This is a genomic window from Halobellus salinus, from assembly GCF_014646875.1.
Taxonomy (GTDB): Archaea; Halobacteriota; Halobacteria; order Halobacteriales; family Haloferacaceae; genus Haloquadratum; species Haloquadratum salinum.
The window spans coordinates 1-53,846 of the sequence record NZ_BMOC01000016.1 but is presented as its reverse complement, the minus strand read 5'-3'; the positions used below and the strand labels follow the sequence as shown (position 1 = coordinate 53,846).

The following is a 53,846-nucleotide window of genomic DNA, read 5'->3' as shown; positions in this document are numbered from 1 at the left end:
TCCGTCGGTGTATGCTACCGGATCCGCGGGCAAAAGCGCCGCGGTTCGGGGGCCGAGATGGAGTTAGTTGTTGAACATCTCGCGCATCATCGGATGCATCTCCATCAACTGCTCTTCGGCGATCTCCTCGTACAGTTTGTACGTGATCGAGACCGTCAGCAGCAGCCCGGTTCCCGAGACACCGCCGATGGTGCCGAGCATGTTCGCAAGCACCGCGAGCAGGCCAACCAAGGCGCCGCCGATGACAGTCACCTGCGGGATGTACCGCTCCATCACCTTCTCTATGACCTGCGGGTTGCGGCGGAATCCGGGGATCTGCATCCCGGAGCTTTGGATCTGCCGGGCGGTCGCTTCGGGGCCCATCCCCGTGGTCTCAACCCAGAAGATCGCGAAGACCGCACCGCCGATGATCATGAACGTCAGGTCGATAGCGACCCGAAACGCGATCGCCGCCGGGTCCTGGGAGGTGAACCCCAGGAACCACATCCAGTCCTGTCTCGACTGGATGGGCGCGAGATACCAGAACAGTCCGCCAGTGATCTGTCCCTGGCTGTACTGGCCGACCCACCCGGGCATCGCCGCCCACCAGTTGTTCAGGATCTGCCCCAGGAACTGGAGGTTGGCCTGGAGCGCGCGGACGAGGATCATGGGCAGGACGGACGCGTAGATCAGCTTCACCGGGAACCGTCCACGGGCGCCCTTGACGTTCGCGTGCGACAGCGGGATCTCGACCCGGACGCTCTCGGCGTAGACAACGATACTGAAGATCAGGACCGTCGTGATCAACGCCAGGATCTGGCCCTGGCCGAGGAACAGATCCGAGAGCCCACCCGGCGTCAGCGGCGACCCGATGTCGACGGCGCCGGTGAGGATCCCGATCCACGTCGGAAAGAAGCCGCTCTGGCCGCCAAGCGACTCCCAGCTGAACAACCCGGCGACGAGCTGCTGGCTGACGCCGGCGATGATGAACAGCCCGACGCCGGACCCGACGCCCCACTTGCTCACGATCTCGTCCATGAAGAGGATGAGGATACCGCCGACGGCGATCTGGGCGAAAAGCAGCGCGCGCACGCCGCCAGTCCCGATACCCAGCGACTGCCCGAGCGCCTGGCTGGGCGGCAGGAAGTTCCCGCCGAACACCATCGGCAACCCGGTCAGACAGATCATCACGACCACCAGCAGCTTCTGAAGCCCCTGGTAGAGCACTTGATCACGCGGGTCGTCGGTGTCGAGTCCCAGCAGGTCGGCGCCGCCGAGCAGCTGGAGCACGATGCTCGCGGTGACGATCGGGCCGATCCCCAACTGGAGGATCGACCCCTGAGAACCGGCGAGAATGCTCCGGAACTGCCCGTAGAAGTCACCGCCCGTACCGCCGGTCTGCAGTCCGAACAGCACCACGTTCGTCAGGAAGAAATACAGCACCAGGATGCCCGCGGTCCACCCGATCTTCCGCTTGAAGGGGACGTGTCCCTCCGGACGAGCGACCGAGGGCATCCGCGTTAGCACCGGTTCGGCGGCCTCCTTCCATCCCATAGGTTACTCCTCTGTATCGTCGTCTTCGTCGTCGGGTTCGGCCTCGGCGAGGAGCTCCTCGCCGCGGTCGGTGAGATCGACACTCCCGCCGGCGTTCTCGATCAGTTCGACCGCGCTCCCGGTGAACGCGTCCGCCACGACGTGCAGTTCCTGTCGAACCTGTCCGCCGCCGAGCACCTTCACCAGGTCGGCCTCGGCGGCGTCCTCGGCAACGTCGCGGGCGTCGATGTGGTAGGTGTCGCCGTCGGCCTCCGCGAGGCCGTCTGCCACAAGCAACGCCGCGTCCTCGTCGAGCTGTCGGACGTTGACCTCCGCGACCGTCCGAACCGAATCGTCCGGACGCTTGAACCCGTGTTTCCCGATCGGCTCGTAGTTGTGGAACTCGTGTTTGTCCCGTCCCGCACGGCCGCGGCCGCCGCGATGTCCGGCACCGCGGCGGTTCTTGTGCGTGCCGCCGCCGTGGGTCCGGGAGCCGCGCTGGCGCCGTTTCTTCGACGTCATCGCATGGCCTCCAGGAGTTCGTCGATGTCCTCGGTTGCGTGCTTCCCGAGCTGTCCGCCCTCGGTGGTCGGATGCTTCTGGCCGCGGTGGCCGCCGCGCGGCGGGTGGAGCCGCAGCGCCGGCGAGAGCCCCTGTTCCCGCAGGGTGGTCTCCTCGCTGACTAACGCTTCGGCGAGCGCGCCGAAGCCGTCGTAGTCGGTGTGTTCAGCCACCCACGCCCCGTCGACTTCGGCGTCGCCTTCCGCGGGCTCGGAACGCGTCGAGAGCACCGTCTCCACGACGTCGACGCTCGGCTCGCCGTGAGCGACGTATTCGTTCACCTTCGTGATCATCCCGCGGTAGGTGTCCGTCTCGGGCACGAACGCACAGTGGTTCACACGGTGGACGTTGAGCATCTTGAGCGTGTCGTGGACGTCCCCACTCATATTCACTTCGCCGCGGAGTTGGACGATCGCCTGCATCACTCCTCGACCTCCGCTTCGCGTTGTTTGGCCGCCGCGCGCCGCGGCGTCCGCGACTGCGACGCGTTCTGCAACGCGTTGTACGTCGCCTTCGCGAGGTTGACCGTTGTCCGGGTGTTCCCGTTCGAGCGGGTCCAAGCGTCCTGGACGCCGGCGAGTTCGAGGATGTTCCGGACGGTCGGCGCCGCCGCCAACCCCAGCCCCTGCGGGGCAGGGATGATCTCGACGGTGACCGAACCGGCTTTGCCCTCGGCCTTCCGCGTCAGGGAGTTCACGCCGCCGGCGGAGTCCTCCCACGACCCGGAGCCGCGGTCCACCGAGATGATGTTCAGCTTCGCGACGTCGATTGCCTTCTGGATCGCCGACCCGACTTGGTCGTCGCGGCCCTCGGCGTAGCCGAGGAAGCCGTCGCGGTTACCGATCGCGACCACACACCGGAACTTCACCCGGCGGCCGGAGTCGGTCATCCGCTGGACCATATTGATGTCGAGTACTTCGTCGTCCAGCCCCGGCAGGAGCTGGTCGACGAGCTCCGGCTCCTTCAGCGGGAGGCCGGTGTCTAACGCCTGTTCCATGGACGTGACGTCGCCGTCCTGTACCATTCGACCGAGCCGCGTGCGCGGCGTCCAGCCGTTGTTGTTGCGTTGGCTCATGCGTCCTCCTGCAGTCGCCCGAGCACGTCGTCGAAGTGCTCCGGGAGGTTCGTGGCGTCGAGCTCCGACGAGTACAGCGGCTCGTCGAGCTGTTCGGCGTAGTCGGCGATGTGTTCGCCGCGAGTACGCGACCAGTCGGCGAGCACCGACTCGTTGTGGGGGATATCGAGGCCAGCGTCGATCGCTCCTTCCTGGACCGCGAACACCTTGTTGCCGGGTGTCGCGGTGTTGAGTCCGATGTCGAGAACGGCCTCTGTGAGGCCGGCGTCGACGGCGCGGGCTCCGGCGAGAACGCCCGTGAGGTACGCGCTGGGAAGGTTCCCCGTGGGAGCCTCCCAGCCGTACGCTCCGAGATCCTCGCTCGAGGCGGCCGCGTGCGTTTCGTCTCCGTCCGGTCCGGGGGTGATCAGCTGCGCCCTGACGTGTTTGTTGCTCACGCGAGCAACGAGGCGGGGTTTGCCCGATTTCAGCAGGCGCAACCTCTGGTGGTAGTCCGTCCGGACCTCGCGCCGACGTCGCATCGGCACCGTGTAGCGTGGTCCTGTTGCCATTATGTTGTCTCCGTATCGATGTCGTGTTCGTTCCGTAGGTACGCTTCGAGCCGCGCCACGTCCTCGAACTCGCCACCCGACGCCTTGTTGTACGTTTCGCGGTACTGCGTCGGAGTGAGCGGGCCGTCGTCGCGAAGCTCCTTCAGGCGACGACGCTGGGCGCGAATGCGGCTGACCCACTCGTCTTTCCCACTTTTCCGGCCGCCGGCTTTCCCCTTGCGGGTGCCGGCGCCCTTGCGGTGACCGTACGCGCGCTTGTCGGCGCGCTCGCGGGCCCGACCCTTGGAGTTGCCTTTCGCGTCCGCCGCGCGGACGACTCCCTGGTCGACCAGATCGCGGATGTCCTCTCGGGTGATCGCGTCGGCGATCTCCGATTGCTCGTCGGGATCGAACCAGACGCGGTTCTTGCCCACGTCGAGGACGTCTGCGGCCATTCGTTTCTGTGCTCGTAGGTTCGTCATTCTTCGACCTCCGTCTCGACGTAGGTGGGGTTGAGGACGCGGATCTCCTCGTCTTCGGCCACCTCTTCGATCCGCTCGCGCTTCCGTGCGCCGACCTTCGAGTCGATGCGGACGGCCTGGGTGTCGCCGTCGACGCCCTCGAGATCGTCCACGTTGTGGACGTGGACCTCCTCGAAGCCCGACGGGTGCAGGCCGCGGGCGGCCGTCGGCGAGCGGAAGCCCGCCTCGACCATGTCGCCCTTGCCCTTGATGCCTCGCCGCTGCTTGGAGAGGTTGCCGCGGGGTTTCCGCCACGATTCGGGCACGCGCTTTTTCGCGTGGTACTTCTGTCGACGGAACGCGGGCTTGCCCTCGCGGTGCTTCTGTGCGAGCGCGCGCGCGGTCTCGTCGTTGAGCGTCGGCGTCTTGTCGGCGTGGCCGCGGGGACGGAGTTCCGTCTCGACTTCCTCCTCGTCGTCCTCGTCGGCGCTGTCGTCTTCGACCTCGGCGTCCGTTTCCTCGGAGACTTCGAGCCCGCCGACGTCGGCTTTGATCCGGGCCGCCAGGGCGTTCCCGACCCCGTCGACCTCGGAGAGTTCCGACTGGCTCGCGGCTTTCACGTCGTCGATCGACTCGTAGCCGGCCGCCCGCAGCGCGTCGGCCTTCGAGGCGCCGACGCCGCTGATGTCTTCGAGCGAGGAGAGCTCCTCTCCGGAGCCGTCGCTCTCGTCAGCGCTGCCGTCGGTGGCTTCGGTCCCCTCGACCTCGTCGGTCTCTGCGACCTCCTCGGTGGCTTCAACTTCTTCGGCATCTTCAGCCTCGGTCTCTGCGACCTCCTCGGTGGCTTCAATTTCTTCGGCATCTTCAGCCTCGGTCTCTGCGACCTCGTCGGCCTCGGTTGGTTCATCGTCGGCCATCGATCAGGCACCCCCCGTCTGGGGTTTCTGCGTGATGTAGACCCCGTCCTGGAAAACGCGGTTGTCCTTGTCGGTCACGCGGGTGAGCTGTTCGATGTCGGCGGCGGTCTGGCCCACGTCCTCCTTCGATGGACCGCTCAGGGTGACCACCTCGCCGTCGACCTGTACGTCCGTGTCCCCGCGGAGGGGCGTCCGTCGCTCGGAGCGCTCCCCGAGGAAGTTCTCGATGACGATCTCGTCGCCGTTGACGTCGACCTGCATCGGGAAGTGGGCGTAGTAGACTTCCATCTCGTACTCCCAGCCTTCGGTAACCCCGTGGATCATGTTCGACACGTGGCTCTCGAAGGTCCCGACGGTGGCGTTCGTCTTGGCGTCGTCCGCGTCGGCAGCGATGACGACCTCGTCGCCCTCGACGCTGACGCTCACGGAGGGGTACCACAGCGTCCGCGTGACGCTGCCGTTCGGCCCCTCGACCGTCAGATCGAGGTTTGACACCTCGGCGGAGACCTCGTCCGGAATCTCGATTGCTGTTTCCGTCATATCAGTACACGTAGGCGATTACTTGGCCGCCGACACCCGCCTCCCGGGCGTCGTAGTGGCTCATCACGCCGTGGCTCGTCGTGACGATGAGCGTCCCGTAGTCGCGGGCGGGGAGGTATCGCTTCTCCCACTGCTCGTACTCGTCTGCGCCCGCCGAGTAGCGGGGCTTGACGACGCCACACTCGTTGATTGCGCCGTTCAGTTCGACCTCGAACCGGCCGGCCTTGCCGTCGTCGACGAACTCGAAGCCGCCGATGTACCCGCGGTCGTAGAAGACCTCGAGGACCGAGCCGATGATGTTTGAGGCGGGCTGTACCTCGTGGGACAGGTGGCCGACACCCTCTGCGTTGTCGACACCTGCGAGCGCGTCCGCCAGTGGATCGTTTCCTGCCATATTATCTGTACTTCTTGAATCCCATCTCGCGGGCGACCTCACGGAAACACTGCCGGCACAGGTTGATATCGTATTTGCCGACGAGGCCCTGGTTGCGGCCACACCGTCGACACTCGTTGCTCTGCCCCGTCCGGCGGGTGGCGTGTTCGCCCGTCGCTTCTGCTTCTGATTCGCTCATGCTGTGTCCTCGTGTTCGATGTCGACACCGAACGTCTCGTCGACGAACGCCGCGGCATCCTCGGGCGTCAGCCGGTGACTCGCCGGGATCGACCGCGACGCCTTGTCGCGTTTCGCGACCCGGTAGCCGGGGCGCGTGAGGTTAACCGTCACGTCCAGGCCGTAGATCCCGATCTGCGGGTCGTACTCCTGGGTGGGGAACTCGGTGTGTTCCTCAACGCCGAAGCTGAAGTTCCCGGTGTCGTCGAACTGCCGGACCGAGAGGTCGGTGAACGCAAGCGCGGTCGCTAAGAACTCGTGGGCCGCGTCACCGCGAAGGGTGACCTTCGCGCCGACCGGATCGCCGGTTCGGGCGCCGAACTGCGTGGCGGCGCGGGTGGCGGTCGTCCGGACCGCCTCCTGGCCCGCGATCTCCTCTAAGATCTCCTCGGCGTTTGCGAGTTCGCGACCACCCTCGCCGACGCCCATGTGGACGACGACCTTCTCTACCTGTGGTTCGCGCATCTCGTGGAACGACTCGCTCATTCGTCGTCACCCCCTTCGGCGGACTCGTCGTCCGCGTCGGTGTCGGCCGAGTCGTCAGCGTCGTCCGCAGCAGCGGACGCATCGTCGTCGACGAACTGATCGTCGATAACCACGACGTACTCCTCGATCGTCTCGAAGCCGCCATTGTCCGTGTCGACGGTGACGGTGTTGTCGCCGCTGCCGGCAGTGACGGTGATCTCGTCGATCCGGCCGATGTCGCCCGAGTGCGACCCATCGACCGCGGTCACCAACGCACCCTCCTCGTACGGGAAGTGCGCGACGATCTCGCCCGTGTCGTTGTCGACGACCAGCGAGTCCTTCGTGTCGTACTCAACGTCGCCCTCAAGCCGGATGTTCTCGCCGTCGTGCAGCGTCAGTTGGGTCGCCCCGCCGGCGACGTACTGTTTGCCGACGATCTTCCCGAGTCGGCTGCCCGCGGCGTCGGCGCCAATCTCGGTCAGCGCCAACCGGCCGCCGGTCCGTGGGAAGACCCGGTAGTACTCTTTGCGCTCGGTGAACGCGAGGATGTCGAACATCCCCACCGGGCGCTGCTCGTCGGAGACCGCGGCGCCGTTGACGAGGACCGACCCCTCGTTGAGGGCGTAGCGCGCCTCCTTCGTCGAGTCGACGTAGCCGAGCACGTCCCGCAGCAGGACGACCAGGGGAACCCCGGCCTCCCCGTGCGGTCCCGCGCCGGCCTTGACAGTGAACGTGGCCGTCTTCCGCTCGACGGGCCAGGCGTTCGGTGCCGAGAGTCGCTTCTGGTGTCGGGTCATTCGGTGTCCTCCTGGAGCCGCTTCTCGCGGCGGTCGTCTTCCAGATCCAGCTCCGTCACCCGGAGGTTCGACGCGTCAAGCGGCCGGGGGACCTCTTCCCCGTCGGCCTTCTCGACTGTCACGTCCTCAACGTGGACGACGGTGTCCCGGAGGTCGACCGCGAGAACCTCGGCCTCGGTGCCGGCGTCGTCGCCGCGGAGCACCTCGACGGTGTCCCCGGTGTTGACCCGGACGTTCCGCTGGCCGTACTCCTCGCGGAGGTCCTCCGAAAGCGCGGCCCGGACCTGGTTCTGCCGCTTGTGAAGCGGCGCGTTTCGCGTCTGTGTTCGCTGTTTGCGTGGTTGTTCCGTCATGCTATACGATCATCGTCGCCGTGGATGCGATGCTCCCGAAGCGCTCTGCGACCTCACGCGCGACGGGGCCCTTGATCTCGGTCCCGCGCGGCTCCTCCATCTCGTCGATGATGACGCCGGCGTTGTCCTCGAACTTCACGCGCACCCCGTCCGGCCGGCGGATCGGCTTCCGCTGGCGGACGATAACGGCCTGCAGCACCTGGCGGCGCATCTCCGGCGTCCCTTTGGTCACCGACACGGTGACCTGGTCGCCGATGCCCGCCTTGGGGTGTCGGTTCTTTGTTCCTCCGGAGCCTTTCACGCTGATGACCTTCAACTGGCGCGCGCCAGTGTTGTCCGCGCAGGTGATGAGCGAGCCCCGTTCGAGGCCCTGCGTGACGTCGGCTTTCAGCGCCTCCATCACGCGTCACCTCCGAGGGTCTCGACCACAACGTGCGCTTTGGTCTTCGACAGCGGTCGGGTCTCTGCGATGCGCACCGTGTCGCCTTCCGCGAGGTCCACACACGGTGGTGCGTGGGCCGGAATGCGACTACGCCGCTTCATGTAGCGGTCGTACTTGGGCACGTGAACGTCGTATTCACGCTCCACAACGACGGTTTTCTCCATGTCGGTGGAGGCCACCGTACCCTCGAGCGTCTGTCCGCGCACGGAAAGCGTCCCGTGGAACGGACAGTTCGCGTCGGAGCACGGCTCCTCCGGTTCTTCTACGTTCAGTCCTATCGCCATAATGAATCTCCTGTCTTCTCCGTCCGCAAGGCGGGTCGTGAGAGCAGCCGTGCGCCATCCACCGTAACGTAGGCCACGCCCTGGCAACGACCGGACTGACCGGCTTCGAATCTACCGGCAGTTTCCGACCGACGTTTGGACGCGGTCCCCGACGCCTTCGCGGCGTCGGCGGCTTCATCTGTGCACTCGGGGGCGTCACCCTTCGAGGGGAGCTCGAACTCGAACGTCGAGTCCCGCTTGGGCACCTGTTTCACCCGAGACTCCGTCTCGGACGCGTCGGGTCCGTCGCCGGAGGCGCTGTCGCCCCCCGCGGCGACACGCAGCGTCCGCATCGTCTCGCCGACGACGCGACCCGCGACCCCGACGAGGTCGGGGTTGGGCGCGTCGGCGACGGCCACGCGGAGGCCGTTGAGTTCGTGTCGCGTGAGTGTCTCGGGTGTCAGTGCCATTGCTGTGTTACTCCTGTGTCTCGTCGCGGTCGCCTTCTTCCTGCTGGATCGTCTTGATCCGCGCGATTGTCCGCTTCAACTCGCCGACGCGGCCGGGGTTCTCCGGCGCGCCACCGGCGGCCTGGACCGCCCGCGCGTTCAGGAGCTCCGTTTCGAGTTCGTCGAGTTCGGCCTCCCGCTCGGCGGCGGTCATGTCGCGGATCTCTTCGGGGTAGAGAATCGCCATCGTCAGGCCCCCTCCGCTCCGTCAGCGTCCGCGTCGTCTCCGTCCGCTCCGTCCATCTCGTCGAGGAGTTCCTCGGCCTCGGCCTCGACGTCCTCGTCGAGGTCGTCGAGGTCGGGTTCGTCCTCGTCGGCCTCGACCGTCTCAACGGGCTCGTCGTCGGTCTCCTCGATGACTTCCTCGACAACGTCCTCGTCGATGACCTCCTCGGGACTCTCGTCGGGGACTTCGACCTCGTCACCCTCTCCGGCCTCGGGCACCGCCTCCGGTTCCTCCTCAAGCAGTGACTCGACACCCTCGCTGTCTGCGATCTGTTCGACGGGCTCGACGTCGACATCCTCGTGGATCTCGAAGTCGTCGGGCAGCTCTGCACCCGGCGGGATGATCTTGACCGTCACCCCGATCGTGCCGAGCTTCATCACTGCGACGCCCTGCCCTTCGTCGACGATCTCTTGGGCGGGCTCGCCGTTGTGTTTGATGTAGCCGCGATTGAACTTCTCGACCCGCGAGCGGGCGCCGGTGACCTTCCCGCTCAGGACGATCTCCGCCCCGAGCGCGCCGGCCTCTATGATTCGGTCGATCGTGGTGTGTCCCGCCTTCCGGAAGTACCACCCTCGTTCGAGGGCGTTGGCCAGCCGGTCCGCGACGATGCGGGCGTTGAGATCCGGCTCGTCGACCTCCTGGACGTCGATCTGGGGGTCGTCGAGATCGAACCGCTCTTCGAGTGCAGTGGTGACCTTCCGGATGTTCTTCCCGCCTTTGCCGATGACCATTCCTGGCTTCTCCGCTTTGAGAACGATCTGGGTGCCCATCGGGGTCTTCGCGACGTCCATCCCGCCGTAGCCGGCGCGACCGAGTTCGTCAGCGAAGAACTCGTCGATCTGGGAGCGCTGGAGGCCATCCTCGATGAACTGGTGTTCGTCCGCCATCAGGCTTCGACCTCCTCGTGCTGTTCGATCACGAGTTCGACGTCACAGATCGGGGTGTTCCACGGGTCGGCGCTGCCGAACGCCCGAGGCTTGCGGCCCTGGCGCTCGCCGACCTTGTGAGGAGCGACGTGTGTGATAACCATGTCCTCACCGTCGAACCCCTGCTCGTCGGCGTTGTTGGCGACGTTCTCGATGAGTTCGAGGAACGCCTTCGACGCCTTCTCGGGGTAGCGACCCGCGTCCCACCCGTCGATGTCCGACCGGTGGCCGACGCCGGTGTTGTGCTGCTTGAACGGGACCGACTGGACCTCGTCGATCACGTCGTGGAGGTACGACTCCGCCTCCGCGACCGTCCGTCCCTTGATCTGGCGCGAGATGGCCTTGCTGTGCTTCAGGCTGATGGGCCGATCGCGGAGCATCCCCTTGGCGGTGGTCTCCGGGTCGGCCTCGACGCTGTAGTTGATACCCATGGGTTATTTGAGCGGCACGAACTTCGAGGACCGGGTCGCGCCGATGCCGGCCTGGCCGTGTTCAACCGACGTGCGTGTCAACTGGAACTCGCCCAGGTAGTGGCCGATCATCTCGGGGTCGACGCGGACGCGCTCGAAGGACTGGCCGGTGTAGACCTCGAACGTGAGGTCGACGAACTCCGGTAGGACCGGTATGTCCCGGAGGTGCGTCCGGATCGGGTCGTTAGCCGTCTCCTGTTCGCCGGCCTCCGCGGCGCGGTCCCGGAGTTTCTCCTCTTGGACCGAGAGGCCTCGTTCGATGGTTCGCCGCTGGCGTGCGGGGAGCAGTTCCGCGACCTCGTCGAGCGACATGTCCTGCAGCTCGTCGAGCGTGTAGCCGCGGTAGGTGAACTCACCCTCGCGGCCGGTTCGGTATTCCGAGCTCATTAGTTGTCTCTGCCTCCTTTGCCACCGCGACCGGTGCGCTTCGAGGCGATGTCACCGACCTTCCGTCCCGGCGGGGCGTCCCGCGAGACCGACTTCGGCTGTCCGGGGTGTTGGCGGCCGCCGCCACCGAACGGGTGATCGACGGCGTTCATGGCGACCCCGCGGACGCGGGGCCACTTGGTTCCGCGCGATTTCATCTTGTGATGCTTTTTGCCGGCCTTCACGAACGGTTTTTCGGTTCGGCCGCCGCCCGCGACCACGCCGACCGTAGCGCGGCACTCGGGGTTCAGCCGCTTGGTCTGTCCCGAGGGCAGTTTCACGGCCGTCACGTGACGGTCGTGGGTGATGATCTGGGCGCTGGTGCCCGACGCCCGGGCAAACTTCCCGCCGTCGCCGGGCTGGCGCTCGATGTTACACACGGGGACGCCCTCTGGGATCTCCGCGACCGGCAGCGTGTTCCCGGGCTTGATTTCGGCGCTGACCCCAACCTGGATGGAATCGCCGACGGCGACGCCCTCCGGGGCGAGCACGAGTCGCCGGTCGCCATCGTCGAACTCGACGGCGACGACCGGCGCGCTGCGCGCGGGGTCGTGTTCGATGTCGACGACCGTCCCGGAGACGGTGTCGTCCGATTCGTCCTTCTTGTGCGAGAGGTCGGACTTGTAGCGGTGCGACGGCGCCCGGAACGTGGACGTGCCGCGGCCGCGACGTTGCCCCTGGATTCGTCGTCCCATGTTAGAACACCCCGATTCGCGAGGCGACTTCCTGTGCGTCGTCGTCCTCGTGGAGTCGGACAGTCGCTTTCTTCTCACCCTGCGGTGTCACCTGCGTGTTGACGTTCACGACGGACACCTCGTAGCGCGACTCGACTTCCTCGACAACCGACGCCTTGGTGGCGTCGATGTCGACGATGAACTGCAGTTTGTTGTCGAAGTCCATCTCGTCCATCGCCTTCTCGGTCACGAGGGGGTGCTCGATGATCGTGCTCATCGGTTCGCCACCTCCTCGATTGCGCTCTCGGTGTACAGCGTGAGCCGGCCGGCGTGCGTGCCCGGCGCGAGGTCCTCCGCGCTCACGTTGTCGGCGGTGACCACGTCGGCGCCCGGGAGGTTCCGCGCCGCCTTCGAGGGCGCCGCCGAGGTCACGAAGAGAATCGACTTCGGCCGAGTGTACTTCCGGCCCCGGGTCTTGCCGCGACCCGCCTTCACCTTCTTGTTCTCGTCGGACCGCTCGATGTCGGCGTGGACGCCGAGGCTTTCGAGCAGATCGACGACCTCGCGGGTCTTCACCAGGTCCTCGAAGTCGTCGGAGACGACCACGGGGAGTTCGACGCCGTCGTCGAACTCGTGGCCGCGATCGGCGACGATCTCCGCGTCCGTGGTGGCGGCGATCGCCGACCGGACGGCGAGCTTTCGCTCCTTGTCGTTGATGTCTTTCCCCTGGTCTTTCTCGGCTTTCGGCGGGTGGGCCCGCCGGCCGGAGACCGCGTGGGGGACGCGTCGAGCGCGTCCGTTCTCGCGGGGGTCGTGCGACATCCCGCGGCCGCTGCCGAACGACTCGGCTGGGGTCCGCAACCCCGCGTAGGGGTCGGCACCGTACGCCTGCTTTCGGTTGGCCTGCGCGGCGACCACGGCGCGCTCGATGAGGTCCGGACGGTAGGCCGTCTCGAAGACCTCCGGAAGATCGAGCGTGCCGGCGTCGTCGCCGCTCAGGTCGCGAATTGTTGCTTTCATAATCTAGCCCTGGTTCGATTCGGTCGACACGTAGCGTACCTCGGGATCGAGGCGCGGCTGGTCGCTCGGCCGGACGGCGGGTCGGAACCGAAGGAGGCGCTTGTCGGGGCCCGGAAGCGAGCCCTTGATCAGCGCGTACGGTCCGTCGACCTCGCCGTAGCCGACGAAGCCGCCGTCGACTGTCGGTTCGCTCCCCGACCCGATGTCGAGAAGGCGCTTGTTCAGTTCAGTCCGCTGGTGGTAGCCCGTCTGGCCCTGCTGGGGGACGGTTGAGCGCACGCGCGAGGGGTTCCACGGACCGAGGTTGCCGATCCGGCGCCGCCACCCCTGGCGAGCGTGTTTGCCCTTCCGCTTCTGGACGCCCCACCGCTTGACGGGGCCCTGCGTTCCCTTCCCTTTGGTGACGCCCGCGGCGTCGAGGTACTCACCCGAACGGAAGACGTCGGAGAGCTCGTGCTCGCCGTCGTCACCGAGGAGTTCGAGTGCGAAGTCGACGCGCTCCTCGAGGGAGCCGCCGCCGACCCGCGTCTCCATAACGTCGGGGTCTTTCTTGGGGATGTTCCGCATCTCGGCGGGAACAGTATGGGTGATGAGGCGGACGTCGTCGACGTCGCCGGCCTCAACGGCCGAGCGGAGATCCTCTCTGTCCGACTCGAAGGTGTCGTCGTTGGGGAGGTCGAGGACGCGGTCGAGCGACTCGTCGAACTCCCCGCCCCACACTTCGGTCAGTGGCTTTGCACCGTACGGCGTGTCTTCGTAGGCTCGAAGGGCGACGGCGCGCATCGGCGGCGTCTCCACGACGGTCACCGGCACGGCCTCCTCCATCCCTTCGCGGGGGGAGTTGGCCTGGTCGTTGACCATCATCACCTGGGTCATTCCGGCCTTGTAGCCGGCGAACCCCTGGATAGCCGGGGCCCCGTCGTCGTCGGGCCACGACCGGATACGCGGGACCTCGCTGGCCGCGCGCTTCCGCGGGCTGAAACCCATCGAACCTTTTCGTGGTCTGCTTGGTTGTGGCATGTGATCACTCCGTGAGTGTCAGGGAAGCAAGCGTGGTGAACACCGCTTCCTCGGTACGCACCGTCTCGCTTCCCTGCCGCGGAATCGTATTCAGCCAGAGGTCGAACCCCGGATCGGCTCCGGGTTCGACCACCCCCTCAGCGTCGGCATCGACGCCGTCGCCGAGGATGGCCGGAAGCCCACGGCCGGGCGACCCGAACGCGACTGTCGCGCCATCCCGCTCGATACGGGCGGCGAGATTCGGCAGCCGCGTGGTGGTCAGCGTCTCGCCGTGGCGGGACGTCGCGATAGCGACACCCGTGTCGGCGCGGCCGAGTGCTTCCTCGAGGTCCATGCGGGACACGTCGAACCCCGGAACGGGTTCGTCGACGATCCGCGCACGGACCGGTTCTCGCGAAGAGATCCTGATGGCGACGCGTTGCCCCTCCCGCACCTCCACCGACGGAGGCGCACGGAGGGTGGTTGGGTGTTGCAGTTCGCAATTGACCCGGACGCGGCCGTCAGGTCCGACCTCGGTCACGATTCCCTGTGTTAACGACCCCGAACCGTTCGATTCGGAGCCGGTCGTAGACGGGACGCGGAGGGGCGGTAGGACGCCAACGTACTCGAGTTCGTCGCGTCGCCCCCAGACCGCCTTTCGGAGGTCCGGTGGCGTGGCGGCGTATTGCAGCACCGTTTCGACGAACTCGCCCCCCCAGCGCCGCTCGCCTTCCCGGTCGGGGAAGACGGCGAGGCGGTCCGCCCGGAACACCGTCGCCGCGCGGGCGACGTAGCCGAGTTTGCGAGTTGCCTCGCGTTTGTCCTCGGCTTCCCGGACGAGGGAGGACGGAACGAGCACGGTCAGCGTCATACCGATCCCTTCGGCGTCACGTCTAGACTGTACAACCGATACCGGAGGGGAACCTAAAAGAGTAGCGAAAGGTGGCTCGGGGTGTGAGGCCGTCACACGGCCGGATATGGTGGTTTCGCGGTGCGCGAGTCGTGACAACGACCCCCACGCTATCGGCTGGTTTCCCCCTGATCCGCAAGTCTTATTTATCGATCCCGACTTCTCCAAAGTGCAACAAGGCGCTGGTAGTGTAGTGGTATCACGTGACCTTGCCATGGTCACAACCTGGGTTCAAATCCCAGCCAGCGCAGTTCTGCTGCGAACGAAGTGAGCAGTGAGATCGCTCCAGGGATTTGAATCAGGGAGCGAAGCGAGCAGAGCGACCGTGGTTCAACATCCTAGCCAGCGCAGTTCTGCAGGCTTCTTCCTCCCGAATTCCGCCGTTTTCGCTGGGAGCAATACATGTACGTTACAGGTCACGAGGCGGGTTCCAAATCTGCACCCCGGAACAGGACAGCGATTAGCAAACGTGTCAGGGTCACTTCAACAGTACGTATAAAAAAGTCGGGGAGAGCTAGTCTAAACTCTAGTGTGAGGTGGAATCGGTGACTGACGACGAGAACCATATCGGCGCGGCCGTGCCCGTGACCGGCGAGTCAAGAGCATACCTAAACCCCCGACAACTCGTATCCTACCGCGAACACCGCCGCCAACTCGCCCAGTGGATGCAGAACCTCGGCAAAGACCCCGAGAAAGCAAACGGGTACGCCGAATCCACAGTGAAAACGCGGACGGCCCGGCTCGACAAGTTCTACCGCTGGGTCTGGAAACAGGAAGACGGCTACACCGAGGCTGTATCTACCTCGAACGCGGGCGCGTGGATGGAATTCCACGGAGGTGGGGCAGGAGCTGATCTTCACGAAAGGTTTGCTAACTGGTAGATACAGAGACCGTAGGTACTACCCTACTGATTTTTCCACTGGATCTCGCTGAGATTGGCCAATGTCCAACCCGACGACTCATACACATTTTTGAGTGCCGTCTCTTGGTTTTCCAGTTTCTCGTCAATCTTCTCTATCGGAGTAGGAGCGTCTTCCGGGGCCAGGTCCATAATGAATCCTCCGAATATAAACAACGCGCGTCTCGTACGCGACTGGCTTCGGGTCCTGTATGAGATTCTCCGTGTAGTAATAGACTCCCGCCAAGTTGTGGTCTATAGTTTTACAACCCAGTAACGCAAACAATCAGTGTGAACCTGCCGATCCGAGCGGCTGTCATTCAGCACAACCCCACCGTCGGCGACGTTTCCGGCAATCGTACGCAGATCCTCGACGGATACGCACAGGCTGCCAACGCAGGCGCCGACCTGGCTATCACCCCGGAGCTCGCGCTCCTCGGGTATCCCCCCCGTGACCTCCTCCACCGGCAAGCCGTCCTCGACGCTGAACAGGCCGCGCTTGAAGACCTTCGAAGCGCCACCGAGGACGGCCCTGCACTCATCGTCGGGCACACTGCCCCGTCGAATCGCGACAGTGGCCCGCCGTTGACGAACAGCGCGACCGTCTTCAGCGACGGCACGGCTGCCGGGACGTACGATAAACGCCTCCTCCCGACGTACGATGTCTTCGACGAGCATCGGTACTTCTCTCGGGGGAACAAACCACAGGCCGTCCTCGTGAACGGGACCACGATCGGAATCACGATCTGCGAGGACGCGTGGTTCGACCACGAAGTGACCGGCCAGCAACGCCACGCAACAGACCCGATCGAACCGTATGAGGGTGTTGATCTCCTGGTGAACCTGTCGGCAAGCCCCTACCGGATCAGCAAGCCCTCCTCACGCGTCGCCCGATTCGGAGCCCACGCCGAGCGAACCGGCGCGCCGGTAGTCTTCGCCAACCAGGTCGGTGGGAACGATGATATCATCTTCGACGGCACGTCAATAATACTCGACACCGACGGCTCCCGCCTCGCGTCCGCGCCGCTCGGCGAGTCACACGTCTTGATTGAGCCAACGGACGGAGACGCCACCGCCTTGGACATCCCGTCCAGGGCGGCCCAGCTCCGGCGGATGCTCGAACTCGGGATCCAGGACTACCTACGTAAGACCGGCTTTGAGGATGTCGTGATCGGCTTGTCGGGCGGAATCGACTCGTCGGTCACGGCCGCGCTCGCGGCTGAGGCAGTCGGTCCAAAACACGTCTACGGCATCACGCTCCCCAGCGCCATCACCGCCGATGCGAACCGCACAGATGCGGAACGCGTCGCGCGCAACCTGTCGATACGGTTCAGCGAAGAGGAGATCGAACGCCTCTCGCGTGCCGCGGTTGCGTCGATCAACAGCCTCACCGCGGGCGACGAGACGCAGAGCATCACCCGCGAAAACGTACAGGCCCGGATTCGCGGGCTGTTGTTGATGGGCGTCGCCAACGATATTGGAGCGCTCGTCTTAACCCCCGATAACAAAAGCGAGGCGGCGGTCGGCTACTGCACTTTGTACGGAGATGCGGTCGGTGCTATCGCACCGCTGGGAGACTGTACGAAACGCCGCGTGTACGCGCTTGCCGAGGAGTTCAACTCCGACCCGCCGACGTGGACCGATTCGCCACCAATACCGACCGCCGTCCTGGAGAAGGCACCGACGGCGGAGTTAGCCGAGGAACAGACCGACGCGGACGACATCCCCCCGTACGAGGTCGTTGATGCCGTGGTCAAGCGGTACGTCGGTGACAAACAGCCGTTACAACGGATCGTCACCGAAACCGACGCAACACAGGAGCAGGCTGAGACGGTCGTGCACCGCCTCACGCGGTCGGAGTTCAAACGCAAGCAAACGCCGCCGGCCCTCCGAGTCACGACGAAAGCGTTCGACAGCGGGTGGCGGTACCCGATTGCGGCGTCGTACGCCGAGATGTTCGGGACAAGTCCCCACGCGGATAATCGACAGTAGCGTCCCGTTTCGGCCGGGCGCCTCCCGCGGTTGTCACCGACCGATCGGCACATCGAGAGCATACATCGAACGTACAGACAGCGTCTTGGACGCTCGGGGCGTTCCAGATCGTGGTGTGTCAGCCGGACCAGCCGAGCCCACTCAGATGATCCCAGCGATGACGAGGAGGCCAATGAGGATGCCTTGTTTTGCCGCTGGCTGACTGTAGTTTCAGACGCTCTCACAGGAAGATTCCGTCAAGCTAACCAGGAATTGGACGCCGTCTGGCGATATGGGTTCGCTCAGACGGCTAGCGATGCTGTGTCGAGATCTTGCCAAACAGCACGTAGATGACCCTGACGTACCCGCCGCGCCGGACGGCGCGGACGGGTACGCCAAGTGGACACAGATCGCGTTGATTTTGTTCCGCGTTGAGTTGGAGAAGAGTCTTCGTGAAACTGAAGACTACCTCGACGAGATGCCTGGTATCCTCGCTGTATTTGATCTCGACGAGGCACCACACTACAGTTCGGTCTGCCGGTGGGAAGACGAGTATCGGATGCGTGAACTCCGCCGCCTGCTCCGCGCGTCGGCGGAGCAGGCGGGCTGGAGTGGTGAAGCCGCAGTCAATGCAAGTGGCTTCCAGCGTGATCAGACCAGCTATCACTACCGTGACCGTGCGAACTACTCGTTGCAGTCGATGAAGACAACGATCTTGATCGACGTGAACTCTCTAGCGATCAAAGACGTTCATTTCACGACACAGAAGGCGTGGGACGGCCACATCGGGATGCAGGTCTTCCGCCGGAACGCGGAAGACCTGCGTATATTGTCTGCTGACGCGAACTATTCGTGGGGCGAGCTTCGTGAGGAGTGTCGCTCCAACCCAACGCGACCACTGATCAAGCACAGGGAACAAACACCGTTGCAGAAGGCCCACAACGCCCGAATGAACGAGGATTACAACCAACGCTGGATGAGTGAGACGGGGTTCTCCCAGTTGAAGGAAGACGACGGCGAGAAGCTCCGCTCCGGGAGCTGGCACGGCCAGTTTCGGGAGCTGACTCGAAAGTGCATCGTCCATAACCTGACGCAGGCGGCGAGTTAGGCCTCGCCGCCTGCTCCCTTTCTCCGTACGTATCCGGGAAAGGCATCGCCGTCGTCACTGACACAACGGAGCAAGATACGATAGTTTTGACCCTTCGGCAACCGCTGTCAGTAACAGCCGCCGCATCTTCTGACTGCAAGATCGCGTCTCTGACAGCCAGAGACTACAACCAATCGACCCTCCCCCGTCGCTGTCTTGCGTTCAACAAGAGACGATAACAGCTACTCTCACGCTCAGCACGCGAGTCCTGCGGCCGTCACAGCCGCCGATCCGGCGAGAAGCGCCAGTGAGGCCATCCCGACGAACGCTCCACGGTAGACCGCAGCGCTGTGCGACGGGACCATCCGGTCGCCCGAAAGTCCCACCAGGGCGGCGACGACCACACCCAACCCGAGGCCGACGGCGAAGACCCGGGTGAGCGGAGCGTCGGCAGTGACCGCGAGGACTGCCGTCGGCGACCGTCTCGGCGTCCGTGCCGGTGCGCACAGGTGTATTGCTGCCACCGGGTGTGTGACCGCGCGGTGTCAGCTCATCCGTAGCCGTTACCGTCCCGAGAAAACGTTTTGCGACTCCGGGTCGGAACAGGGATGTGACAGTCGTCGCACTACTCAGCGTCGCACCCGTGACCGAGGGGAGTATGGCCGGGGAGGTCGCAAAGGCGGTCGACGCTCTGGAGGGCTTCGACGTGCGTTACGAGACGAACCCGATGGGGACCGTGATCGAGGCCGACGACGTCGGGACGGTGTTCGCGGCCGCCCACGCCGCCCACGAGGCGGTCGACGGCGACCGGGTGAGCACAGTGCTGAAGATCGACGACAAGCGCACCGTGGAGGGTCCGGCGGGGGAGAAGGTGGACGCAGTCGAAGACCACCTCGGCCGGCCCGCCCGCGGCGGGGAGTGAGCACTCGAGAGCCACGGCACCGGGGGCTCACCTCACTCCCGGCGGAGCGCCAAGGCCGCGGCCGCCGCGAGCGCCACCAGGGCGGCCACGACCCCGAAGCCGGGCGTGGTTGTCGGCGTCCGGACCGTCGGGATCTCGGTCGTCGTCGTGACCGGCGCTGACGTGGTGGTCTCCGTCGGCGTCGATGTCGTGGTCGTCGGTGTCGATGTGGACGTGATCACCGTGGTCTCCGCGGGCGTGTCCGTTGTCGGGGTCTGGATCACCGGCTGGACCGTCCCCTCGACAGATAGCTCCGAGGCCGGGCCGGTGTCGTCGACAATGACGTTGTACCGGTCGCCGGGGCTGGTGTCGTTGAACGACAGCGTCACCAGGAACTGGCCGTCGCCGTCGACGGTCGTCTCGGCGGTCTTCAGGAACGCGGGGCGGACGTTGTCGCCGCTCCGAACCCGCACTCTGATCTCGGTGCCGGGCGCGACCGTCGCCTCGCCGAAGACCTCCTGGCCGCTGACTTCGGTCACGTTGAACGGCTCCGACATCGAGAGTTCGGCTTCGGTGAGCGAGTGGGTGGTCTCGACGACCTCGTCGTCGCCGTCGGTCGTCAGGTCGAGGTCGTTCTCGTCGTCGCCGAAGATAGTGAACGACGCCCGGAGGTCGTCGTCGGTGCTGACCTGCCCGTAGTCGGTCTCGCCGGGGTCGATCGCCCCGTCGTCGTCATCGTCTTCGACCGCGCTTGGGCCGTCCGCGCCCGTGCGCGTTACCACGTAGTAGCTGTTGTTTTGGGAGTCGGCCACGACGCGGCTGTTCGACCCGTTCAGTCGCAGGAGCAGCGGGTTCTGATTGGGTCCGGGATTCTCCTGAGCCACCGCGAACTGCGCCGCAGGATCGCTCTCGGAGCCGTTCGCGAAGTCGTAGAACTCCGAGGTGACGGTGTCCTCGTTGCGGGCGTCGAGCGGCCCCTCGAGCCCGGACGCCTGGATCTCGTAGACGACGGTGTCGCCGACCGCGACCTCGTCGGTCCGGGTCAGCCACCCGCCGTCGCCCTCGCGGACGTCCCCGGCGGCGTCGAGGTCGCCGTAGCGGTTCTGCGGCGCGGTCCAGGTGCGGATCGCGGTGGTATCGCGCGGCTCCAACACCAGGAGGTCGACGTCGGTCTCCCGCCCCTCAGCCGACACCGACATGTCGTACGACTCCGCGTCGAGGAGGTTCGAGACCCCGATGGAGACGTCGCTGCTGACGACCTCGTCGTCGTCGCCGACGCTGAACACGTCGTTGTTGCTGCCGAGGTCACCCTCGCTGGCTGTCGACGCCGCGTAGGTGTTGAAGTAGACGGTGACCTCCCCGTCCTGGTCGTCGTCGCGGACGGTCACGTTCGACTCGAACCCGAGGTTCTCCCCGCCGATCGTCAGGGTTGCCTCGCGGGTGTTGGCCAGTTCGATCGGGATCGTCGCCACGTCACCCCGCGCTTCGGTGATGGTGCCACCGGGGAATGTGGCCTCGGTGTCGCCCGCCTCCCGGACGACGACGGTGTCTGACTCCACTGAGACGCCGGAGGTGGTGTCGGTCGCGCGGATCAGATACTCGCCGGTTTCGGCCGCCAGGGATTCGAGGTCGTAGCTGAACTCGTGTTCGCCCTGCCCGGAGAGGCTCACGATCCGGTCGTCGACCTCGTCGACGGGGTCGCCGTTCTCGTCGAGGAATTCGAGTCGAACGGGTCGGCCGCCGGACCGGGCCTCAACGGTCCCTTCGAGTGCCTGGAGGTTCGTGACGTTCCGGTCGTCGATGTTGACGGCGAGTCCGAGGCCTCGAACCGTGATGTCGGCCGTCCCCTCGCCGTCGATGTCGGCCTCGTAGTCGCCGGCGTTCCGGTCGGCGGTCGAGAAGACGAAGATCCGGCTGTTGGTGCCGGTGGATCCGTCGAAGAAGTAGTCGTCGGTATCACTCTCGGTACCCTCGACTACGACGCCTGTGTTCGACGCCGAGGCGACGATCGAGACGTTCGCGCCCTGGTAGGCCGTCACGTCCTCGTTGGCGGCCACGGAGGTCGGCGCGAACCGGACCGAGGTGTTGCCGGTGTCGCCGGAGACTAAGACGTTGCCGTCGGTGTCTTGGATCCCGCTATTCAATTGGAGGGTCATCGAGGAACTGTACGACTGATCGAGTACAATAACGGCACGGCCGCGCGCTTCGGAAATCGACCGGATCTCGCTTGAGGTAACTTGGACTTGGCCGCCGGTCAACTGACCCTCGCCCTCAACGTACAGCTCGAAGTTCGACCTGAAGTTCTCGACGTCCTCGGAGAACGCGACCTCAACGGCGGGTGTGTCGTCGGACTGGACGTACTGGATCGCGCTTTCGAGTTCGGGATCACCGGGTTGTCCCCCACCGACGAACTCGACTGTCAGCGGGTTCGTCACGGAGGCGCTCCCGCCGGGGTCGTTCGCGCTCGCGGTGACGTCGTACGTCTTGTCCTCCTGGTCTTCGGGGATTTCGGGGCTGGTCAGATTGACCGTCCCCACGAGATACACCGTCGACGCTCCGGTGTCGTCGACGATACTTAAACTGTTACCGCTCACGTCCGGCGTCGCGTTCAGCGTCGTTCCGGACGGGTCCGTGATTTCGAGGTCGGTGTCGGTAATCGTCGACCCCGACGGCCCGGACAACTCGAACGTGGTGTCCCCCGTGCTGAGGTTGGTGAAGGAGTAGTTGAACGCGTGCTGGTTCGTGGTCTGCTCGTCGGCCTTGTTCGGGCTGAACGACGAAACAGTGCTCGCAGTGAGCGCCGTATTCTCTATCGTGAACTGCTCCGTCTTTGACGCGTCATCCCCGTCGTTGTCGGTTCCATTGATCGTGATATCGCTCGTTGTATCCCTGTCGACGGGTGCGGAAGCGACGGTCAAAATACCGCTGACATACACGACATCGGTGGGGGGGTTGCTGCTGACGGACACCGTCTGGGTGGTACCACTCGTATCGTTCCTATCGAGTACGTTACCACTGGCGTCCAACATGGCTATGTCAGGATTCTTGATACTGAGGTCGCTCTGTGTCGAAATCGAAAGGTCAGTCGTCCCAGTAGTGTTGACTCCGGTGAACGAGTAGTTGATGGTGTATTTGTTGTCGGTGTTCTCGTCGACCGTTGTGGGAGAGAACGCGTTGACGTCAGAGACCGCAAAGTCGGCCTGTACGATGATCGTCTCGGTCAGCGTGCCGGTTCCGGTGCCGTCGTCGCCGGTGATATCGATGTCCGCATCGGTATTAGTGTCGACCGAAGGCGTCGTGATATCGACAGTGCCGTTGAGATACACCGTCGAGGTCGACGGACTGGCAGTGACTTCGATTCCGTCCGCGTTGCCGTTGACCGACGCCTGCTGCACCACGGCCCCGGAGGCGTTGGTCATACTGGCGGTTGTGCTCTCGACGGTGAAATCCGACGGCGTCGAAAGCTCGAGGGTCGTGGTGCCGGACGTGTCGACGTTGCTAAACGAGTAGTTGAACGAGAACGTCACTGTGCTATCCTCGCCGGGATCGGTCGGACTGATCGCCTCCTCAGCCGACACGTCGCCGTCGCTGATGCCGACAGTCGATCCGGTAAACGCGATGCTACCGGCGACGACCGAGAGAACGATCAGCGCTGCGAGCAACACCGCGTGAATCCGTGGAGTGAGGCGTGTCATAGTTGAGGGCGGGGAGTTCGGGTCGGCGGAAGGCGTCCGAGCGGGGGCGTGTCGGCCGCGGCGGAAGCCTACGGGAACGGGAGCGTCAGCCAGACCCGCGGGCACCCGCCACAGGGCGACCGCGACCCGACTGTCCAAGTAAATCGGACACAATACGGGGACATATGTTTTGTGTGGCTGCCAGTGTCTCACTTGCTCTCGACCGGGTGTACGCTGTTCACGGCCCGCGGTTGGGTTGGCACTCCCCGTGTGCGTCCGGCGTCGGACGGGGCTGGGGAACGTTGTCCACACTCACACACCTGCCGAAGCCACGCCGGAGCGACCGCGCCAGCACCGCCGGAGCGACCGCGCCAGCACCGCCGGAGCAGTGAGTCGGGACCGGCGACCGTCCGGACGCCAAAAACTATCTGAGTTGGTACGATACAGACACCCACAGCGCGACCATCACCCGCCGGTCGGGTGACACGGTTGCGGTCGACCGACTGGACACGACGGAATTGAACTGCGGCGGCAATCCCTGCGAACCCACACCACCGACCGCGCTCAGAAACCGTACCGAGCGGCGTACGGGCGGCAAAACGCCCGTCACGAGGGATGGGCACAACCGACGAACCGAAAGCACCGCGAGAGCGTTCCCCAACGTGACGCAGGACAGCAGGAGGAGCGCGCCGGTCGGTGGGGTCGGAGCCCCGGCCGCCGTTTCGGCGTCGGTGCCGACACCGACCAGACGGGGAGGCGACGCGACCGGTGATCCGGGAACGTCGCTGACCGTCCTCCTCGGTCCCCTATCGGCAGTCTTAGGCGGGTCGGGCGTCGGTACGTATCCGGTCCGCCGATTCCGGGACGTAGATGTTGGTCGAGATGGTCTCAGTCGCCGCCGGACTCACAGATTTCAACGACCCGGTCCAACTCGACAGCGACTCGTCGCCGTCGTAAAACTCGGCGACCACCTCAACATCCGTCGCTTCGCCCTCGTTGTGCACCGAGAAATCGAAGACAGCGAGGTCGCCGGCGACCGCTGCGATGTCCTGTGGCTGACCGGCCGCGTCGCGGCAGGTGGTATCGGCGACGGTGAGGTGGTCGGCGCTGTCGCCGATATATCGGAACAGACCATCGCTGATCTGTTCGTAGAGTTCGTACTCGGGGGTGCCCTCATCGAGTGTCACCCCCACAGGGTTCAGGTCCGCACGGAGGTCACTCGCAATCGTCATCCGGTTTGATGGGTTGGTCTTCAACCGTCGGTAATCCTCAACGAAGGCCGTCAACTGGCTGGGGAGCTCCCCGTCGAAATGCGCCTGCAACTCGCTGAGTTCCTCGTCGAAGTTGATCATCGGGGGTAACGCCGCCGAGACCTTCCCCTCAGGAACCCACGGCTTGCTGTTCCCCACCGGCTCCGGATCGGCCCGGGACGTGGACTCGGTTGACTGGTCGAAGTAGTTCAGCGAGTCGAGCAGGGCGGCGAAGCCGGCACTGACGACCGTGATGGTGATCACACCGGCGGTGAGCAGGTGCGACACCGGAGCGGACATCGTGAACTGGAACAGCGCGATGAACACACACGTAACGATCCCGATTACGAGCAGGAACGAGCCGAGGTTTGGGTCCGGTCCGGTGAGAAACTCGATCCCTCTGAGAAACGTGGGTTGCCCCGACGGTTCCTCCGGCTGTGAGCGTGGTTCGGGCTGAGTCACTGTGTCTCGGCGGCGGCCGGGGCGTTCGACTCCTGTGCGTCGATAGCCCGCCTGAGCACCTGTATCAGGTGCGAGACCCACAGGCCTGCGGTGAAGCCGAACAGTGTTCCGACGGTCGTGATCCTGATGCTGTCCTGAAACGGCGCGAACGCCGCGAGGACGCAGAGGCCTCCGAAGATTACCATCATAACATACTGGACCCGTGTCCCCCTGTTCGCGCGACGTATTTCGGCGATCATACACTGAGTTAACGTGGCCGTACACAATAAACTTACATATACTCACACCGCCGACGAATCACTGGACGTGCTACATATACTCACACCGCCGACGAATCACTGGACGTGCCCACGAGCCACGTCCCGGCGGTAAGGAGCAACGCCGCCGGGACGAGCGCGTATGTCGAAACCGTCGAAGCGTTCGGTAGTATCGCCGGCACGAAAAGCACCGACCCAACGAGGATGAGCGCGATGCCAACGAGCACGCGGGTGTTGTCGAATAGTGTCATACCTCCGGATTCACGCCGGAGAATATGGATGTTCCGTTTCGCCGTGTGCAAAGGCCGGTATTAAATCGCTACCCACACACGGGAACATATGAACGCTGCCATCGTCACCGTGGGCAACGAACTGCTCGCAGGCGACATCGAAAACACGAACGCGACGTGGCTGGCTGCGGCACTGGCCGACCGTGGCGTCAACGTAGCGCGGGTCATTGTCGTCCCGGACGACGAACCGGTCGTCGCAGCACGGATCAGGGCGTGGGCCGCGGAGTTCGACGCCGTGCTCGTGACCGGCGGGCTCGGCGGGACGCCCGACGACGTGACGATGCCCGCTGTCGCCGCGGGGCTCGATCGGGAGTTGATCGTTGACCCCCTCGCCGAGACGGAGGTCGGAGAGAAGATCGACCGGATCTACGAGGAGAACCCCGATCTCGGCTTCGAGCTCCGTCCGGAGTGGTACGCGTCGATGCCCGCGAACGCGACGCCGATCCCGAACTCCGAAGGGCTCGCGCCGGGGTGTGTGGCCGACAACGTCTACGTCCTCCCGGGGATCCCCGAGGAGATGAAAGCCGTCTTCGACAACGTCGCCGGCGACTTCGCGGGCGACGTGGTCACTCGGACAGTGTACTCGCCGGAGCCCGAAGGCGCGCTGGCGTCGCCGCTGGGGGAACTCACCGAGCGGTTCGAGGTTCGCGTCGGCAGCTACCCGAACCAGCGTGCCGACCGGACGCGGATCACGGTCACCGGCGGCGGCAACGCCACGGTGTCCGAGGCGGTGTCGTGGCTCCGCGAACGGGCGGAGATTTCGCTTGAATCGGCGTCGGAGAGCGCCGCGGACAACGACACTCGAAACCCGGCCGAATCCGGTTGACCCCGGCTACCTGGGGTTCGGCAGGTCAGCTGCATCACCGATGGATAGCGACGGGATCGCCCCCCGCGATTGGATGACGTTGAACGCCGTGACGAGGTCCGACCGCGAGATCAGCCCGACGATCTCGCCCGTCTCGTCGACCACCGGGAGCCGGCCGACCTTCTTTTCCTGCATCTGCTGGAGCGCGGTCATGGCGTCGGCGTCGGGAGTGACGGTGCTCAGTTCCGCGGACATAACGTCCTCAACGCGGTAAGCGTCGCGTTCAACCTCTTTGATCGACCGGGCGTCGTCGAGTGTCACCACCCCGACCAGCCGGCCGTTCTGCATCACCGGATATCCGGTGTGGCGGTCGGTTAACATCCGGTCTAAGAGCTCCGCGATGCTGGTGTCGGTGCGGACGGTGTCGAGGTCCCCCCGGCGGGTCATGACGTCCCGGACGGTCACGCCCTCGAAAGCGGCCTTCATGACGGTCTGTTGGGCCTCCGAGGAGGCGCCAATGTAGATGAAAAAGGCCAAGGCGATGAGAAAGAGGTTGGTGAAGAGGCCGAAGATCCCGAGCAAGAAGGCGAAGACCTTCCCGACCTCCGCGGCGATCTTAGTCGCCTGCGCGTGCGGGCGAGTCCGGGCCAAGAGCGCTCTGAGGACCCGTCCTCCGTCCATCGGGAACCCCGGAAGCATATTGAACACCGCGAGGACGACATTCGTCAACGCGAGGTAACCGACGACGAACTTGATCGGGTCAAGCGTCGTCGGCAGCACCAGAAATCCGAGGTACGCGATCACCCCCAACGCGAGGCTGACGACCGGCCCTGCGACGGCGATGGTGAACTCCTGTCTCCAGTTTTCGGGCAGCTCGGTAAAGCGCGCCACGCCACCGAACAGCCAAAGCGTGATCGACTCGATCCCGTAGCCGTACCGCATCGCCACCACCGAGTGGCCGAATTCGTGGAGCAGCACACACAAGAAGAGCCCGATCGCCGCCGCCGATCCGAGCACCCACCGCACCGACCCCGACGTGAGCACCTCCGGGTCGATACCCGACCCGAACAGGCCGTTGACGACGCCGGCCAGCGACGCGATGTCGCTGCCGATCAGCCACGCGAAGAGCGGTAGCACAAGCAGGAACGTGAGATCGAGCCTGATCGGGATTCCGAACGCGCTGCCGATGCGGATGCCGCGCATACTCTGACGTAATTAACGCCGGAACTTAACTCCAGCCACGCGCAACGGTATCAGCCGGTCTGCCCCGGGGACCGTCCCAAGCGTCGTCGCGCGTTCGGACCCTGAGGTATATGCTCGATAACGGGACCACACCGCCCGTGACCTGACATCCGCCCCGCGCCGGGCAGCGGTTGCTCGGCACACCGGCGCGGGCACGGCGGTGTGCCGACTGTTCGCTACTCCCGACACACCCGGAGACGAATCGCTGAAATACCTCGTCCCCATACCGGATAGCGTGTCCAAACAGGTCGGTCGCGTCGACACGCTCTTTCTCCACGAGACCGGCGACGACTTCCTCGTGGTCGTCCGCCGGGATGGCGAGCGCGTCCTCCGCGGACGGCTGGTTCTGAAGCAGACCGACGCAGGCCCGCGTCCCGGAAAGTTCCGGCTCACGCGCGGGTCGACCGAAGACCCTCGGGACCCCGACCAGTTCGTCGAGATCGCGAGGCGGGCCTCCCGGATCCGCATCTCCGAGCAGACGTCGAAGCGGCGCCGCAACGAGTTGCGCGAGATGCTCGACGGCTACCAACTCGAGGCGCTCGTGGTCCGAACCTGCCGGTACTGCGCGTCGGACGGGCGATACTCCCCGATCACAGCGGAGACCGCGATCGCGACTGACCGCGAGCACATCTGCCCCGACTGCGCAAAACGGGAGTTAGAGCGCGAACTCGACCTCTCGGCGTCGGGTCGGCTGACCGGTGCGGCCCAAGATCGGCTCGAGGACCTCCTCCTCGAAACCCAGGACCTCGACCGCGTCACGAACCTGCTTGCTGGCGGGCTCGACCCGGACCTCACCAAGTTCGACACCGTCAGCGCCACCACTGACGAGGTCGATCCCGTGGAGACGGCGGCGCTGGATCTGCACCCTGAGCTTCAGCGCCGGACCGAGGACCGATTCGAGACGCTGCTACCGGTCCAGTCGCTCGCGGTCGACAACGGGCTGTTCGAGGAGCGCGACCAACTGGTCGTGAGCGCGACCGCGACGGGCAAGACCCTCGTCGGCGAGCTCGCGGGGGTCGACCGGGCGCTGAAAGGGGAGGGGAAACTGCTCTTTTTAGTCCCGTTGGTCGCGCTCGCGAACCAGAAACACGAGGATTTCGAGGAGCGCTACGGCGACGTCCTCGACGTGACCATCCGCGTCGGCGCCTCCCGGATCAACGACGATGGGAACCGCTTCGACCCAAGCGCTGACGTCGTGGTCGGGACCTACGAGGGAATCGACCACGCGCTCCGGACCGGCAAGGAACTCGGCGACATCGGAGCCGTGGTGATCGACGAGATCCACACTCTGAAAGAGGAAGACCGCGGCCACCGGCTCGACGGACTCATCAGCCGGCTGAAATACTACTGCGAGGAGCGGTCGAAGGAGCGAAGCGGCTACGACGGCGCGCAGTACGTCTACCTCTCGGCCACCGTCGGGAACCCCGAGTCGCTCGCCGAACGGCTCCGCGCGACGCTGATCGAGTTCGAGGAGCGACCGGTTCCGATCGAGCGGCACGTCACCTTCGCCGACGGCCGGGAGAAGCCCGACATCATCAACAAGCTGGTCAGACGCGAGTTCGATTCCGAATCGTCGAAGGGGTATCGCGGCCAGACCATCGTCTTCACCAACTCCCGCCGGCGGTGTCACCAAATCTCCCGGAAGCTGGAGTACGACGCCGCGCCGTACCACGCCGGCCTTGATTACGGCCAGCGGAAGCGCGTTGAGCGGCAGTTCGGCAACCAGGACCTCGCGGCGGTAGTCACGACTGCCGCGCTCGCGGCCGGCGTTGACTTCCCCGCCTCGCAGGTGCTCTTCGACTCGCTGGCGATGGGCATCGAGTGGCTGTCGGTCCAGGAGTTCGAGCAGATGCTCGGGCGGGCCGGCCGGCCGGACTACCACGACAAAGGGGCCGTCTACCTGCTCGTCGAACCCGACTGCAGCTACCACAACTCGATGGAGATGACCGAAGACGAGGTGGCGTTCACGCTCCTGAAAGGCGATATGGAGGACGTCGCGACCCGGTACGACGAGACCGCCGCCGCCGAGGAGACCCTCGCAAACGTCGTCGTCGCCGGCAAGCACGCAAAGCGGCTCAACGACCGGATGGTTGGTGACGTGCCCACAAAACACGCGGTCGGGAAACTGCTCCAGTGGGAGTTCATCGACGGCTTCGCACCCACGCCGTTGGGCGATGCGGTCTGCCGACACTTCCTCTCGCCGAGCGACGCGTTCCGGATCCTCGACTGCATCCGGTCGGGGACCGCCCCTCACGATCTGGTGGCGGAGATGGAACTACAGGACGCGTTCTGACCCGGCGACTGGCATCGATCCACGGCCTCTGGCGCCGGGGCGCCGGGGCGCCGGGGCGCCTTCCCGTGGCTGGACGGGAGTTGCCCGACCAGCGTGTCGGGACGCGGTGGTGGTTCCGACCACTGGGGGCGCCCCGACTCGGTTGTGGGGTCGCCGGTCGAACGAAATGTTTTACTCGCTGACCGATCGATAGCCTGGTGTGGGACCGTGGGTTAGCCTGGTATACTTCGGGCCTTGGGTGCCCGTGACCCCGGTTCGAATCCGGGCGGTCCCACTCTTGATCGAGGAACCGATGTGACGAGCCAAGAGTGGCACCCATCCGGATCCAGATCCGGATCCGGATCAGGGAGCGACGCGAACGGAGTAAGCGGAGCGACCGTGGTTCGAATCCGGGCGGTCCCACTCTCGTTCTGCTCGGTCGGGTCGCTCCCTCGGAAAGCCATAGGGAGGACAGCACCCACCCACAGCGGTAAGACGGTACCTCCCGAAGTGGTTCGGTATGGACGCCGAAGCCAGAATCCGGGAGTATTACGACGCGCTCGAAGCCGGCGCGCCGCTCGGCCGGTTTCTCGCCGACAGCAGCGATGTCGTCAAGTTCGGCATCTCTGAGCGCTTGGTCGGCGGCGACGCGGTCCGGCAGGGCCTTCGTGAGCAAACCCAACGGACCGCCGACTGGGACGTGGACAGCCGCGCGCTTCGGGTGATCGGCCGGGACTGCCACGCGTGGTTCAGCGACAAGATAGTGTTGTCGTGGCGGGACGTCGAGTCCGGAACCCGGCACACCTTCGAGACCCGGTGGAGCGGGGCGCTCGAAGCCCGTGACGACTCGAAGCCGGTGTTCGTCGGGATGCACGTGAGCACGGCCACCCCGTTCTAACAGCGACACCCCAGGCGTGTCGACGGCGACGCCGCGACGATCACGGTTTTGCGACCCGGTCTTCACGGGCGGGTATGACACGCACTGCCGTCATCGCGGGTTTCGGCCCGGGAACCGGGGAGTCACTCGCCTGGGCATTCACCACCGAAGGGCGTGAGGTCGCGCTGTTCGCGCGGTTGACCTCGCCGACGTCGACCCAATCCGGCAGGGGTTCGAGGCCGTCCGCGACGCCTTCGGCCGGGTCGACATCCCCGTCAACCACGCCAGCACCGCGTCGTGGACCGGGCTGCTCGATTCGAGCGTCGACGACCTCGAGTCGGCGTGGGCGGTCAACGCCCGCGGGATGGCGATGGACACCGCCCCGGAGAGAGTCCGCGTCGCCCACGTCGCGACCGACGGCCAGATTGACGGGCCGAGCGCGAGCCACCCTCCGACCGGGAGACCGACACCTTCCTCGGCCCCGATGGGGTGGCCGAGACGTACTGGCACCTGGTCGAACAGAACGACCCCAGTACACGGCCGTTCGAGATTCACATCACAAACGGGCCGCAGAGCACCGAACTTCTGTAGACCGCCGCGATGCCAACAGTGCGCTACGAGCGTTTCTCGTCGTCCCGACTCTGTTTCGCCCGGCCTGACCGACTCGGCGTGGGTTGTCTCACCACCGTCTTCGGCCTCTGTCGCTGTTGTTGTCTCACCCTTCGGAGTGGCGGGCCCGGTCGCCGCCGTCTCGGTGTCGGTGGTCGGGGCCCGGGTGGGCCGTCCCTCGCACTCTTGAGCTTTCTCGGCCGCAACCGCCTCGTTGACGCCGGCGACCCCGGCGAACAGCGTCCGACAACCGGGGGTTGATTCGAGAGCAGCCTTTCCCCGACGATATCGATCCGAGAGCAGCCTTTCCCCGACGATATCGATCCGAGAGCAGCCTTTCCCCGACGATATCGATCCGAGGGCAGCCTTTCCCCGACGATATCAGTCGTACGCCTCGCGCAGGAACACGAGCACGCCCCCAAGCATGGCCATATTTCCGAAGAACGCCAAGCGTTCGCCGCTGCCCGAACCCTCCTCGGCGTTCCAGAAGTCGTGCATCGTCGGCGTCACGACCGCGAGAAACGCGGCTGCTGCGCCGGTCGCGATCCGGGGGAACCGCCAGAGCGCGACCCCGAGGCCGCCGACCAGCATCATCCCCGACGCGAACGGGGCCGCAAGGTCCGGCATCGGGACGTCGGCTGATTCGGCGTACTCGATCGAGTCCTCTATGTCACGGAAGTCCTCCGAAGCCTGGAGCGCGAGCCCCAGTCCGAGCAGGAGCCGGCCGATTCGGGAGGGAGCGCCGCTGTCGGCAGTGTCGTCGCTCATACCTCTGACCACTCCCGCGGCGCAAATAAGCGTTCGGCCATTATTCCGGATATCGGTTAGGTAGGTCCGAATCTGGTGACGACGGGTCAGAGAGCCATCCGGACTCCCGGCGGTCGCGTTCGACCCGACAGCGTATTCTGGATTGACGCCACACCGGCGTGTATGACTATCGAGCCGGGCGACCGGGTCGCGATCGAGTACGTGGGACGGTTCGAAGACGGCACCGTGTTCGGGACCTCGATGTACGCCGTCGCCGCCGAGACCGGCCTCGCAGCGGCGGAGGACCGCACCCCCGACGACTACGGGCCCCGCACGTTCACGGTCGGCGAGAGTGAGGTGATCGAAGGACTCGACGACGCGGTTCGCGGGATGACAGTCGGGGAGGAAGCGACCGTGACGGTCCCGCCGGCGGCAGCCTACGGCGAGGTTCGCGACGACCGGCTCCGGGAGTACGACCGGGAGCCGTTTGAGGCGATGGTCGACGCCGACGCCGAGGCCGGGCTTCACGTCCACGCACAGAACGGGCTTCACGGCGACGTGGTTGCGGTCCGGGAGGAGAGCGTCGAGGTCGATTTCAACCACGAACTCGCCGGGAAGACACTCGTGTTCGACATCGAGGTGGTGACTCATCGCTCCGGAGGCGCCTCCGAGTCCGAGTGACCCGCGTGTCGGGTCCGAACCGGGAGCCGCACCCGCAACGCCGGTCAGCTACAGTTCGGTCACCGTCGCCCCGGACGGCGAGTGCGTGACGGCTGCGATCCCGCCCGGCCGTTCGATGACGACGGCCTCACCGCCGGGGACGCCCAGATTGTCCCGGATCACGTTCTCGCAGATCACGTTTCCGTTTCGTGTCGGCGCCTGGTGTCGGGAGTGGCCGACGATCTGCGGGGGCGCTGCCGGCCGCATGTGCTTGAAATCCATCCACAAGAGCCCGGCCGACGGCCCCCGGCCGAACTGCCCACCGACGCCGAACACCAGGTCGTACTCCGGGAGGATGTCGAGTTGGTGCTCCCGGTACCGACCCTCTCGGAACATCGTCGCCAGCCGTCGGGCGGCGCTGCGCGCCTGTTTGTTGGCAGCGGCAACATTGAACGGTTCGTTCGCGCCCGCGTGTGAGTAGGTGTGTGCATACCCGTCGAAGGCGACCCCGATTCGCGACTCCGCGACCGTTTCGACGAACGACCGCCGGCGGTCATCGTCCATCTCGATACTGTACACTCCGGGCCACCGGAATCGCTCGGGGAACAGCACGGCCATCTCGTGGTTCCCCAGGTGGTAGCGGACGCGACCCGCCGGCGCCTCCCCTGCGAGTCGTTCGACAAGCGCCAGACACTCGGGATTCTTGTCGCCGCGGTCGAGCAGGTCGCCGTTGAGGAGCAAGACGTAGTCGTTGCCCGCCCAGTGGAGGCACCCGTCGCCGTCCACCGTGACGAGGGGTGGGTACTCGTCGGTCTCGCCGACGGCAGTCAGGGCGTTCCGGGCCGCGTCGAGGTAGCCGTGCACGTCGCTGAGACTCACAATCGCCGGCGCCTCCCCCCGTTTCCGGAACCACTCGATACTGTCCGGGGCGGCGCCTGGGTCGAACACCATTCTGGACCCGACAACCGGTCGATGGGGTATTAAACGTTCTGGCGACCGCCGCCGATCGGGTCCGACGGCCGGGCGACGCCTGTTCGCTGGCGAGCGAGCGGTTCGGCGGCTCCGGACGGCTACTCGTGGATCTCGATCCGGTCGTCGCCCTTCGGTACGATACACAGGAACGAGCCCCGGGTGTCGGTGTCGTTCCGGTACCAGTGGTCGACGCCGGCGGGGATCAGAAGCGAATCGCCCGCCGAAACGGTGTGTGTCTCCTCGTCGATCCCGACGGCGTAGTCGCCCTCGACGACGAACTGCTCGTGCTCGACCTCGTTGGTGTGCCGCGGGACGCGCGCGCCCGGTTCCAGCACGAACCGGCGCATATCGAAGTTGGGCGTTCCCTGGCCGTCGCCCAGGAGGACCCCCTTCCGAAGCCCCTCGGCGAGGTCGACGGATTCGTACTCGACGTCGGCCGCGCGGCGGACCTGTGGCGTCTGGTCGGATTCGGCCATACCTACCTGTTCGTGGCCGACAACTTGGATGTACCTCCGACGGGGCGAGACCGGTTCCGGTGGGACCGCACCGCGACCCGGTCGGCCACCCCGGGCCGGGGTCGAATACTAATGTTTAATATTTGCGTCGCATTGGGTTATGATATGAGTGTTGTCAGCGTCTCTATGCCGGAGGAACTCGTCGACCGGATCGACCAGTTTGCGGACGATCACGGCTACACCGGTCGGAGCGAGGTACTCCGGGAGGCGAGTCGGAACCTGCTCGGCGAGTTCGAGGACAAGAAACTCGAGGATCGTGAGCTGATGGGTGTCGTCACCGTACTCTTCGACTACGAGACAACGAGCGTCGAGGAGAAAATGATGCACCTCCGCCACGAACACGAGGGGATCGTCGCCTCGAACTTCCACAGCCACGTCGGCGGCCGCCACTGCATGGAGCTGTTCGTTCTGGAGGGGTCACTCGAGGAGATCTCGACGTTCGTCGGGAAGATCCGGGCAACGAAAGACACGCTCACGATCGACTACTCCGTGCTGCCGGTGGATGATTTCGGCCCGTTGGCCGGAATGGACTGAGACGAATCGCCGTCCCGGTCTCCCCACGACCACGCCGAACGTTCAAATACCGGGCCGGGACCATCCAGCCTGTGACTGCCCGAGCCAACACCGTCCCGGTTTCCGACCTCGCTCGCGCCGCGTACTGCCCGCGACAGCTCTATTACGCCCGACGCGACGACGACCGTGGCCCGCCGGAGTCGGTCGCGACCGCACGGGACCTGGCGTTCGAGTACGAGTCGCTCCGCGAGGCTCCCAACAAGCGGCTCCGGGACCGACCGATCGAGGTCTCCCCGGAAGCGTACCGGTCGAACCTCGCTACGCTGGCCGACCGCGACGTGTACCACCGGCTCGTGGACCCGGGATCCCGAGACGCGTTGCTCCGCGGCCGGGACTGCCACGGCGTAGCACACAAACTCCTCGAGGCTGACGAGGACACCGAGGAGTCGCCGCCGGTTCCTGCGGTCATCTCGACGGGCGAACCCCCGCCGCGCGGGGTATGGGAACCACAGCGCGTCCGGGCGGTCGCACTGGCGCTCGCACTCGCGTGGGAACGCAATCGGGAGGTCCCCGAGGCGATCGTGGAGTATCCACGGCACGGCGTCGTCCGGACGGTCCGACTGACCACGCGCAACAGGGGCGTCTACCGTCGCGCGTTGTGGACCGTCCGGTCGATGGACGGGGTGCCAAGCCGGATTGACGACGAGTCGAAGTGCGACGCCTGTGAGTACCGGGAGACCTGTGGGACGCGAACCCGCTCGCTGAAGACGATACTCGGGTTGGGGTGAACCCCAGGACACGCGGGTGTCGCGGGCGGAACCGGCGACGCCGCGGACTACCCGTCCTCGACGACCGGCTCCGTTCCGGCCTCGTCGGCGAGCCACGCTGTGATGGCGTCCGCCATCGCGCCGCGACGGTGGATCATGTTCTGCTCGGGGTCGACGACCGTGCTTTCGGTGCCGGTCCTGGATCCGGCGTCGACAACCGCGGCGACGGATTCGCGGAGCCCCGGGTCGAGATCGTCGGGGTGGGTGACACTTGGGGACCCGCTGCGGTTCGCGCTCGTTGCGGTCACCGGGACGGGCGCGGCTCGCTCGAACAGCGACAGCGCCACCTCGTCGTCGGGGACGCGGACGCCGACCCGAGGCCGTCCGGCAGTGAGCGCGTCCGGCAGCGAGGGGTCACACTCGACGACGACAGTGACTGGGCCGGGGAGAAATCCTCGCAGAAACCGGCGCGCGCGGTTGCTCGGTCTCGTGTACCTGAGCGCGGCGTCAGCGCTCGGGACACCGAGCGAGAGCGGCTTCGACCGGTCGCGACCCTTCAGCTCGAACACTCGATCGACGGCGTCGGCGTCGGCGGCGTCGGCGCCCAGCCCGTAGACCGTCTCCGTTGGATAGACGACGGCGTCACCGTCGTGGACGGCCGCCGCCGCGGCGTCGAGTTCGTGGTCGGACGGCTGCGTTTCCCCCGCCATTCACCGGATCATAGGCGACCGGCGGTCAAGAGCGTGGCGGAACCGGACCCAGCGTGTCGGGTCCCGAGCCCCGGAACCCAGGGGCTCACCGGATCGTCCAGCGGCGACCGTCGCGGTCGATCAGGCCGCGCTCGGCGAGCCGGTCGAGCGCAGTCTCGACCCGCTCGGAGTCGGCGTGGAGGTCGCCCGCGATCGCACCCGCGCGACGGTTGCCGCGGGCGATCGCGGCGAGCACCTCGGCGTGGAACCGGCTGTCGGCCTCCGATCCGAGCCGGTTGCTCAGGCTGTCGAGAACGTCGGTCACGCGCCCGTGAACCCACCGCTGCGCCAAGGAGAGTTCGCTTTCGACGTCCTCCAGGTAGGCGTACCGGCGGGCGAGTTCGGCGACGCCGACGCGGCCCATGTCATCCGTGTCGTCGCGTTCGGGACCGACCCCATCTGTCGGCCCGTCCGGCCGTGTAGACCGCCCGGGTTCGCCGTCGGTCGCGGCGCGGTCGTTGTCGGTCGCGGCGCGGTCGTTGTCGGTCGCGGCGCGGTCGCTGTCGGTCGCGGCGCGGTCGTTGTCGCCGGGCACGGGTGTACTATCATCGAATTCGGCGCGAGCGTCGGCACCCGCACCGGTGGTGCCGCCGGGCAGTTCCAGCGAGATGTGCTGACACCGCCCGCGCATATCGAGGCTCCGACTGGCGGGGTACGCGCTCTTTGCGCCGAACCGATACGGCGAGACGCTGACCTCCAGCCGAAGGTTCCGCGCGATGTGGAAGTATTTCCGGCGCTTTTCATCCGTCCGGCTCTCGATCAGCCCCGCGTCCTCGAGTTGCCGGAGGTGATCGATGACTGCCTTGGGGCTGACCCCGAGGTACTCGCTGATCTCGGTGACGTAACAGGGTTTATTAGAGAGCAGCCGGAGAATGCGCCGCCGGTTCTCGTTCCCGAGAAGGTCAAGCAGTACCGCAGAGTCCATAACCGGAGGTAAACCCTTCAACTATAAAAAGCTGTCTTATTTCACGCCAAGTGAAAAACGTCGCATTCGGCGCAGACAAGCCGTCTATCTGTCGAACACCCAACTCGCGTACCCAACGACCAGAAACGAGAGCGTCACGGTGATCCCGGCGAGCAGCGGCCCCGCCTCGTAGCGCAGCGGCGGGTAGAGCCCGAGCCCGTAGTCGAAAGCGTCGTTGAGCAAGAGCAGGAGAAGCGCCGCCACCAGTGCCTCACGGGACGTGCGGCCGTAGTAGGGAATCGTCGCCGCCTGGAGCAAAAAAAAGAGGTGTGTCACGAGGATCCCCCAGTACTCCCAGAGCAACGCGGGGGTGAATCCGACGTAGAGGTCTGGCCGGAGGTTGAGCGCGACCGCGGTCCAGACACCGTACTTCGCGAGCCACACGAACGCCAGTGTGTGGACGACGGTGAGCAGCCGGTTCGACGGTGTCGCACCGACCGGGCGCCCAAGGTGCGGAAGCAGCGTCGCGACCGAGAGCGCCGCGAGCGCGAGTGCGGTCGGTGAATCGCCGAACAGCGGGTACGCGAGGGCGCTGAGGTCCCCGAGTGAGGGGTCGGAGTGGACGTAGAAACTGACGCCGACGAGGAACGCCGCGGCGTCGGCGACGAGCACCCACCCCAGACTCGCGGGGTTGCCGAGGTAGTACTGCACCCACTGCTCCGGGAACGGGCGTTGCAGCCGGGCCCGGAGAGTGGATCCATCGGGTGACTCGCCCATCGCTTCCACCGACGCCGGGGAGCCGAAAGAAGGTGTCGCGTCGGTACTGTGTCGTTAGCGACGGGACCACGGGGAACGGCCTGGGAGGGCCGGGAGGCCCGTGAGCGCAACCGATCACCTCCGGAAACGAAGCCTATTCCTCGCTGCTCGCCGTTGGGCGCGTATGAACGTAGGGCTCGTCGTGCTTGACGGGTGGGGTATCGGCGACCACAACCGGCGGGACGCGGTGAAAGCGGCGTCGACGCCGACCTTCGAGCGGTTCGCCGACGCCGGGGCGTCCGGGAGCCTTGAGGTGTCCGGCCGGCGCGTCGGCCTCCCGGAGGGCCAGATGGGCAACAGCGAGGTCGGTCACCTCACCATCGGGGCCGGGCGCGTGGTCACGCAGGCGTACACCCGGATCGAAGACGCCATCGCGGCGGGTGAGTTCCGGTCGAACCCCACGATCCGGGGGAGCCTCGACCGCGCCGCCGACACCGGCGGACGGCTCCACTGTATGGGGCTGCTCAGCGACGGCGGCGTCCACTCCGAACAGGGCCACCTCCACGCGCTGATCCAGGCCGCCGCCGATCGCGATATCGACGCCGTCACCCACGTGTTCACTGACGGCCGCGACACCGACCCCCACGGCGGGGAGGCGTACCTCACTCGGCTTCGGGACGTCGTCGACGACTGCGGGACCGGCGGGGTCGCGACCGTCTCCGGCCGCTACTACGCCATGGATCGGGACGAGAACTGGGCGCGGACCGAGCGCGCGTACGACGCGATCGTCGACCGCGACGCAGCCCACAAGGCCGATACGGCGGTCGAGGCGGTCCGGGACTCCTACGACCGCGGCGACACCGACGAGTTCGTCGAGCCGACGCTGATCCGGGATCGGCCGGGGCTCGACGACGGCGATGTGGTGGTCGTGTTCAATTTCAGGCCGGACCGCGCCCGCCAGTTGGTTCGACTCCTCGCCGACATCAACCCCGAGTGGCCGTTCGATACTGATCCCCCGGAGGCGATGGTCGTGACGATGACCGAGTACGACGAAACGTTCGACCTCCCGGTTGCGTTCCCGCCGGCGGAGCCCACACAGACACTCGGTGACGCCCTGGCCACGGCCGACATGACCCAGCTCCGGATCGCCGAATCCGAGAAGTACCCGCACGTCACATACTTTCTCAACGGCGGCCGCGAGGTCGCGTTCGAGGGGGAGATCCGCCGGATCGTTGAGAGCCCGGACGTGCCGACGTACGACCACCAGCCGGAGATGAGCGCGCCCGGTGTGACCGACGCCGCGGTCGATCTCATCGAATCGAACGACCCCGACGCGATGGTGCTCAACTACGCGAACCCGGATATGGTCGGCCACACCGGCGACTTCGAGGCGGCCGTGACCGCAGTCGAGACCGTCGACCGGGAGCTGAGCCGGCTGGTGCCGACGGTCCGGGGAGCGGGCGGCCACGTCCTCCTCACGGCGGATCACGGCAACGCCGACGATATGGGGACGGCCAAGCAGCCACACACCGCCCACACCACGAACCCGGTGCCGTTCGTCTACCTAACGCCCGACGGCGACGCCGGCGGGAAACAGGTCCGCGAGAACGGATCGCTCTGCGACATCGCGCCGACGATGCTGGCGCTGCTGGGGGTCGAGGCGCCGGCGGCGATGACCGGCGAGTCCCTGGTGGAGCGCGGCATCGGCGAGTAGCCACCGATCCGTCCGGCCGTACCCGTCGTCTCAGCGCGGCGCAGACCGCGGGCCGGAGGGCGACGGCCTCCGAGGCGGAGTCGGGACGTACTCGTCAGTTTCCACCCATCCCACCTAACAGCCGCGTGTCTGTCGGAGTCGACCCTCGCGGAGGCAGCGGGGACGCTCACGGACCCGAGGATCGCTCCCGACAACGCCCCCTTGGCGACCGTTGTCCCGGCGGCCAAGACCCCGTTCGTGCCGGATCCAGCGCAGGTCGAACGCACGGCTCCGCCGCCGACGGCGAGTACCCTCGTGCGCCGGCGGAACAGTGTCGTTCTCGCTCGTACGCCGTGTCCGACACGCGAGCGTGCACCGCTATGGGAGCTCCACCAGCACAGGTCAATACCACACGATTCAAGACTCGTCGGTGGCAACGCTTGGCTGCGCCACGGTAGCCAAGTTCGGAAAAGGCGGAGCACTCAAGATGCTCTCCCGTAGGGGTCCACAGGTTCAAATCCTGTCCGTGGCACTTTCCCGATGGGCCTGAGATACTGAAACAGCCGATAATCGCTTGTCTCGGCGTTGCAGCGACGAAACAGCCGCGGGGTGGACGCCCAATCGGTCTTTTGCTCCCCGCGGTCGGTCGCGATCGGTACCCTACCTGCGCCGCGAAGGCTGTAGGTACAGGCCGTGAAAACGGTCAAATATGGTTTTGATACTTCATTCGACCTAATACGCAACAGCGGTACGTTGTGGATACGATGGTGCTGGTCTCCGCATTCAAAGACGGATCCGCTGCCCTCAGAGCGAACCCGATCCTGCTCGTCGCCGGCCTCCTGGTTGGGGCTGGAAGCCAACTGCAGTACGTCGATCAGTTCATCGACTCTCCGGTGTTGTCAGCCGGCGCCTCGGTCGCGTGGCTGATCGTCTTCCCGTTCGTTCTCGGCGGATTCATGGGAACGGCCCGCGCTGCGATCGAAGGCACGGACACGTCTCTCTCCCACTTTGCCACCGAAGCGCGGGCACATTACGTTCGACTCCTCCTCGCGACCGTGGTGTTCGTGCTGATCGTTCTCGGAACCGTGATCGGACTCGGACTTGTCGGGCTTGTCCTCGGTGTCGGACTGTGGGCGATCAGTGCAATACACGAGATGGCCGCCTTCGCCGCAGGCGTTGCCGCGGCGCTCGTCTGGTTGGTGGCGATTCTCGTCGTCGTTATGTTCGTGCAGTTTTATGACGCCGCGGTCGTGCTCGAAAAGCAAACGCATACTGACTGTTTCCGGCGAAGCATCGGGCTCGTCCGCTCGAACGTCGGAAGCGTCGTCGGATTCTCGCTCGTGTGGGTCCTCCTAGTGAACGCGTTCCGCATCCCCGAATACCTGGTCCAGTTGACGGTGACCGACGCCGGGCCTGGTGATGTACTCCCGGTCGACCTCGGGATTCCGGTCGCGCTCTTGCTCCCGATCGGAACCGTCGTGTCGGCGGTCGGTTTCGCGTACCTCTATACGGTGTACACAGCGTACTACCTGCGATTGATCAACGACTCACCGCTCCCCACGGACGCAGCATAGCCACACACCAACAACTACAATCGATGGTTTCGAACGCCCACTGACCCGAAGCGCCTCCGACACCCACCCAACGAACCCACCGCACATGTCACGACTCCTGCCCACACGAACGGATGCCGCTGTCGAACGGAGCTGTAACCCTGACGTCCTGAGCCTCGACGACGACGAAACACGGGATGTGCTCGAAGCACTGTCCTCCGAGACCGCCTACGAGATCTTTCGGCTGCTCAACCAGACGCCGGCGACCCCGGCACGGATCGCCGCGGAACTCGACCAGAGTATCCAGAACGTCCACTACCACCTGACGAACCTCGAATCGGCTGGCGTCATCGAAGTCACCGACACCTGCTACTCGGAGAAGGGGCGTGAAATGAACGTGTTTGTCGTCTCTCAGGACCCGACGCTGCTGTTTCTCGGCACCGAGGACGACCGGACGAGCCTCAAACGCGCGTTCAAATCCTTCGCGTCTCTGCTCGGCCCCCCTTCGATTCTGCTTGCCGCCGGCGAATCCATCTCGCGGATCGTCACCGGCGAATGAGCAAACGCACCGGTTCAGCGACCCGAAGTAGTTCGACCGTTGACGGCCCACTCACGTGTGACGTGGGTCCGACGATCAGAGCCCGAGACGACACCGACGGGTGTGGGTGTCTCGAATGCCGGAACATCGACACGACCACCACTAACCGGACCGTTCTTGACGCGCTTGTCTGGTCCGTCCGCCCGTGTCGGTCCCACCCATCGATTGTCGCCTTCGCTGGCGTGATCATCCTCGGTAACCGGCTTCTCGAAACGGGTCTCACCGCCGCCTTCCCGACGCCCGCGGTGGGTGTCGTCGAAGGCGTGGCCGCGTTCGCACTTGTTGTATCGATTCGCGCGTACGCGGGAACAGTTGTGGCCGGAGAACTGACCGGTGAGCCGGTCACGGTGCGCGAGGGGCTGTACCGAAGCCTCGCCCGAACGCCGGCGTTAATCGGCGTCGTCCTGCTCGTCGCGTTCTCCGTGCTGGTGATCCCGTCTCTTGTCTCTCTGCCACTCTTGCTTTTGCTCGGATTGACTCTGGGTAGTCCAGTGGGGGTGGTTGGGTTCCCGCTTACTGCGGCAGTCGGTGTGCTTGTCGTCGCCGTACCGTCTTTGTTTCTCCTGTTCAAGTTCTGGTTCGCACCGGAAGCCTGTGTCATCGGTCAGTATGGTCCGATCGAAGCACTGGAGGTCAGTTGGCGCCTCACGACGAACTACCGCGGACGGTTCGCGCTCATCATCGTGATCGTAATCGGGAGTGCAATCAGCACCCATCTGCCAACGGCCTTCCTCGAGTTCGGCACGGGATCGGCTCTGGTATCTCCCGTCCTGAGTGTGGCCTCAGCGAGCGTTGGAGAGTTGCTCTCGGTCGCGTGGGCAAGTGCGTACGCACACACGTACGTTAAAAATATCGTGTTGTGAACAACGCCGTGCTGTGAACAATCGTGTTGTGAACAACGCCGTGCTGTGAACAGGGGCCTGCACCCGAAGCTCAGTTCGTTTGAATCGCAGCGACGCCGATCGCTTCGCTCCGCACCGGCCGGAGAGCCACCCAGAACCCGGCGCGTTCTGGTGACGACCGCGACGCGAGCAGTGATGCGTTCACGATGGCGGCGCCGTGAGCTCGGGAGCGCTCCGTGCTCCCAGTGGCAGCGCCGCCTCGAGTCGTTCGAACGGGCGAAGCTCTCTCGTGGCCACGAACGACGCAACCCGTCTCTCGAATGACGCCGAGTCGCAGCCTGGGAGGGGGCTCCAGTCACGCTGGCAGTCGGCGGGAAGCGCCGCCGAAACCGAGACCGCGGGCGGTTCCGAGGTTTTCTGCCACCGTTCTCGGCGGTTCCGTCCCCAACTAACCAGCACCTCTCGGGCAGACCGAAGCACCTTAGCCGTCGAACGGGTAGGTGCGACCAATGAGCGACGACCGGCGACGCGCCGTCCGCCGCGTGGGTGTGGTCGTGCTCGCCGCCAACCTCGGTCTCGTGGCCGCCAAAGGGGGCGTCTGGTGGGTCACCGGCAGCCTCGCGGTCGGGTCGGAGGCGGTCAACAGCCTCGCCGACACCGCCTACAGCCTGATCGTGCTCGCGGGACTGTATCTCACCACCCGACCCCCGGACTTCGAGCACCCCCACGGCCACGAGCGGATCGAGCCGTTCGTGTCGCTGTTCGTCGCGCTCGGGATCTTCGTGGCGGGCGGGGTGGTGCTTTGGAACGCGGTGACGTCGGTGGCGAACGGAACCTACGGCGTCGAGGCAGGTGCCGCGGGTGTCGCCGTGTTAGTCGCTTCCGCGGGGGTGAAGTTCGGACTCTACCGGTACTGTCTGGCGGTCGGACGGAAGCGGCACTCTCCGGCGGTCGTCGCTGCGGCGCTCGACAACCGCAACGACATCCTGACCGCGACGGCGGCGCTCGTGGGGGTGTTGGGGGCATCGTTCGGCGTGCCGGTGCTTGATCCCATCGCCGCCGGGGTCGTGTCGGTGGGGATCTTCTACACCGGGTTCGAGATCGTCCGCGACAACGTCAGCTACCTGGTCGGCGCCGCGCCGCCGGAGGACCTCCGCCGGGAGATTCTCGAGCGCGCGTTAGAACACCCGCGGGTCCGCGGCGCACACGACGTGGTGGCCCACTACGTCGGCCCCGAAGTGGACGTGAGCCTCCACATCGAGGTTGAGGGGCACATGTCGTTGTTCGAGGCCCACAGCATCGAATCCGAGGTGGTCGAGTCGGTCCGCGCGGTCCCGGAGGTCGACGACGTGTTCGTCCATGTGGACCCGAAAGAACTCGGCGAGTGGAAGCCCGACGACAACGCCGACCGGTTGGTGGGGACCGCGGTCGCTGGGGAGGGACACGCTCCGCCAAAGCGGGGTGCCGGCGAAGACGTCCGGTCGGAGGCGGCCACCGCGGAGGACCCCGAGCGGCGGGACTGAGTGCCGGCCCCTATCGGTCGGCGACGGCCACCGCGGAGGACCCCGAGCGGCGGGACTGAGTGCCGGCCCCTATCGGTCGGCGACGACCTACAGCCGGGACCGGAGGTCAGCAACGACGTCCTCGGTGCCGGCGGTCCCGCCGATGTCTGGGGTCCGCGGGGCCGACTCCTCGGCGAGTTGGTCGACGACCGCGCTCCACAGCGCGTCGCCGGCGGCGGTCTCGCCGAGGTCATCGAGCAGCATCGACCACGACAGCACCGTCGCAAGCGGGTTCGCGACGCCGTCGCCGACGATATCGGGCGCGCTGCCGTGGACCGGCTCGAACATCGAGGGGTTCGCGTCGCCGGGGTGGACGTTCCCCGAGGGTGCCAGTCCCATACTCCCGGTGATCTGTGCCCCGATATCGGTGAGGATGTCGCCGAAGAGGTTCGAGGCGACCACCACATCGAACTCGTGTGGGCGGCGGATCAGATCCATCGCCGCGGCGTCGACAAGCAACCGCTCGACGTCGACCGACGGGAACTCCGTGCTCACCTCCGCGACGATGTCGTCCCAGAACACCATGCTGTGCGCCTGGGCGTTCGACTTCGTGATCGAGGTGAGGTGGCCTTCCCGCTCCGCGGCGGCCCGGAACGCCGCGCGGACGATCCGCTCGGTGCCACGCCGGGTGAAAAGCGCCGACTGGACCGCGGTCTCGTGGTCGAACCCGCGGTGCTCCCGCCCGCCAACGCTGGCGTACTCGCCCTCGGTGTTCTCCCGGTAGACGACGAAGTCGATGTCGCCGGGGCCGTACCCCCGGAGCGGGCTGTCGATCCCCTCGAAGAGGACGTTCGGGCGCTTGCAGACGTACTGGTCGAACCCCTTCCGGATCGGGAGCAACAGGCCGTGGAGGGTGACGTGGTCGGGGACCTCGGGGTGGCCGACGGCGCCGAGGAAGATGTTGTCGAACCCGCGCAACCGGTCAAGCCCATCGTCGGGCATCATCTCCCCGCGGTCGAGGTAGTGTTCTGTCCCCCAGTCGAACCGCGTCGTTTCGACCTCGAACCCCGCGTCGGCGGCGGCGCGCTCGACAACTGAGAGCCCCGCGTCGACGACTTCCACCCCGATCCCGTCGCCCGGAATCACCGCGACCTCATACGAGTCCATACCGGGCGGTTCGTCGGGGTCGGGTTTGTACTTTGATACCGGTCGCAGCGGCACTGGGCCGGGACCCACAACGCCGCCCGGGACGACCCCGGACGGACCCGAGACCGGTCCCACCGGCCACCCCACAGAGTGGACGGGTGTCCGTCCGAACGACACTTTGTTATACTCCTACGCGTTATCGGACTGTGAAATGGACAGACGGACGTATCTGAAAAGTGGTGGCGGGGTTCTGGTCGGTGGGTTGCTCGCAGGCTGTTCCGGCGGCGACTCCGGTGGGGAGGCCACGACGACAACCGCAGACACCGAGACGGAAACGGAGACTGAAGTCACGGCCGACCCGACAGCGACGACCGAGACGGCCGAAGCGACCGCGGAGCCAACGGTCCCGGAGACGGTCGTCATCGGCTCCGACATCCCCTACCGGCCCTTCGAGTACGAGACGACGTCGGGCGATCTGACCGGGTTCGACGTCGACATCGCAGCGGCGGTCTTCGAGGATCAACTCGGCATCGACTACGAGTTCCAGCCAACCAGCTTCGACTCGATTATCCCGTCGCTCAACAACGGCAACTTCCGGATCATCATGTCCGCGATGACGATCAACGACGAGCGCGACGAGGAAGTCGACTTCTCGGATCCGTACTTCACCGCGTACCAGACCGTCATCGTCCGGGAGGACAGTTCGATCTCCGCCCGCGCGGACCTCGAGGGAGAGACCGTCGGCGTCCAGAAGGGGACCACCGGCGCGGGCGCGGCCACGGGGCTTCAAGAGGAGTTCGGCGGCGACCTCTCAATAAACGAGTACGACCAGATCAACGGCGCGTTCCAGGCGCTTCTCAACGGCCAGGTAAACGCCGTCATCAACGACAACACCGTGAACGCGGAGTTCGCGAACGAACAGGACGGCGTGGTCTTCCTCAAAGGCGACGGCGTCGCCGCCGACAGTGACCAAGACGCCCCGCCGTACCTGACGCTCACCATCGAAAGCTACGGGATCGCGTTCCGCGAGGACGACGACGAGTTCCTCGAACGTGTCAACGAGGCGCTGGCGACGATCCGGGAGAACGGGACCTACGACGAGGTCTACTCGGAGTACTTCGCGGGCTGACGACGCCGGATCCGCTCTCTACCCCACACTATGGCAGATTCCCACTCGAGCGTCCAGCCGAACGCGAACGCCACCGCCGACGGGTTCGCCGACGATCAGACCCTGAAATACATCGGGGTCGGACTGTCGAGCCTGTTTGCGCTCGGTGTGGCCCTCTTGATCCTCTACATCCTGGCGACCGAGGTCAACTACGGGCTGATCCCGACGATCCTCCCGCAGTTCATCGGTGCGTACGGGCTGGTGCTCGGGATCGTGGTGACGAGCAGCATCCTGTCGGTGACGTCGGGGATTTTCGTCGGCCTCGCGCGGGTCTCGAAGACGCGGCTCACGAGCGGGATCTCCGCGGCGTACGTCCAGTTCTTCCGCGGCACGCCGCTGCTGTTCCAGATCTTCGTGATCTATTTCGGGATCCCGACGCTGTGGCCCGGCCTCTTCCCGATCCAGAACTGGGGGTTACCGACGGCGATTATCGCGTTGACGCTGAACCATGCGGCGTACGTCGGCGAGGCGGTCCGCGGCGGGATCGGCGCGGTGCACGACGGCCAGATGGAGGCCGCCCGGTCGCTTGGAATGGGGTACATTCAGGCGATGCGGGAGGTCGTCGTCCCGCAAGCGTGGCGGAACGCTCTGGCGGCGGTCGGCAACGACCAGATTATCCTGGTGAAAGACACCTCGCTTCTGACCGTCATCGCGATCCCCGAACTCATCCAGCAGTTCCGCGACGTCAACAGCGCGACGTTCGACCCCTGGACCCCGATCGTGTTGGTCGCGATCGCGTACCTCTCGATCACCATTCCGATGGGGCGGCTCGTGGAGTATCTCGAGAACCGCGGCGACTGGGGTGGTGACGCCCGATGACCGACGGCTCCCTCCTGGAGTTCGAACACGTCGACAAGTACTTCGGCGACACCCACGTGCTCAAAGACGTCTCGTTGGACATCGCCAACGGTGAAGTCTGTGTCGTCGTCGGCCCCTCGGGCTCCGGGAAGTCGACGCTGCTCCGGTGTGCGAACCGGCTCGAGGAGATCCAAGCGGGCGAGATCAGGCTCGACGACCGGTCGATCTCCGACCCCGGCGCCGACATCAACCGGCTCAGACAACGAATCGGGATGGTCTTTCAGTCGTTCAACCTCTTTCCGCACAAGACCGCCCTCGAAAACGTGACACTCGCTCCCCGGAAGGTACGCGGTGTCGACGACGACACCGCACGGGAGCGGGGCGTCGACCTGCTCGCGGAGGTCGGGCTCTCCGATCAGGCGGCGTCGTACCCCAGCCAGCTCTCGGGGGGCCAACAGCAGCGGGTCGCGATCGCCCGCGCGCTCGCGATGGACCCACGAGTAATGCTGTTCGACGAGGTCACAAGCGCCTTAGACCCGGAACTCGTCGGGGAAGTCCTGGGCGTGATGCGGAGTCTCGCCGACGACGGAATGACCATGATGGTTGTCACCCACGAGATGGGGTTCGCCCGCGAGGTGGCTGATCGGGTCGTCCTCATGGACGAGGGGCGGATCGTAGAGACCGGGGCGCCGACACCCTTCTTTGAGCGCCCGGACACGGACCGGGGCGCGCAGTTCCTGTCAAAACTGTTCTGAACCCCCGGAAACGGGACGACCCGATCCCGTTCGATCGCGTCGCGAGACTCACATGAACTCCGACAGCCCCGCCTGGCTGTCGCCGTCCGCCGCATCCGCGGTGTCCTCGGTATCGACCTCTGAGTCCGTGCGGTCGAGCACGTCCGCGTCGGTAGGGTCGTCGGGCCCGCCGTCGGCGCTGCCGTCGCCGACACTGTCTCCACCCTCCCCGCCGTCGAACGCGCCGCCGGCGTGGTCTTCGAGCGCCTCGGCCCGGAGGGCAGCCGCGTCTTCGACGATCGACTGGACCTTGTTCGTGGTCTTCCCGCTGCCGGTGACGTAGGCGACCCCGGCCTCGTCGAGATCGTACCACGCGGCCATCGCGACAGTCAGGTCCCGCGGCTTGCAATGGTGGGTCACCGCCGAGAGGAACGGAAGCACGTCGAGCCGGGCGGTCGTCATGGAGAACCCCCCCGATTCCGCGATCGCGCGGACCACCTCGCCGCGGGTCGAATCCCGGGTCGAGCGGTAGGGTGCGCCGCCGTACCGCGTCCACCCGCCGTAGGTGCCGTCGCGGGCGGCCGCGACCCCGCCGGCGAGGTTGTCGGTGGCGTACCGCCACCACGTGTAGTCGTAGTCGGTGGCGTACACCCGGCTTGTCCATATGTCCGCGTTCGCGAGGAACTCGTACGCTCGCGCGAGCTCGCGGCCCTCATAGACCAGCGACACCTTGTCCTCGACCCACTGGAGGAGGTCCTCCGGGGTCTCGTCGACGTCGTAGGCGGTTCGGAGCGCCGCCTCCGCGGACCTTTCCTCCTTCAGGACTGTATCGAGGAACTCGAACAGCCCGACCGCGCGGTTCCGGGAGCCGGTGGACACGTCCTCGAGAGCGATCCGACTCCGGTCTTCGGCTGTCACCTGGAGATCCTTGACTGCCGCCCGGAGGTCACCGTCGTTGTCGTCGGCGATGCGTTCTAAGGCATCCTCGTCGAACTCGATTCCTTCCTTCCGGAGGATGTCTCTGAGGACCGGCACGGTCGACCGCGCGGAGACGTCGCGGAACTCGATCTCTCGGGCGGCGTTCCGGAGGCTGTTCGACATGTCGTAATACTCGTTTGCGATCAACACGACCGGCTGGTTGGCGTCCTTCAGAAGCTCCGTGACCGCGCGCTTCCCGCCGCGGTCGTACTGGTGGTGGATGTTGTCGGCCTCGTCGAGCACGATCAGTTGCCGACCGCCGCTGCCGTCGCCACCGGTCCCGCCGCCTCCGTCGCCGCCGCCCACTGACCCCGCGAGCGTGGCGTTCTGCGCGGCCCGCCCGGCGAACCGCTCGATGTCGTCGCCGGTTCGCTGGTCGGAGGCGTTCAACTCGACGACCTCCCACCCCATGTCGTTCGCCAGCGCGTGGGCCGCGGAGGTCTTGCCGACTCCGGGAGCGCCGTGGACGACGACGGGTTCGCGGTGGTCGTCCCACGTCCGTGCCCACTCCTCCAACGTGTCGCGGGCCTTGTTGTTCCCGCGGACCTCCGAGAGGGTCGTCGGCCGGTACCGTTCGGTCCAATCGGTCATCGGTTGTTCTTGGCGTGACCTCGGTTTAGTGGTTGTGGGGTCTCACCGGTCTCCCCGCGGACGGCTGAACACCCGGCGCCGCAGCCGTCGGCGAGCGGCGCTGAACCGTCGGTCACAACTCCCGTGCGACCATCTCGCCCCACGGCTCGAAGCCGTGCCGGCGGTAGAACGCCTGCGCCCTGTCGTTTTCGGCGTCGACATCCAAAACCAGCCGGTCGAGCGGGAGGTCCTGGGTTTGCGCCTGCTCTACTACGGCGCCGAACAGTTCGTCGGCGACCGCTGTCCCCCGGCGGGTTGGAGCGACGTAGATCTCGTTGAGCACTGCAGCGTCCCACACGAACGACAGCGACTCCGGCAACAGGAACGCGTAGCCGACGAGACCCGTCGCCGCGGCGTCGCCGTCGACTTCGCCTCTCCCGGCTTCAACGCCCACCTCGGGGTCACAGACCACCACGCACCCCGGGTCGTCGTCGACGCACCGGTCGACCCACGCCAGCCACCGGTCCCGGTATCGCGGCGTCAGTTTCTCGGCGTAGACGGCAGCCTTGTCGTCGCCGCCGGTCTCCGCCCCGAGTTCCAGCTCGAAGTCGCGTTTCAGCCCCCACAACGACGATTCGTCGCGCTCAGCGTCGTACGGCCGGATCGTGACGCCGTCCGTCACGCGCGGTCACCTCCGTCGACTCCAGCGTTCGCCGACCGCCGCGCCCGCCACAGCCGCGTACCGGTGACGAACGCCGCGAGCGGGAGGAGCCACGCCCGAAACCCCGTCATCGCCACCGGGAAGAGGCGCTCGACGCGCTGTGAGCCGCCGCCGCCTCCGGCCTCGCCACTCCCACCGCCGGAGTCCTCGACGCCGAGTGTCGGTTCGGCGTCGAGCACCGTCCGGAAGTCGAAGTTGCTCGTGGTTCGTTGCGGCTCCGGGTCGTCGGGCGAGAGGTCCACGAACGTCTGTACCCACCCGCGGTCGGTCGAGTAGAACAGTCGGCCGTCGACCGTGTAGAACGCGTCGTGGAGCGGGTAGAACGCGTTGATGCCGCCGACAACGAGGTCGGGGACGATTCCGGCACCGACCAGACACACCACCGCGGTGAACGCGAGCGTCACCCCGCGGTCGCCGTACCGTCGGTGAAGCAGCGAGTCGGGGCCGCGCCGGAGGTCGGCCGCGAGCGCGAGCAAAACTAGTCCGGGCAGGACGAAGTTGTGCCCCACCGACCGGTGGGCACCCGACAGCACCGGCTCCAGCGCCACGTCGAGGTCGGGCACCGCGGTCGCTGCCGCGACGACAAGGACGCTCCGACCGTCGAACTCGGTGCCGAGTAGCCCCGCAGCGAGCAACAGCGCGAGCGACACGTGAATCAGCGTCGAGGGCACGCAGGTACCTGACGCGTGCCCGGACTTGAACGTTCCTGCGTGCAGGCCTCCGTTCCCGCCCCGGTACGCTTTTGCGGCCGCCCACGCCATCGGAACGTATGTGTCGAGAGACCCCACCGGGTGGGGGTAGCGGGCCGTGACGACGGTGCCCAGAGCGGAACTCGCCCGTCGGATCGCGGGCGAGATCACGCTGAGCGACGATCCCGGGGCGACCCTCCGGAAGTGGCGCACCGACTTCGACGTCTCCCAGACCACGCTCGCAAACCAACTCGACGTCTCCTCGTCGGTCATCTCCGACTACGAGAGCGGCCGCCGGGAGAGCCCGGGGATCGGGGTGATCCGCCGAATGGTCGAGGCGCTGCTCGACATCGACGAGGACCGCGGCGGCGGTCGGATCCGCCAGTACGCCCGCGTCATCACCGCGGGCTTCGACAGCGACATCGTGCTGGACCTCCGGGAGTACCCCCGGTCGGTCCCGCTCGAAACCCTCTACGACGCGATGGACGCCACCGAGTTGGTGCGCGGCGACAAGGACCGGATCAGCGGCCACACCGTCATCGACAGCATCGAGGCGATCACCCGGCTGTCCTCCGAGGAGTTCTACCGGCTCTACGGCCAGTCGACCTCGCGGGCGCTTGTGTTCACCGGCGTCACCCGCGGGGAGGCCGCCCTGGTCGCGATGCGCGTGGTGAACCCCACACCCACCGCGGTCGTGCTCCACGGCCTCGACGAATCGGACCTCTGGGAGCACGCGCCCGCGCTGGCGAAGATCGACGGGCTGTCGCTCGCGATCTCGAACCGCAACCTCGACGAGACGCTCGAGGAGCTGCGGAAGCTGCCGTAGCTATCGGCGCCGGCGGGGTATGACAATTATCTGACTGACTCCGATCTTGGGTGACGCTTGCCAGCCAGGAAACCGCAGTGGGTGGGAGTGGAAGGGGCCGCGCTCTCGACGACGTTGGCGAGAGCACAGCTCTCGTCAGCCAAACAGAACGCTCTGCGTTCTGGTGAAGGCGGGCGTTCACAGTGGCAAAGCCGCCGTGAGCTCGGGAGAGCGAAGCTCTCCCGGTGAAGCAAGCACCGCAGGAGTGAGCCGGGCGAGACCGGTGGTCTCGCTGGAAACCGGCGGTTTACCGCCGGTGACAAAGCGAACGACGCGGAGCGGCTTTCGAACGACAGCGAGGCCCCCGAGTCGAGAGCGCGGGGGCTTCCGGAGTCTTCACCGAAAGGGTCCCAGCGGTCTCGTTTCTAATTAAATCACGCCCTCATCCCACGTACTCGTACCGCCGCTCGTTCATCCGGCCCCACCCGGTGAACACGAACTCCGCCTCGGGCTGGGTGAACGCTTCGACTTCGACCTCCTTCTCGTGGTTGTGGACATCGTGGATCAGCTCGTACTCCTCGAACGAGAGGTCGTAGCGGGTCGCCAGCTGGTCGTCGACGTCGATCGGGTCGATCGAATCGCGCCACTCCTCCTGTACCGTCTCGGCGTGGATCTCCGCCTGCGCGCCGGAACCGTAGGAGCCGACCAGGAACCGTTGGCCAGCGAGGTCGACGCCGTCGGCGGCGGCCGCCCGCAACGCCGAGAGCCGGGCGAGGTGCACGGAGCCGGTGTACCAGTTGCCGACCTGCCCGGAGACGTCGACCGTGGGATCGATCGCCTCGTCGTACCACGCTTGGTATCGGCTCGTCGCCTTCAGATCGTCCATGTACGCCCGGATCGCCTCCTCGTAACCCTCCCGCGAGTCGAAGTCGGACTCGCGCGGCTGCAGCCCGATGTCGCCTGCAAGCGCCTCCTCGATGTCGGTGTCGCGAGTGATGTGGCGGTAGCCCAGGAGCGCCGCCTTGCGGACCATCCCGGGGTAGGGCGTGTGGAACGGGAAGTACGCGAAGCTGTCGGGGTGGGTGTCGCCCGCGACCGACTCGTAGTCCTCCAAGGCCTCGCGCATCCGGGCGAGGTACACCTGGATCGAGCGCTTCCCGTCGACGCTGGGGAACTGCTGGTTGGGCTTCAGGAAGTCGGTCTCGTCGGCGCTGCCGTACCCCTGCTCGGTCGAGAGCGCGACGATATCCGGGTCCTCGTCGATCAACATCGCGACCGCGCCCGCGCCCTGGGTCGCCTCGCCCGGATCGCCCCGCTCGTAGAGCGCGGTGTCGGTAGCGATCACCAAGGCCGCGCGGCCGCGGTTTCGGCCCGCGCGGATCCAGTTGTACGCGTCGTCGATGCTCTGGGTGCCCGAGAGACACGCGAACTTCCGCTCGCCCTTGTTGGCGTGGTGGAAGTCGCCGTCGTAGACCGATTCGAGGCAGCCCGCGATGTACGTCGACACCGGCTTGGAGTTGTCGAACGCGGATTCGGTGGCCACGTCGATCCGGCCGATGTCGTCGGGCGTGAGGCCCTTCCGGTCGATCAACGCCTTCGCGGCGTTGGCGCCCATCGTGACGATGTCCTCGTAGACGTCCGGCAGCGAGGAGTGTTCGATCCCGATCCCCTTCGTGTACTTCTCGGGATCCTCGTTTTTTGCCGGCGCGAAGGTTTCGGCGAGGTCGAGCCGCAGCCTGCCGCTTCGGATCTCGATGGCGTCGATGCCGACGGCTGTCATACGTCGGGGTTCCGCGGCCCGTTATATGGGTTTGTCGATGGTGGTGTCGACGATCGTGTGAACTACCCTACCCTACTCGCTCACGGCTGCGCCGTTCGCCCCTTGAGGGTAGGGCTTCCTGCTTCCACGACGCGCTTTGCAGATACAGGCGTATCCACAGGGAGCGCAGTCTCCACAGGCATTGATTCGGAGTGTCCCACTCCTACATCTTCGAGACCGCGAGAAAGAATGTTCCACGCCGTTGCCAGAAATCTTCGATTTCTGGCTGCCCGCCAGACGTAGTCTGGCGACCTCGTTCGCGTCCCTGTCCGCCTCAAACCCGCAGGCAGGACAGGAGTGTTCACGGACCCACAACGGCTTATCCGTCGAAACGCCGCAAGACGCGCACTCCTTGGTCGTCCCTCT

General features: G+C 65.9%; 62 protein-coding genes, 3 tRNA genes and 3 pseudogenes. 22 read left to right on the top strand and 46 right to left on the bottom strand.

What is annotated here, in order from left to right; translation table 11 throughout:
- Positions 1–63 precede the first annotated feature (63 nt).
- The 25 genes from secY to IEX72_RS12005 are packed head-to-tail and all read right to left on the bottom strand — an operon-like array spanning position 64 to position 14,647.
- On the bottom strand, positions 64–1,533 hold the full coding sequence (secY, locus tag IEX72_RS12125) for a preprotein translocase subunit SecY (RefSeq protein WP_188787705.1): 1,470 nt from the start codon (positions 1,531–1,533) through the stop codon (positions 64–66).
- A gap of 3 nt (positions 1,534–1,536) precedes the next feature.
- Positions 1,537–2,034: an uL15m family ribosomal protein gene (locus tag IEX72_RS12120; RefSeq protein ID WP_188787703.1), complete on the bottom strand. Its 498-nt coding sequence runs from the start codon at positions 2,032–2,034 to the stop codon at positions 1,537–1,539.
- Entirely contained in the window at positions 2,031–2,495 is a 465-nt protein-coding gene (locus IEX72_RS12115; protein WP_188787701.1) for a 50S ribosomal protein L30, read from the bottom strand. The genes IEX72_RS12120 and IEX72_RS12115 overlap by 4 nt, the downstream gene beginning before the upstream one ends.
- A complete protein-coding gene (locus IEX72_RS12110) occupies positions 2,495–3,148 on the bottom strand; it encodes a 30S ribosomal protein S5 (RefSeq protein WP_188787699.1) in 654 nt (217 codons plus the stop codon). The genes IEX72_RS12115 and IEX72_RS12110 overlap by 1 nt, the downstream gene beginning before the upstream one ends.
- A complete protein-coding gene (locus tag IEX72_RS12105) occupies positions 3,145–3,699 on the bottom strand; it encodes a 50S ribosomal protein L18 (protein ID WP_188787697.1) in 555 nt (184 codons plus the stop codon). The genes IEX72_RS12110 and IEX72_RS12105 overlap by 4 nt, the downstream gene beginning before the upstream one ends.
- The gene (locus IEX72_RS12100) at positions 3,699–4,160 is read right to left on the bottom strand and encodes a 50S ribosomal protein L19e (protein ID WP_188787695.1); all 462 of its coding nucleotides are present in this window, start codon (positions 4,158–4,160) and stop codon (positions 3,699–3,701) included. The genes IEX72_RS12105 and IEX72_RS12100 overlap by 1 nt, the downstream gene beginning before the upstream one ends.
- A complete protein-coding gene (locus tag IEX72_RS12095) occupies positions 4,157–5,056 on the bottom strand; it encodes a 50S ribosomal protein L32e (protein WP_394354610.1) in 900 nt (299 codons plus the stop codon). Before IEX72_RS12095 ends, IEX72_RS12100 begins: the two co-directional genes overlap by 4 nt.
- Positions 5,057–5,059: 3 nt before the next feature.
- On the bottom strand, positions 5,060–5,596 hold the full coding sequence (locus IEX72_RS12090) for a 50S ribosomal protein L6 (RefSeq protein ID WP_188787693.1): 537 nt from the start codon (positions 5,594–5,596) through the stop codon (positions 5,060–5,062).
- 1 nt (position 5,597) lies between these two features.
- On the bottom strand, positions 5,598–5,990 hold the full coding sequence (locus tag IEX72_RS12085) for a 30S ribosomal protein S8 (protein WP_188787690.1): 393 nt from the start codon (positions 5,988–5,990) through the stop codon (positions 5,598–5,600).
- A 1-nt stretch (position 5,991) separates the two neighbouring features.
- Positions 5,992–6,168, bottom strand: a complete 177-nt coding sequence (locus tag IEX72_RS12080) for a 30S ribosomal protein S14 (RefSeq protein ID WP_188787688.1) — start codon at positions 6,166–6,168, stop codon at positions 5,992–5,994.
- Positions 6,165–6,692, bottom strand: a complete 528-nt coding sequence (locus IEX72_RS12075) for a 50S ribosomal protein L5 (RefSeq protein WP_188787686.1) — start codon at positions 6,690–6,692, stop codon at positions 6,165–6,167. Before IEX72_RS12075 ends, IEX72_RS12080 begins: the two co-directional genes overlap by 4 nt.
- On the bottom strand, positions 6,689–7,468 hold the full coding sequence (locus tag IEX72_RS12070) for a 30S ribosomal protein S4e (protein ID WP_188787684.1): 780 nt from the start codon (positions 7,466–7,468) through the stop codon (positions 6,689–6,691). Before IEX72_RS12070 ends, IEX72_RS12075 begins: the two co-directional genes overlap by 4 nt.
- On the bottom strand, positions 7,465–7,821 hold the full coding sequence (gene rplX, locus IEX72_RS12065) for a 50S ribosomal protein L24 (RefSeq protein WP_188787682.1): 357 nt from the start codon (positions 7,819–7,821) through the stop codon (positions 7,465–7,467). Before rplX ends, IEX72_RS12070 begins: the two co-directional genes overlap by 4 nt.
- Before the next feature lies 1 nt (position 7,822).
- On the bottom strand, positions 7,823–8,221 hold the full coding sequence (locus tag IEX72_RS12060) for a 50S ribosomal protein L14 (protein ID WP_188787680.1): 399 nt from the start codon (positions 8,219–8,221) through the stop codon (positions 7,823–7,825).
- Positions 8,221–8,547, bottom strand: a complete 327-nt coding sequence (locus IEX72_RS12055) for a 30S ribosomal protein S17 (RefSeq protein ID WP_185191213.1) — start codon at positions 8,545–8,547, stop codon at positions 8,221–8,223. Before IEX72_RS12055 ends, IEX72_RS12060 begins: the two co-directional genes overlap by 1 nt.
- Positions 8,538–8,996: a ribonuclease P protein component 1 gene (locus tag IEX72_RS12050; RefSeq protein ID WP_188787679.1), complete on the bottom strand. Its 459-nt coding sequence runs from the start codon at positions 8,994–8,996 to the stop codon at positions 8,538–8,540. The genes IEX72_RS12055 and IEX72_RS12050 overlap by 10 nt, the downstream gene beginning before the upstream one ends.
- 7 nt (positions 8,997–9,003) lie before the next feature.
- Positions 9,004–9,222 carry a 50S ribosomal protein L29 gene (rpmC, locus tag IEX72_RS12045; protein WP_188787677.1) on the bottom strand — a complete coding sequence of 73 codons (219 nt, stop codon included), beginning with the start codon at positions 9,220–9,222 and terminating at the stop codon, positions 9,004–9,006.
- A 2-nt stretch (positions 9,223–9,224) separates the two neighbouring features.
- Entirely contained in the window at positions 9,225–10,148 is a 924-nt protein-coding gene (locus IEX72_RS12040; protein ID WP_188787675.1) for a 30S ribosomal protein S3, read from the bottom strand.
- Complete coding sequence (locus IEX72_RS12035; protein ID WP_188787673.1) at positions 10,148–10,618, bottom strand: 50S ribosomal protein L22; 471 nt, start codon at positions 10,616–10,618, stop codon at positions 10,148–10,150. Before IEX72_RS12035 ends, IEX72_RS12040 begins: the two co-directional genes overlap by 1 nt.
- A 3-nt stretch (positions 10,619–10,621) precedes the next feature.
- On the bottom strand, positions 10,622–11,044 hold the full coding sequence (locus IEX72_RS12030) for a 30S ribosomal protein S19 (protein WP_188787672.1): 423 nt from the start codon (positions 11,042–11,044) through the stop codon (positions 10,622–10,624).
- Positions 11,044–11,778: a 50S ribosomal protein L2 gene (locus IEX72_RS12025; RefSeq protein ID WP_188787671.1), complete on the bottom strand. Its 735-nt coding sequence runs from the start codon at positions 11,776–11,778 to the stop codon at positions 11,044–11,046. The genes IEX72_RS12030 and IEX72_RS12025 overlap by 1 nt, the downstream gene beginning before the upstream one ends.
- 1 nt (position 11,779) lies before the next feature.
- On the bottom strand, positions 11,780–12,034 hold the full coding sequence (locus IEX72_RS12020; RefSeq protein ID WP_188787670.1) for a 50S ribosomal protein L23: 255 nt from the start codon (positions 12,032–12,034) through the stop codon (positions 11,780–11,782).
- On the bottom strand, positions 12,031–12,777 hold the full coding sequence (rpl4p, locus tag IEX72_RS12015) for a 50S ribosomal protein L4 (RefSeq protein ID WP_188787669.1): 747 nt from the start codon (positions 12,775–12,777) through the stop codon (positions 12,031–12,033). The genes IEX72_RS12020 and rpl4p overlap by 4 nt, the downstream gene beginning before the upstream one ends.
- A 3-nt stretch (positions 12,778–12,780) precedes the next feature.
- Positions 12,781–13,797 carry a 50S ribosomal protein L3 gene (locus tag IEX72_RS12010; protein ID WP_188787668.1) on the bottom strand — a complete coding sequence of 339 codons (1,017 nt, stop codon included), beginning with the start codon at positions 13,795–13,797 and terminating at the stop codon, positions 12,781–12,783.
- 4 nt (positions 13,798–13,801) lie between these two features.
- A complete protein-coding gene (locus IEX72_RS12005; protein WP_188787667.1) occupies positions 13,802–14,647 on the bottom strand; it encodes a putative RNA uridine N3 methyltransferase in 846 nt (281 codons plus the stop codon).
- A gap of 218 nt (positions 14,648–14,865) precedes the next feature.
- Between IEX72_RS12005 and IEX72_RS12000 the strand changes: the two genes are divergently transcribed.
- Positions 14,866–14,936 (top strand) — tRNA-Gly (locus IEX72_RS12000).
- A 295-nt stretch (positions 14,937–15,231) separates the two neighbouring features.
- Positions 15,232–15,567 carry a PX domain-containing protein gene (locus IEX72_RS11995; protein WP_188787666.1) on the top strand — a complete coding sequence of 112 codons (336 nt, stop codon included), beginning with the start codon at positions 15,232–15,234 and terminating at the stop codon, positions 15,565–15,567.
- A gap of 23 nt (positions 15,568–15,590) precedes the next feature.
- On the opposite strand, the gene IEX72_RS11990 is transcribed toward IEX72_RS11995, so the two are convergent.
- Positions 15,591–15,737 (bottom strand): hypothetical protein, encoded by a 147-nt coding sequence (locus tag IEX72_RS11990; protein WP_188787665.1) that lies wholly within the window; start codon positions 15,735–15,737, stop codon positions 15,591–15,593.
- A gap of 138 nt (positions 15,738–15,875) precedes the next feature.
- Here IEX72_RS11990 and IEX72_RS11985 point away from each other — a divergent pair, with 138 nt between their 5' ends.
- Both IEX72_RS11985 and IEX72_RS11980 read left to right on the top strand, forming a co-directional pair.
- Positions 15,876–17,576 carry an NAD+ synthase gene (locus IEX72_RS11985; protein WP_188787664.1) on the top strand — a complete coding sequence of 567 codons (1,701 nt, stop codon included), beginning with the start codon at positions 15,876–15,878 and terminating at the stop codon, positions 17,574–17,576.
- Positions 17,577–17,847: 271 nt separating this feature from the next.
- A complete protein-coding gene (locus IEX72_RS11980) occupies positions 17,848–18,663 on the top strand; it encodes an IS5 family transposase (protein ID WP_188787663.1) in 816 nt (271 codons plus the stop codon).
- Between the two features lie 233 nt (positions 18,664–18,896).
- On the opposite strand, the gene IEX72_RS11975 is transcribed toward IEX72_RS11980, so the two are convergent.
- Positions 18,897–19,166 (bottom strand): hypothetical protein, encoded by a 270-nt coding sequence (locus tag IEX72_RS11975; RefSeq protein ID WP_188787662.1) that lies wholly within the window; start codon positions 19,164–19,166, stop codon positions 18,897–18,899.
- Between the two features lie 86 nt (positions 19,167–19,252).
- Between IEX72_RS11975 and IEX72_RS11970 the strand changes: the two genes are divergently transcribed.
- Positions 19,253–19,564, top strand: coding sequence for a thiamine-binding protein (locus tag IEX72_RS11970; RefSeq protein ID WP_188787661.1), 312 nt, complete (start codon positions 19,253–19,255; stop codon positions 19,562–19,564).
- 32 nt (positions 19,565–19,596) lie between these two features.
- Here IEX72_RS11970 and IEX72_RS11965 read toward each other — a convergent pair whose 3' ends face one another.
- From IEX72_RS11965 to IEX72_RS11950, 4 genes are all read right to left on the bottom strand, one after another.
- Positions 19,597–23,238: a DUF7827 domain-containing protein gene (locus tag IEX72_RS11965; RefSeq protein WP_188787730.1), complete on the bottom strand. Its 3,642-nt coding sequence runs from the start codon at positions 23,236–23,238 to the stop codon at positions 19,597–19,599.
- Positions 23,239–24,035: 797 nt separating this feature from the next.
- A complete protein-coding gene (locus IEX72_RS15250) occupies positions 24,036–24,929 on the bottom strand; it encodes a hypothetical protein (protein WP_229663825.1) in 894 nt (297 codons plus the stop codon).
- Positions 24,926–25,168: a hypothetical protein gene (locus tag IEX72_RS11955; RefSeq protein ID WP_188787660.1), complete on the bottom strand. Its 243-nt coding sequence runs from the start codon at positions 25,166–25,168 to the stop codon at positions 24,926–24,928. The genes IEX72_RS15250 and IEX72_RS11955 overlap by 4 nt, the downstream gene beginning before the upstream one ends.
- Positions 25,169–25,248: 80 nt before the next feature.
- Complete coding sequence (locus tag IEX72_RS11950; RefSeq protein ID WP_188787659.1) at positions 25,249–25,437, bottom strand: hypothetical protein; 189 nt, start codon at positions 25,435–25,437, stop codon at positions 25,249–25,251.
- 88 nt (positions 25,438–25,525) lie between these two features.
- Between IEX72_RS11950 and IEX72_RS11945 the strand changes: the two genes are divergently transcribed.
- On the top strand, positions 25,526–26,302 hold the full coding sequence (locus IEX72_RS11945) for a competence/damage-inducible protein A (RefSeq protein WP_188787658.1): 777 nt from the start codon (positions 25,526–25,528) through the stop codon (positions 26,300–26,302).
- A 6-nt stretch (positions 26,303–26,308) separates the two neighbouring features.
- Here the strand turns inward: IEX72_RS11945 and IEX72_RS11940 are convergent, their stop codons facing one another.
- Positions 26,309–27,484 (bottom strand): CBS domain-containing protein, encoded by a 1,176-nt coding sequence (locus IEX72_RS11940; protein WP_188787656.1) that lies wholly within the window; start codon positions 27,482–27,484, stop codon positions 26,309–26,311.
- 274 nt (positions 27,485–27,758) lie between these two features.
- Here IEX72_RS11940 and IEX72_RS11935 point away from each other — a divergent pair, with 274 nt between their 5' ends.
- The 3 genes from IEX72_RS11935 to IEX72_RS11925 all read left to right on the top strand — a co-directional run bounded on the left by IEX72_RS11935 (position 27,759) and on the right by IEX72_RS11925 (position 30,693).
- Complete coding sequence (locus tag IEX72_RS11935) at positions 27,759–29,816, top strand: DEAD/DEAH box helicase (RefSeq protein WP_188787654.1); 2,058 nt, start codon at positions 27,759–27,761, stop codon at positions 29,814–29,816.
- Between the two features lie 201 nt (positions 29,817–30,017).
- Positions 30,018–30,090: transfer RNA gene (locus IEX72_RS11930), tRNA-Pro, on the top strand.
- Positions 30,091–30,315: 225 nt separating this feature from the next.
- Positions 30,316–30,693, top strand: coding sequence for a nuclear transport factor 2 family protein (locus tag IEX72_RS11925; RefSeq protein ID WP_188787652.1), 378 nt, complete (start codon positions 30,316–30,318; stop codon positions 30,691–30,693).
- 138 nt (positions 30,694–30,831) lie between these two features.
- On the opposite strand, the gene IEX72_RS11920 is transcribed toward IEX72_RS11925, so the two are convergent.
- Positions 30,832–31,182 carry a hypothetical protein gene (locus IEX72_RS11920; protein ID WP_188787650.1) on the bottom strand — a complete coding sequence of 117 codons (351 nt, stop codon included), beginning with the start codon at positions 31,180–31,182 and terminating at the stop codon, positions 30,832–30,834.
- Between the two features lie 480 nt (positions 31,183–31,662).
- The gene (locus IEX72_RS11915; protein ID WP_188787648.1) at positions 31,663–32,049 is read right to left on the bottom strand and encodes a DoxX family protein; all 387 of its coding nucleotides are present in this window, start codon (positions 32,047–32,049) and stop codon (positions 31,663–31,665) included.
- A gap of 162 nt (positions 32,050–32,211) precedes the next feature.
- On the opposite strand from IEX72_RS11915, the gene IEX72_RS11910 reads away from it, so the two are divergent.
- Entirely contained in the window at positions 32,212–32,709 is a 498-nt protein-coding gene (locus tag IEX72_RS11910; RefSeq protein ID WP_188787646.1) for an FKBP-type peptidyl-prolyl cis-trans isomerase, read from the top strand.
- Positions 32,710–32,757: 48 nt separating this feature from the next.
- On the opposite strand, the gene IEX72_RS11905 is transcribed toward IEX72_RS11910, so the two are convergent.
- A complete protein-coding gene (locus tag IEX72_RS11905; RefSeq protein WP_188787643.1) occupies positions 32,758–33,639 on the bottom strand; it encodes a metallophosphoesterase in 882 nt (293 codons plus the stop codon).
- A gap of 119 nt (positions 33,640–33,758) precedes the next feature.
- Positions 33,759–34,136 carry a cupin domain-containing protein gene (locus IEX72_RS11900; RefSeq protein ID WP_188787641.1) on the bottom strand — a complete coding sequence of 126 codons (378 nt, stop codon included), beginning with the start codon at positions 34,134–34,136 and terminating at the stop codon, positions 33,759–33,761.
- A 144-nt stretch (positions 34,137–34,280) separates the two neighbouring features.
- On the opposite strand from IEX72_RS11900, the gene IEX72_RS11895 reads away from it, so the two are divergent.
- Positions 34,281–34,709 (top strand): CopG family ribbon-helix-helix protein, encoded by a 429-nt coding sequence (locus IEX72_RS11895; RefSeq protein WP_188787639.1) that lies wholly within the window; start codon positions 34,281–34,283, stop codon positions 34,707–34,709.
- A 71-nt stretch (positions 34,710–34,780) separates the two neighbouring features.
- The gene (locus IEX72_RS11890) at positions 34,781–35,476 is read left to right on the top strand and encodes a CRISPR-associated protein Cas4 (RefSeq protein WP_188787637.1); all 696 of its coding nucleotides are present in this window, start codon (positions 34,781–34,783) and stop codon (positions 35,474–35,476) included.
- Positions 35,477–35,523: 47 nt separating this feature from the next.
- Here the strand turns inward: IEX72_RS11890 and IEX72_RS11885 are convergent, their stop codons facing one another.
- The 4 genes and pseudogenes from IEX72_RS11885 to IEX72_RS11875 all read right to left on the bottom strand — a co-directional run bounded on the left by IEX72_RS11885 (position 35,524) and on the right by IEX72_RS11875 (position 37,885).
- The gene (locus IEX72_RS11885) at positions 35,524–36,165 is read right to left on the bottom strand and encodes an L-threonylcarbamoyladenylate synthase (RefSeq protein ID WP_188787635.1); all 642 of its coding nucleotides are present in this window, start codon (positions 36,163–36,165) and stop codon (positions 35,524–35,526) included.
- An 85-nt stretch (positions 36,166–36,250) separates the two neighbouring features.
- Positions 36,251–36,550 (bottom strand): annotated as a pseudogene (locus IEX72_RS15665) (MarR family transcriptional regulator); the annotation flags it as partial.
- 207 nt (positions 36,551–36,757) lie between these two features.
- Positions 36,758–37,129: pseudogene (locus IEX72_RS15245) on the bottom strand (ArsR/SmtB family transcription factor); the annotation flags it as partial.
- An 84-nt stretch (positions 37,130–37,213) separates the two neighbouring features.
- Complete coding sequence (locus IEX72_RS11875) at positions 37,214–37,885, bottom strand: DUF1405 domain-containing protein (protein WP_188787632.1); 672 nt, start codon at positions 37,883–37,885, stop codon at positions 37,214–37,216.
- 163 nt (positions 37,886–38,048) lie between these two features.
- Here IEX72_RS11875 and gpmI point away from each other — a divergent pair, with 163 nt between their 5' ends.
- The 6 genes from gpmI to IEX72_RS11845 all read left to right on the top strand — a co-directional run bounded on the left by gpmI (position 38,049) and on the right by IEX72_RS11845 (position 44,073).
- Positions 38,049–39,578, top strand: coding sequence for a 2,3-bisphosphoglycerate-independent phosphoglycerate mutase (gpmI, locus tag IEX72_RS11870; RefSeq protein WP_188787629.1), 1,530 nt, complete (start codon positions 38,049–38,051; stop codon positions 39,576–39,578).
- A gap of 427 nt (positions 39,579–40,005) precedes the next feature.
- Positions 40,006–40,089, top strand: a tRNA-Leu gene (locus tag IEX72_RS11865).
- 232 nt (positions 40,090–40,321) lie between these two features.
- Positions 40,322–41,131 (top strand): DUF7847 domain-containing protein, encoded by an 810-nt coding sequence (locus IEX72_RS11860; RefSeq protein ID WP_188787627.1) that lies wholly within the window; start codon positions 40,322–40,324, stop codon positions 41,129–41,131.
- 85 nt (positions 41,132–41,216) lie between these two features.
- A complete protein-coding gene (locus IEX72_RS11855) occupies positions 41,217–41,669 on the top strand; it encodes an ArsR/SmtB family transcription factor (protein ID WP_188787625.1) in 453 nt (150 codons plus the stop codon).
- Between the two features lie 221 nt (positions 41,670–41,890).
- Entirely contained in the window at positions 41,891–42,571 is a 681-nt protein-coding gene (locus IEX72_RS11850) for a hypothetical protein (protein WP_188787623.1), read from the top strand.
- A 488-nt stretch (positions 42,572–43,059) separates the two neighbouring features.
- Entirely contained in the window at positions 43,060–44,073 is a 1,014-nt protein-coding gene (locus tag IEX72_RS11845) for a cation diffusion facilitator family transporter (protein ID WP_188787621.1), read from the top strand.
- A gap of 87 nt (positions 44,074–44,160) precedes the next feature.
- On the opposite strand, the gene IEX72_RS11840 is transcribed toward IEX72_RS11845, so the two are convergent.
- Positions 44,161–45,219 (bottom strand): isocitrate/isopropylmalate dehydrogenase family protein, encoded by a 1,059-nt coding sequence (locus IEX72_RS11840; RefSeq protein ID WP_188787619.1) that lies wholly within the window; start codon positions 45,217–45,219, stop codon positions 44,161–44,163.
- A 190-nt stretch (positions 45,220–45,409) separates the two neighbouring features.
- On the opposite strand from IEX72_RS11840, the gene IEX72_RS11835 reads away from it, so the two are divergent.
- From IEX72_RS11835 to IEX72_RS11825, 3 genes are read left to right on the top strand one after another with little or no spacing between them, the layout of a single operon-like run.
- On the top strand, positions 45,410–46,327 hold the full coding sequence (locus IEX72_RS11835; protein WP_188787617.1) for a basic amino acid ABC transporter substrate-binding protein: 918 nt from the start codon (positions 45,410–45,412) through the stop codon (positions 46,325–46,327).
- A 30-nt stretch (positions 46,328–46,357) separates the two neighbouring features.
- Complete coding sequence (locus tag IEX72_RS11830) at positions 46,358–47,185, top strand: amino acid ABC transporter permease (protein WP_188787615.1); 828 nt, start codon at positions 46,358–46,360, stop codon at positions 47,183–47,185.
- A complete protein-coding gene (locus IEX72_RS11825) occupies positions 47,182–47,919 on the top strand; it encodes an amino acid ABC transporter ATP-binding protein (RefSeq protein WP_188787613.1) in 738 nt (245 codons plus the stop codon). Before IEX72_RS11830 ends, IEX72_RS11825 begins: the two co-directional genes overlap by 4 nt.
- 48 nt (positions 47,920–47,967) lie before the next feature.
- Here IEX72_RS11825 and IEX72_RS11820 read toward each other — a convergent pair whose 3' ends face one another.
- From IEX72_RS11820 to IEX72_RS11810, 3 genes are all read right to left on the bottom strand, one after another.
- Positions 47,968–49,467: a replication factor C large subunit gene (locus IEX72_RS11820; RefSeq protein WP_188787611.1), complete on the bottom strand. Its 1,500-nt coding sequence runs from the start codon at positions 49,465–49,467 to the stop codon at positions 47,968–47,970.
- A gap of 112 nt (positions 49,468–49,579) precedes the next feature.
- Positions 49,580–50,128 carry a GNAT family N-acetyltransferase gene (locus tag IEX72_RS11815; protein WP_188787609.1) on the bottom strand — a complete coding sequence of 183 codons (549 nt, stop codon included), beginning with the start codon at positions 50,126–50,128 and terminating at the stop codon, positions 49,580–49,582.
- Positions 50,125–50,838, bottom strand: coding sequence for a metal-dependent hydrolase (locus IEX72_RS11810; RefSeq protein WP_188787607.1), 714 nt, complete (start codon positions 50,836–50,838; stop codon positions 50,125–50,127). The genes IEX72_RS11815 and IEX72_RS11810 overlap by 4 nt, the downstream gene beginning before the upstream one ends.
- Positions 50,839–50,974: 136 nt before the next feature.
- On the opposite strand from IEX72_RS11810, the gene IEX72_RS11805 reads away from it, so the two are divergent.
- Positions 50,975–51,682, top strand: coding sequence for a helix-turn-helix domain-containing protein (locus tag IEX72_RS11805; protein ID WP_188787606.1), 708 nt, complete (start codon positions 50,975–50,977; stop codon positions 51,680–51,682).
- Positions 51,683–52,103: 421 nt separating this feature from the next.
- On the opposite strand, the gene hmgB is transcribed toward IEX72_RS11805, so the two are convergent.
- Positions 52,104–53,441 (bottom strand): hydroxymethylglutaryl-CoA synthase, encoded by a 1,338-nt coding sequence (gene hmgB, locus IEX72_RS11800; RefSeq protein WP_188787604.1) that lies wholly within the window; start codon positions 53,439–53,441, stop codon positions 52,104–52,106.
- Positions 53,442–53,521: 80 nt separating this feature from the next.
- Positions 53,522–53,846, bottom strand: a pseudogene (locus IEX72_RS11795) (zinc ribbon domain-containing protein); the annotation flags it as partial.

Coding starts and splice junctions, on each gene's coding strand:
- secY (WP_188787705.1), bottom strand. CDS start 1,533: ATGGGATGGAAGGAGGCCGCCGAACCGGTGCTAACGCGGATGCCCTCG.
- IEX72_RS12120 (WP_188787703.1), bottom strand. CDS start 2,034: ATGACGTCGAAGAAACGGCGCCAGCGCGGCTCCCGGACCCACGGCGGC.
- IEX72_RS12115 (WP_188787701.1), bottom strand. CDS start 2,495: ATGCAGGCGATCGTCCAACTCCGCGGCGAAGTGAATATGAGTGGGGAC.
- IEX72_RS12110 (WP_188787699.1), bottom strand. CDS start 3,148: ATGAGCCAACGCAACAACAACGGCTGGACGCCGCGCACGCGGCTCGGT.
- IEX72_RS12105 (WP_188787697.1), bottom strand. CDS start 3,699: ATGGCAACAGGACCACGCTACACGGTGCCGATGCGACGTCGGCGCGAG.
- IEX72_RS12100 (WP_188787695.1), bottom strand. CDS start 4,160: ATGACGAACCTACGAGCACAGAAACGAATGGCCGCAGACGTCCTCGAC.
- IEX72_RS12095 (WP_394354610.1), bottom strand. CDS start 5,056: ATGGCCGACGATGAACCAACCGAGGCCGACGAGGTCGCAGAGACCGAG.
- IEX72_RS12090 (WP_188787693.1), bottom strand. CDS start 5,596: ATGACGGAAACAGCAATCGAGATTCCGGACGAGGTCTCCGCCGAGGTG.
- IEX72_RS12085 (WP_188787690.1), bottom strand. CDS start 5,990: ATGGCAGGAAACGATCCACTGGCGGACGCGCTCGCAGGTGTCGACAAC.
- IEX72_RS12080 (WP_188787688.1), bottom strand. CDS start 6,168: ATGAGCGAATCAGAAGCAGAAGCGACGGGCGAACACGCCACCCGCCGG.
- IEX72_RS12075 (WP_188787686.1), bottom strand. CDS start 6,692: ATGAGCGAGTCGTTCCACGAGATGCGCGAACCACAGGTAGAGAAGGTC.
- IEX72_RS12070 (WP_188787684.1), bottom strand. CDS start 7,468: ATGACCCGACACCAGAAGCGACTCTCGGCACCGAACGCCTGGCCCGTC.
- rplX (WP_188787682.1), bottom strand. CDS start 7,821: ATGACGGAACAACCACGCAAACAGCGAACACAGACGCGAAACGCGCCG.
- IEX72_RS12060 (WP_188787680.1), bottom strand. CDS start 8,221: ATGGAGGCGCTGAAAGCCGACGTCACGCAGGGCCTCGAACGGGGCTCG.
- IEX72_RS12055 (WP_185191213.1), bottom strand. CDS start 8,547: ATGGCGATAGGACTGAACGTAGAAGAACCGGAGGAGCCGTGCTCCGAC.
- IEX72_RS12050 (WP_188787679.1), bottom strand. CDS start 8,996: ATGGCACTGACACCCGAGACACTCACGCGACACGAACTCAACGGCCTC.
- rpmC (WP_188787677.1), bottom strand. CDS start 9,222: ATGGCGATTCTCTACCCCGAAGAGATCCGCGACATGACCGCCGCCGAG.
- IEX72_RS12040 (WP_188787675.1), bottom strand. CDS start 10,148: ATGGCGGACGAACACCAGTTCATCGAGGATGGCCTCCAGCGCTCCCAG.
- IEX72_RS12035 (WP_188787673.1), bottom strand. CDS start 10,618: ATGGGTATCAACTACAGCGTCGAGGCCGACCCGGAGACCACCGCCAAG.
- IEX72_RS12030 (WP_188787672.1), bottom strand. CDS start 11,044: ATGAGCTCGGAATACCGAACCGGCCGCGAGGGTGAGTTCACCTACCGC.
- IEX72_RS12025 (WP_188787671.1), bottom strand. CDS start 11,778: ATGGGACGACGAATCCAGGGGCAACGTCGCGGCCGCGGCACGTCCACG.
- IEX72_RS12020 (WP_188787670.1), bottom strand. CDS start 12,034: ATGAGCACGATCATCGAGCACCCCCTCGTGACCGAGAAGGCGATGGAC.
- rpl4p (WP_188787669.1), bottom strand. CDS start 12,777: ATGAAAGCAACAATTCGCGACCTGAGCGGCGACGACGCCGGCACGCTC.
- IEX72_RS12010 (WP_188787668.1), bottom strand. CDS start 13,797: ATGCCACAACCAAGCAGACCACGAAAAGGTTCGATGGGTTTCAGCCCG.
- IEX72_RS12005 (WP_188787667.1), bottom strand. CDS start 14,647: ATGACGCTGACCGTGCTCGTTCCGTCCTCCCTCGTCCGGGAAGCCGAG.
- IEX72_RS11990 (WP_188787665.1), bottom strand. CDS start 15,737: ATGGACCTGGCCCCGGAAGACGCTCCTACTCCGATAGAGAAGATTGAC.
- IEX72_RS11980 (WP_188787663.1), top strand. CDS start 17,848: ATGGGTTCGCTCAGACGGCTAGCGATGCTGTGTCGAGATCTTGCCAAA.
- IEX72_RS11965 (WP_188787730.1), bottom strand. CDS start 23,238: ATGACACGCCTCACTCCACGGATTCACGCGGTGTTGCTCGCAGCGCTG.
- IEX72_RS11955 (WP_188787660.1), bottom strand. CDS start 25,168: ATGATCGCCGAAATACGTCGCGCGAACAGGGGGACACGGGTCCAGTAT.
- IEX72_RS11950 (WP_188787659.1), bottom strand. CDS start 25,437: ATGACACTATTCGACAACACCCGCGTGCTCGTTGGCATCGCGCTCATC.
- IEX72_RS11945 (WP_188787658.1), top strand. CDS start 25,526: ATGAACGCTGCCATCGTCACCGTGGGCAACGAACTGCTCGCAGGCGAC.
- IEX72_RS11940 (WP_188787656.1), bottom strand. CDS start 27,484: ATGCGCGGCATCCGCATCGGCAGCGCGTTCGGAATCCCGATCAGGCTC.
- IEX72_RS11925 (WP_188787652.1), top strand. CDS start 30,316: ATGGACGCCGAAGCCAGAATCCGGGAGTATTACGACGCGCTCGAAGCC.
- IEX72_RS11915 (WP_188787648.1), bottom strand. CDS start 32,049: ATGAGCGACGACACTGCCGACAGCGGCGCTCCCTCCCGAATCGGCCGG.
- IEX72_RS11910 (WP_188787646.1), top strand. CDS start 32,212: ATGACTATCGAGCCGGGCGACCGGGTCGCGATCGAGTACGTGGGACGG.
- IEX72_RS11905 (WP_188787643.1), bottom strand. CDS start 33,639: ATGGTGTTCGACCCAGGCGCCGCCCCGGACAGTATCGAGTGGTTCCGG.
- IEX72_RS11900 (WP_188787641.1), bottom strand. CDS start 34,136: ATGGCCGAATCCGACCAGACGCCACAGGTCCGCCGCGCGGCCGACGTC.
- IEX72_RS11895 (WP_188787639.1), top strand. CDS start 34,281: ATGAGTGTTGTCAGCGTCTCTATGCCGGAGGAACTCGTCGACCGGATC.
- IEX72_RS11885 (WP_188787635.1), bottom strand. CDS start 36,165: ATGGCGGGGGAAACGCAGCCGTCCGACCACGAACTCGACGCCGCGGCG.
- IEX72_RS11875 (WP_188787632.1), bottom strand. CDS start 37,885: ATGGGCGAGTCACCCGATGGATCCACTCTCCGGGCCCGGCTGCAACGC.
- gpmI (WP_188787629.1), top strand. CDS start 38,049: ATGAACGTAGGGCTCGTCGTGCTTGACGGGTGGGGTATCGGCGACCAC.
- IEX72_RS11860 (WP_188787627.1), top strand. CDS start 40,322: ATGGTGCTGGTCTCCGCATTCAAAGACGGATCCGCTGCCCTCAGAGCG.
- IEX72_RS11855 (WP_188787625.1), top strand. CDS start 41,217: ATGTCACGACTCCTGCCCACACGAACGGATGCCGCTGTCGAACGGAGC.
- IEX72_RS11845 (WP_188787621.1), top strand. CDS start 43,060: ATGAGCGACGACCGGCGACGCGCCGTCCGCCGCGTGGGTGTGGTCGTG.
- IEX72_RS11840 (WP_188787619.1), bottom strand. CDS start 45,219: ATGGACTCGTATGAGGTCGCGGTGATTCCGGGCGACGGGATCGGGGTG.
- IEX72_RS11835 (WP_188787617.1), top strand. CDS start 45,410: ATGGACAGACGGACGTATCTGAAAAGTGGTGGCGGGGTTCTGGTCGGT.
- IEX72_RS11830 (WP_188787615.1), top strand. CDS start 46,358: ATGGCAGATTCCCACTCGAGCGTCCAGCCGAACGCGAACGCCACCGCC.
- IEX72_RS11825 (WP_188787613.1), top strand. CDS start 47,182: ATGACCGACGGCTCCCTCCTGGAGTTCGAACACGTCGACAAGTACTTC.
- IEX72_RS11820 (WP_188787611.1), bottom strand. CDS start 49,467: ATGACCGATTGGACCGAACGGTACCGGCCGACGACCCTCTCGGAGGTC.
- hmgB (WP_188787604.1), bottom strand. CDS start 53,441: ATGACAGCCGTCGGCATCGACGCCATCGAGATCCGAAGCGGCAGGCTG.